Below are 57,671 nucleotides of genomic sequence, written 5' to 3' on the forward strand. Positions count from 1 at the left end.
GATCCGTCCTGCAGCAACACCGCTGAAAGGTGCCCATTCTGATGTATAAAAGCCTTTATTTTCTGCTGTTCAACCCGGATATTATTTTTCTTAAGTAATTTATTTTGTTCTGCATTGAATGTAGCTGGGCCATCTGTAAAAATGGTAAGTTTTGGGGTAAGATTAGTGACCAGCTGTGCATAATGAAATGCCATATCGCCATTGGCAAGAATACCGGTTGTCTGGTTCCGGAACTCATATCCATGACAATACGGGCAATGGATAATGGATATTCCCCAACAATCCGTAAAGCCGTCAGTTGAAGGCATCAAATCTTTAAGACCAGTAGCAAAGAGGACCTTTTTCGCTGAAAATGTAACCTCTGACCAGGTTTTGACTTCAAAAAGCTCTTCATTTTTGTGTACTTCCACAACGTGATCTTCATGGAATGACACCGTTTCATACTTCAGTACCTGCGTTTTAGCTTTTTTGGAAATATCAGCTGGTTTCTCTCCGTCCCTTGTGATAAAATTGTGCGAATGCGGAGTTTGCCTGTTACAAGGTAAATTACTGTCAATGATCAGCACTTTTCTTAAAGAACGGCCTAAAGCCATAGCCGCAGAAAGTCCTGCGTAACTACCACCAATTATAATAACATCAAATGTTAATGCCGCTGCTCCCTGAACTGTATTTGCTGAATTTGTCATTCCCTAAATTTGATTGGCAAAATTAGCCTTATTTATAGCTTCAATCTTACCACTTATCGGAGGAAAGATGGCACATATCACATATTATATCTGACTGACTATTTCTGGTGCTGATGTGCTTTCCTGTATTGCAGAGGTGTGAACCCGGTTAGCTTTTTGAAAAACCTCCCAAAATAAGAATCATCAGTAAAATTAAGATCCATGGCAATCATAGACACCGTCGAATTGGTTTGTATCAAACGCGATTTGGCTTCCTGTAACAGCTGTTTCTGGATAAAATAACTAGCCGGAAAACCCGAAACTTCCTTCACCACATCATTCAGATAATGCGGATGGACATGCAATAATCCGGCATAGGCATTCACCTGTTTCTTCTCCATAAAATGCTGATTGACCAAAAGCTGGAACCTGGCAACCAATTGTTCTTTTCTGGATAAGTTAAAGGACTCGCCGGTTATCTTTTGCTGATAGATCCGCTCGGCCTCCAGAAGGATAATATTCAGAAACATTCTAACCAGTAAATCATCATTAAAAGTTTTTTTCTGACACCTTTCGGATTTGAGTTTCCAGAACAAATGTTGCATCATCTGTGCTTCCCGGTCAGATAAATTGAGGTATGGAACTTTATCCAGCTGAAAAAAAGGGAACTGATTAAGCGTAATCTGATGTTTGATACAGAGCAGAAAGTAATCTGCATCAAACATACAGACAATCCCCTTCAGGTCTTCGCTCCAGGATTCAGTAGAATGAAGCTGATTCTCAGAGATAAAATACATGCTCTGCGGACCAAACTTATATTTCTGATGGCCAATGACTTCTTCTACTTCCCCTTCTGCCAAAAGAATAATGCTATAAAATTTCCTCCTTGTCTGAAGACCGATATGTTTGTTGTGTAATTTCTTTAAATCTTCTAAAGCTACAATTTCCAGAAAACCGTTTCCTTGTGCATACTCCAGCTGATTACATTCCGGACAAGTAGAATAATGCGAATCCTGAAGATAAAACTTCTTGAACTCCTCTACATTACGAATTTCTTTGATTTTAGAAGAATGCGGCATTGTGATAAGATTAGCATCTGACTACCAGTTTCTTCCCAGATTTTCTTTCCAATCATAAGGTAAGAGTTCTGCCAGACAAACGAAGATACCATCTTTCACTTCGACAACAGCCTTCAGATTTTCTTTTGACAGTTGACTGATTAGTTCCCTGCACCTTCCGCAAGGCGGGACTGCACGATATTTTGGGCAATCTGTTTTAAGTTATTGTTGTCCATTGCTGCTGATTTAATTTAGAGCTGTGATATGTACGATAAATACCAATTAACAGCCTTTTGTTCTTCCCTCTTCAAAAAAGAATCTTTGGCATCATTATATTCAATCCCGTCTTTCCATTCCTGTAAGCTTAGTCTCTCTTTCAACTGCTGATATTCTTCTTTAATCTCTGGATGAGTACGCAGGTAATCTCTGAAAGCAATATGACGTGTCCAGTGTACTGAATCTAAAGGTAATACATGGATGTGCGCTAAACGAAGATCCTGACGGTGTAATTGTTCGGTAATGGCAGCTGCCGATCTGATATGGAGCGGCAGGGATAAACTCTGCGGAGAAGACTTTAGCTTTACAAAAAAACGACGGTACGGCATCTGTTCATTATAGTTTTCGTAATAGACGTAATCTTTATCCATCAGCAAAGGCGGAACCTTATCAAGGTCATCTTCGTGCTGAACGCCTACTAAAATGTCAATGATAGGTTTAGCAGACAAGCCTTGTACGGATGTGCTGCCGATATGTTCGATCTCCGGGTTCAAAAAACCAATAGCGCTGACAAGCTCTGCTTCGATCTCACTAAAATCCCGTTTCCACGTGGGGTCGTACTGTTGAATTGTGATTATCATCTTTCAAAGTTAAGATATTTTGACTCCTGAGTTCCCTATGCTGAAACATACGTGCCAGGGGGCTTATAACTACATGTTTGCTCAAACAAACCTTCAATTCTGAGCAGGCTTCTTTCTTTTATAATATTATGAAATATTGATATCATGTAACCTCAATTCCTGTTAACTTATTTTTTATTGTTTGATTTTTCACGATGTATTGTATAGTTTTGCTATTATTTTTAATTAATCTAAATAAGATACATGAATAAAATCTTACTATTAACAGCAGGGATGTTGCTTAAGTGTCTGATCTGTTTTGCGCAACAACCAGCAACCATTAAAGGCAGCGTTACAATATCCAACGGAAAGTCCGCACCACACATTTCTATTACAATCAAAGGCATAGGTGTCACCTCTGATGAAAAAGGACAGTTTATCATTAAACAGATTAAAGCCGGGTCCTACATTATTAAAGCTTCAGCCGTTGGCATAAAGCACACTGAAAAGAATATTACGCTTAGTGCCGGAGAAACCAAAATAGTCAATTTTATCTTAGCCGAGAATGACGAGGCCCTACAAGAAGTTAATATAGCAGCTATCAAAAACAAATATAAGATCAGTCTTCCTTCCGCTTCTTTAAGATTAAACGAGCCATTACTCGAAGCTCCACAGAATATTCAGATTGTTAGTGAGCAGGTGATCAAGGATCAGCAAATTACCAGTATGAGCGACGGATTGATCAGAAATGTAAGTGGGGCTATACGTACCCAGCACTGGGCCGATATGTATGCAAACATTAAAATGAGGGGTTCACAGATCCAGGCCTTCAGGAATGGGTTCAATGTGGTTAATTCTTTTTGGGGGCCACTCACTGAAGATATGAGCTTTGTTGATCATGTAGAATTTGTGAAAGGCCCGGCAGGTTTTATGCTGGGTAGCGGCGATCCAAGCGGACTGTATAATGTTGTCACTAAAAAACCTACCGGAATCGATAAAGGAGAAGTGTCTTTTACGGCCGGAAGTTATGATATGTACCGTACAACAGTCGACTTTGACAGAAAACTTACTGAGGATGGCAAACTGTTGTTCAGGCTCAATGCTTCGGGACAAAACAAAAAATCACACAGAGACTTTGAATATAATGACAGATACAGCTTTGCCCCTGTCTTGTCTTATCAGACCGGGAATACAAAGATAACTGCAGAATATGTAGTGCAACAGGCAAAAATGAGCCAGGTTGGTTCTTCTTATATCTTTGGCGTAAAAGGTTACGGGACTTTCCCTGTTGATTTTTCGCAATCCGATCCCTTGATCCCTCCCACTACGATCAACGATCAAAGTGTCACCGTGAACGTGCAGCACCGCTTTGATGAGCATTGGAAACTAACCGCTCAGGGAGCTTACTACAATTATAAAATGTCGGGTAACAGCGCCTGGCCGTCAAAAGTAAATGCCGATGGAACACTTATCCGCAGTATCGGTATATGGGATGCGGCCAGCAGCATGAAACTGGCACAGGTATTTTTGAACGGAAACTTTAATACAGGAGGCATTCAGCACCGTATTCTGGCCGGTTTTGATGCCGGTAATAAAAAGTACGAGGCAGATTGGAATGCAAGTGTTCAACTGGATACGGATCAAAACCCATTTAACAGTGAACATCCTGTTTACGGTACCAATCCCGCAGCCTATACTGCTTTTAACACCAGACGTTTAACTCCTTTGAAAGAAAGGGCAATAGATGCACAGGGATTAATCGGATCTAAATACCACTCTTTTTATCTGCAGGAAGAACTTGGCTTTTTCAGCAATAAATTAAGGCTGACACTTGCCGGAAGATATACAGACCTCAGTGAATACAACTGGGGCACCCCTCCGGAAACCCCAAACAAAGCTAGTCAGTTTTCACCAAGATTTGGCCTGAGCTATTCTATTGATCATAAAACCTCTGTCTACGCTGTTTATGACAAGGCTTTTATTCCTCAAAGCGGAATACTACGCGACAACGCACAGGTTAAGCCACTGACCGGGGTCAATACAGAAATCGGCATCAAAAAAGATTGGTTTGATAATAGATTCAATACTACTTTATCCTTGTACCGCATTGTCAAACAAAACGAATTAACCAGCGACCCTACTGATCCAAGAAGAGTATATAGTGTCGTTCTGGGTGAAAAAAGAGTACAGGGGATCGAATTTGATCTGAGAGGCGAAATTACCAGAGGGCTGCAGCTTATTGCCAATTATGCCTATACCGACGGGAAAGTAACTAAAGCTAATCCTGACGTGGAAAGCATCAAGGTTGGTGACGTTGTACCAGGATTTGCAAAACATACCGCAAACAGCTGGTTAAGCTATACACTACAGGATGGTCTTTTGAAAGGTGCCGGAGTTTCAACCGGTTTTTCATGGCAGATAGGCCGTGTACCAGGGACATGGAGCAGAACTGACAATAAACCCTTACCAAATTATTTCCGCCTGGATGGTGGTCTGTTCTGGGGACTTGACAAGATCAAAATCACCGGTAATGTGTTTAATATATTAAATAAATACCTGTACGATGGTGAGGTCTATAATTTTGGGACTGTCACCACTTATGCCTGGCAGACAGAACCATTAAGAAACTATAGATTAAGTATTGCTTATAGATTCTAATTCAATAATACAAATTACCAATTCCTTGTGGAATTGGTAATTTATTTCTCCATGACCTGATAAGTACCTGCATCAAACTCCTGTTTAAATATATCATAGTCTATCATTGCTTTTTTTGAATAACTATGCGCATAATCGATCAGACTTTGGTGCCAGCTCTGGTTAGTTCCAAATTCAATCAGTTCATCTGCAATAGCCGAACCTTTCCTTCCCGAGCTCCTCAGATGTGATGAAGCTGTTAAAAATGCCATATCATCTATCACCTGATATACATCTCTGTACTGGTCCTGAATCAACTTGAATTTGATCTTATCCTCGTTTGGCTGCATCTCTTTCATGACATAGGAATCACCTCTGAAGTTCGTATGACTTAATAAAGCACAAGGCATATGCTGGCACATCTGTTGAACAAATACAACTCTTTCGGCATTACTTTCCCAATTTGGCTGTTTGACATCAATCATGGGTGAAAGTGCCGAGCCTAAAGCCTGTTTCATGTCTATGATAAGATATTTACCCCTTTTCTGCACACTTTCTAAAAGAAACATATAACGTTTAATACCTACGCTACCAGTACCAGCTAACCGAAAAACGACATCCTTAACCTTGTAATTATAAGGACTGATACTATGATTGTTTATCCAGTCCGTTAGATGAAGTATTAATTCTTTACGTTCTTCCTTATCTAATTCAAAATGTCTTTCATCAGTCAGAGACAATACCAGCTTTCGTTTTCTTACTTCTGTTCGCTTTTCCAGCAACCGGCTTTGTTTCCGTTTGCTGACCGACTGCAGAAAAGTACTTATAATTCCCTTAGCTATTCGCGGTTCGATTGGCAGAGCTTTCGCTTTGACAAGGACAGCAGAATAATTTCTCAGGAATACCTGAACCATATTCACTGCTTTAATTTCTTCCAGCTCCAGAAAGTCAAAACACAGAAAAATACTGGTCAGCATTCTTACCAGTTCCATGATAACTGGTGCAAGAATGGCTTCATCGAAGTCATTTAAATCAAAATACACCTGTCCGTCATCCGACTTATAACTTCCAAAATTTTCTACATGAAGATCTCCACAGATCCATCCTAAGGGCGATCCGGGAATTTCTTTCCAGGTTTTCAGATCCTGATAAAATAAGTCACAGGTGCCTCTGAAAAACCGAAAAGCATTTTCTGACATTGCTTTATATTTAAGCTGCACCATTTCCTCTAATAAACCTTGATTGGAGGAAATAATTCTTTCGGATAAGGACATTACAGATTTTCTTTTAGTCTGTTCCGTTGAATTTCTAATTCCTTAATCCTGTCGATAGAGTGAGATTTATGAATATCATCATCCTTTTCGGCAGCAGAAGCCAGTTTCTCGTAAAATTTGTGAAGTAGGTCAAGCTCATCCTCAGTCAGGGCTTCTACATCAACCATGCGGTTACTTGTATAGCGCGAAGCAGCAATGAGTTCATTGAGCTTCAACTGTATAGCCTTACTCTCCTTATTCTGGGATTTTTGAATTAAAAACACCATTAAAAAAGTAACGATAGTAGTGCCCGTGTTTATAATGAGCTGCCAGGTTTCTGAATAATGAAATACCGGTCCGGATATAGCCCAGATGATGATTACTAATGATGCCATCAAAAATGCTGAAACGCTTCCTGTCCAGCAGGTAATTTTATTTGCTATAATTTCGAAAGTAATCTTCTTTTTAGATTCCATATGATTTGAGCTTATTTGGAGCTAATAACCATTCAGAGATCAAATGGTTTTATAGAATTCACAATTCTCAAAGACGCTTCCTCACAAAAATCAAGTCCTGAATAGTCGGGATTATATCCACCTATATAAGGTACGGCCATCATATAAATACGATCATTATATGCCCCATAGTGATCAAGGACCTGAAAATTATCATTGATGGCAATCCCGGGTACTTCCAGGTAATAAGTCCCGTCTGTTCCCTGAATAACTTTTTTCTCTTCCCTATCCATAACCCTTTTCCCATATTCCGCTGAACTGAATTTTAAGCGCGCCGGAGTAATGGTATTTTTTGATAACATACCTGCAAATGGAAAATCCTGATAAGATAAATGCGGCTGCCCCACACAATCAATAAATGTTTGATAATATACAGCCTGATCCTTCCCATTCTCATCTTTATAATAATAGGTAGCTCCTCCCCTGGATTCAGCTCTTACTTCACTTTGTGAGCCAACCGTCACCATTTCAAGTACACCAGCCTCATTTAAGGCCAGTAATTCTTCACAAGAGCTTTGAGGTAAATAAGCAATAACGATAGAAATCAATGGAATTAAGGAGTCATGAAGCCTGCTCATATCTTCGGCAGACAAGTACTTTGCAGGATAATTCAGGGCAAAACTTAATACACCAAGCATCTCTTTCCAGTAGACAGATTCTTGTCTTTTTATTGATTTCTCAGCTTCAATGTATTCAGCTTTTAGGAGTTGAAAGGGGTCTAAACGTTCCCTTAGCTCCATCATTTCGTCGACAAACTCTTCTACTGACAGTGCTTTAATACGCTCATAAAACTGAGGGTCCTTCTCCTGGAATATATCCTTAAAATTCTTTTCAAATATATAATCAAGTGATAAGAATCCGTTGTTCTGTGCAATGTGAGCAGCCAGCTCTTCTTCGGTTAGCAGAGAATCATTGGAAAGATGAGAATCTTCCAGATGAAATCTTACACCAGGGAGCATCCCGTTTCTGGAATGCAGTATAATCCTGAATTCCGGACTACCCGCAGCGCGTGTATAAGTCATTGTTCCATCTTCGGTTCTGGTCAAAGATCCGTTATGTCTTGCAATCGTCCGGATCGCATCTATGGCTGTTAAAGAAGAACCTCTGATGGCTACCGGATGATTAAGCCCAAGCCTGAGTTTGGCAGGTGGATAAGGTGTATCATAATAGCCGGGTACTTTTCCTTCATACTGTAATGGCCAGCTGTGCCCCGTACTCATGATTACATGATCGAATTTAAGTGTTTCATCTCTGTTGATCTCCACCCAAACCTGATTATGCTCAGGCTGATCTGTAATATCTGTAACTGTTGTATTTAAGTGTAAGATTGTATGTAATCCCTTTTTCCGGGCTTTTTTCAACAGCAGATCAAATTGCGCAGTCAGGTATTCACCAAAAAACAATCTTGGCAAGACCTTGTATTCATTAAACTGATCGGGATTGATCTGATAGCGTTGTAAAAGGTCTCCAGGGGCAGTTTGCACCCATTCTTCAATCGAAGTAACTATCATCGGTATCTCATTATCAGAGACGTTTGTGATATGTTCATCATTTGCTCCCTGATGACTATAGGGCATACCCGAACCTATTTGAGATTTTCTTTCAAAAATCTCAATTTCAAAATCTTTGTTATCCTGTTCTACAAACCTTTTAAATAAAAATAACCCACTTGGCCCAGCACCAAGTATGGCAATGCGTTTTTTTGATTTCCCGGCCATCCTTAAATTGAAAATATCACCTACAACACAAAAAACACACCTACTGTTTTGTAATAACTGTTAAACAAAAAAGGGAGGTCTTGTATTCCCTCCCTTTTAATTCCATTATTTCTCTCCCTGAAGATAGACAGATAGCGGTATATATCCTTGTTTATCTTTGAATACGGCATCAGGAACTTCTATTTTAAAAGTATGACTACCTGCAGTCAGGTCTCCCAGGCTAATCACGCGGATTGGGATCGCATCTCCAGGACACCAGTTACTAAATGATGCCCATTGCGCAGTTGTTTTAGGTGTAGATCCATAAATGCCATTACCCTGTGTGTTGACAGGGCGATAAGGCTCACATGATTTACCACCTGGTTTATAAGTTAGTTTCAAGGTATTATCAAAATAGACAAAATGATCACGTCTGTTATACTCCTCTCCTCCGGCATTAGCCCCATGATTGGAAGTGATCAGATATAATTTGGCAGCTTTAACTGCTGTGGCTAAATTAACGGTGATAGATTTTACAGTTTTACCCGCTACATCTGTATTATCATAATTATTGATGCTCTGATTGAAAGACATTGGCTCCAGACTCACAGCAGGATTAACAGTAACAGAGCCAGTAGTGCTGATTAAATCAAGTGTTCCAAAAAAAACATCGTTTCTACCGGCACATCCGGCAATTTCCTTATTGGCAGCATAAGGAACACCAAATACGCTTAACTCCAGATAAAGGTCATAAGCAGCATTGACAGCAGGATCTTTTAGAATGGCAGCTAAATTATCTACACTGAATAAATAAGGAACTTCATCCGGTTTTTTATTTTTATTCATAAACGGAGTTATAAAACGGCCTATTTCCAGATGTTTGGCATCGCCATCGCTATAAACAGCATCTTTCTTAACCAGGGCTAAGCCTGCATAGCCAATCCGGTCATAATTATCGCAGGATGCTTTAATAGTAACTTTTAGCTGTAAACCATTACCAATACTTTCTAACTGTGTTGTGGTTAGTTTTTTCACATATTTGGCATTATTCACTCTGATTACACCTTCGGGAACTGGCTCAGAAACCGTTGCGGCATAACCATCATAAAATAAAATCTGGTCAAAAACACGGAGAGTTCCTCCCGTTGTTAAGGCATTAGTTTCAGTACTTTTCCCACTGGCAGGGATCATTTCGCTTCGCTTACAAGAGGTTAACAGCGCAGAAGCACATAAAAGGGCAAATAATAAGTTTTTCATAGAGATTTATTTTTGATTAGGTGATTAGGCGGCAGTAAATTGTAACTACAAGGCTTATTTATTTGTATAATTAATTATTATACATAACAATTACACAAAATTTATAATAGAATTAAATTTTATTACACCAATAGACGTTTTGTCGTGGTAACATCGGAAAAACCATGACCACTGAAATTATTTTTGGCTCGATTATTAATATTAGCTATCTTATCATTAAACTCATAAACTTATGAAAACAACAAAATTCTTACTTACGACCGCTGTGATGGTTATCTCATTTGCATCATTCAGTTACGCTCAAACTGCGCCAAAAGTAGTTGGAGGAGACAGAGATAAACACGGTTGTATAGGCTCGGCAGGTTATACATTTTCGGTATTGAAAAACGACTGCGTCAGGCTGTTTGAACAAAAAATACAACTAAAGGAAGTTGATCCAAAAGGATCTTCTACATCAAATACAGCCGTTATTCTAAGTGAGAATAATAAAAAAGCTGAAGTTTTTCTACCTTCTTCAAAATCCAGCACGATATTATCTGCAACCAGACTCGGAAAAAGAGCCACCTGGAAAAAAGGAGACCTGACCTTACTTAAAAGTGAAAAAGGTTATATCCTGAAAAGAGCAAACAAGGTTATCTTCAGTTCATAATTCAAAAGGGTTACAAATCATAATTTTGTAACCCTTTTTGATTAATTAAGGTGTAAAAAGGCTGGTTGCTTTTTCGAGTTGTTTATCTGTATAAGCCGCAACACCAGACTGATCGTAGGGTACCAGAATATCAGGCGGAAAGCCCAACCCTTCGTATATCTGGTTATCCTTAAATTTAAAGACAGCAGAGGCTGTTTTGATCACAGCAAAGTCCCCGATAGTAAAAGAGCCTCCGTTCAGATCAGCTTCGGCAGTCAGCGAACCATTTGCCCCATAAGTTCTTTCTCCAATAACAGTTGTATTAGGCATCGCTTTGAGCGCCATCGTGGTTAATTCTGCCATACTGATAGAATACATATTCACCAGAACAACTATCTTTCCGGTATATGGCTTACTTCCAGCCACTGGCGTTACCAATGCCGGCATCCATGAGGTGTAGTCTAATGGATTGTTATTGCTCTTGTAACGCGATGACCCATATTGCAGCGGGGTATTGATGAACCGCCCGCTAAAGAAATTAAGGTCTTGTAAATCTCCTCCGGTATTGTCTCTGAGATCAATAATAACACCTGCCGTATTGTTATTTTTGATGCTATTGAAAACAAAATTCAATAAAGTAGTCATCCTGGTATTATCACTGTTAAACGCCCTGTAAACAGAAAATGCATTTAAACGGAAGTAAAGGATATTGTGATGAATAGTACCTGCAATATACCGCAGTGAATGTTCGGGGTCAGTGTTATAAGCAGCATCATAATAAGGCTGATCCAGATAACGCTGTGCAACCTGATCAAAGTAATCAGCTGGATAAGGTGAATGATAATCTGGTCTTTGTTTTAACCGGATATCGGCAGGGATCATGATAGAATCAGCTAAAAGCGGATCGTTGAATTGCAAAGTGTAGTGAGAGTCCTTCAGACCTGCGGTCATCTGTCTTAAATAATGTGCAGCTTTTAACCGGTCTGCCGGATCACTGAATTGAAGTTTAGCAAAAGCAGGAGAAAAAACACGGTACATCTCATTCCAGTTCGTGCTGTCTATATCCCACATCACGTAATTGCGGTTCATTCCATTCCAGAAAGCATCGAAGATCTCCTTGAAGTCTTTTCCAGCTACACCTGAAGGATTAATTTCAGGAGCCAGCTCTTTACGGCATGCCACTGTTAACGGCAGAACAATAATAAGCAGTACCTTCAAAAAATAAATCTTCCGGGATTTATAGCTCCCTTTTATTGTCCGTTTATCAATCATACTGCCATCTGTGTTTTTTATGATGTTGACCAGTCCTGAATAACAAACCTGCCGAAATAACGACAGTTTGATTAAACCGCTGTTCCTGGTTAATTGTATAGTTTTTTCCCTGATCCGTTAAAGAATAATAATAGCGGGCAGTCATAAAATAAGCAAACTGCCTGGACAGCGTATATTGAAAGTCCAGTCCTGCTACCCATCCAAACTCCCATCTGTTATCTAGTTTATTGTCAAAATGATAAGTTTCATCGTAAGAAAAGGGTTTGATATTCTGGAATACGTTGGTATAATCCCCGTCCTGCGTACTCAGATCCGAGAGATTGGGAATTACTCCCTTTTTTCTGCTGTGCGCCCAATAGGCCGAATAACCACCGGCGCTAATCCCGCCCAGCATTCTTTGATTACTTAGTGAAAAAGTAGCCAGCATAGGTAACTGAATATAATTGTTATAGGTTGCCTGATATACACCCTGATAATAATCATTACGCACGATTTTATAATTTTTACCAATGAATGAAGGCTCCACTCCTATGGTGACATATTTATTGACAGGATACCGGACAACCATCCCTGCTGTAAAACCGTCTACCTTGGTATAATCTGTATTAGACCTGTAACCGCGATTACTGATCAGGGAATTTCTGCTGATACCGGCATTTATACCAACATTCAACTGCGCTTTCATCAATAGCGGGTTGATTAGTAAAACACTCAGCAATCCGGCCACCCGGTAAATATTTGTAAAGTTTTTTTTCAATATAGAAGTTTATGAATTCAAAAAAGCCGGTTAATATATAAACCCCGACAGTTTAACATCGGGGTTTATAATTTAGATAAAATATCTGTTCATATAGGTAGATGAACGATCATTCTATTTTTTAGTTAGTACTCAGTTTTTTAACCGCAGTTACTACCTGTTGTAAAGTCTGCCCGGCAGCCGTAACTGTTCCGTTCACACTTAGTGATTGTTTAATCAGTGCAGTCTGTTTTGCATTGCCATACAGACCAAATAATGCAATATTATCATATGGACTGTAAACAAGATTACCTTGACTGCCTGTAACTGCCAGCATAATCGAAGCAGGGTCTGTAGTTGTGGTAGATCCATAAGTTGGCGTCAATGGCGTACCATAGATATGTGTTGCCTGCGCATCTGTACCTGTCTGGTCGCCTTCATTTACATAACCAGAAGCAGCCACCTGATTTTTCAATGATTTCTGATTAGCAGCAGTCTGTGCATCCCATGTACCAGCTCCATATTGTCCGTCAACCAGATTTTTTGTGATACTGGTCAGGATGATGTCCTGATTGGCCACACTGGTACTGTATCCACCTGATTTGAGTGTAGAGTATATTCTATTTTTGTAATCGGTATGTCTAAGACCAATTGCATGTCCGAATTCATGGTTCAAGATACTTGAGATGAATGCTCTGCTGGCAGTAGTATAACCAGCATCAGGGTTACTGTTCAGTGAAACGTGTTTACCTGGATTTCCGCTGGCATCAACAAACGAACCATCCTGGCCTAATGTAACCGAACCATTTGCATCAGCTCCTCCCAAATCAGAGAAAGAAGTGATAATGTCTGCGGTTAAGGTGTCGGTTACCTTTACAAATTTCAAAGGCAATTTCAGGTTGTTCAGTGCTACTACTGTTGAATCGAAAGCTTCACTGAATTTAGCAGTATTCGATGCATCATATAGTGCTAAATTAATTGTTCTTGTACCCCCGGTAACTGTTATTGGATACCTTGTAGAGTATTGACCCTGTTGTTTGGATAAAGCGGTAAAGCTGGCATCAAGGTTCTTTTTGGTAATCCTGATGTCTCCCTCTACCAGATAGCCATCACGCGTTACGACTACACTCAGTGGATCAAATCCGAGTGTCTTGATCTTTTTCATATCAGCGAGTACATTATCCAGAGATACATTGCCGGGGGCAGTTTTCGCTGAAGGATCTGTGGCCACTGATTCACTTTTTTTACAGCCCGTGAAGGTCATAAAAAACGTTGCTCCTACTACAGTAAGGAGATAAAACACTTTTTTGTTTGTTGCTTTTTTCATTTTATTTAGATATAGGTTGATATCGCTAATATATATGTAGTAAAGCTAAAACGATTAAATATTACGTGAATGACTATATAATCTAGGTATATGGCAGTATTTAACCTGTTTGTAAACAAATCATGTTACCATTTACAGTTTTCTAACAAAAAAAGACAGCAATTTGCTGTCTTTCAATATTGTATTAACTTTTGAAGTTTAATAAAAGTATCTGAGCAATGATCGGTTTGCTAGTTTTTATATTTAATTGCTTCCGATTTAACTGATTCCGATGTGATGAAATTGGGTGGGTCGCCTCCACCAGTAAAATCTACGTTAGTGAAAATGATACCATCAGCACCAATTTCTTTTGCTTTTTTTACAGTCGTTCGCTTTGCAGCCTCTACATTGGTATTGACAGAGGTAATGAGGTGTCCGATCACTTTGTAATCCTGCTTAATATCTTTGGCCGCATAAAAAACGTCTAACTTGCTCGTTGCAGGCAATGTCTCACCGATGTAAGAAGTGGCCAGGGAAGCACATGAGCTCAATAGAACCGCAACTATTATCACGATTAAAGACCTGATTTTGAACGCTTTCATATAGATAATTAAACTTTATTAAATATAAAGATTATTCCATGATGCACCAATCAAACGCTGAAATGTAATACCATATTTACATCTGATGCGTTTAAAGCATCCTGATATTTCGATTGCCATTTTTGATTTTCCATTTGGTGTTTATACGGTGATTACGATTTTACCATTGGTTTGATTACTATCCAGGAGTTTATGGGCAGCCTCAATCTGGTCAAAAGAAAATGTAGCTGTTCTTAATGAAGGTATTTTACCTGAATAAACATGCGCTGCAATAAGATTTAATGGAGTTTCTGTCAAAGGATAAGCTTTAGTCCCCAGTAATCTGCTCGACGAAAAGCTTAATTTTACAGATCGCCCCAGCTGGTTCATTAAGTTGAAATCTGAGATTACAGGAGGCCCGCCGAGTAAACCGATAACTGTGACTTCGCCAAAAGGCCTGACAGCGGCAACCGTATCCAGGATTCCTTCTCCTCCTACCACATCCAGCGCCTTATCCACGCCATCGGGAACAATTTTGAGTACTTCCTGCGAAACATTTCCCTGATCTACAATGACAAAATCAACTCCCAGTTCTTTAAGGCGGAAAGATTTACCAGCATCTCTTGTGGTTGCAATTACCTTCACTCCTTTAAATTTGGCATAAAGAATTACGGCTATACCAGCTGCACTGGTTCCTCCTTTGACCAGTAACGTTTCTCCTTGAAGAACATTTAAAACTTTATCCAGAACAACGGCAGCGGTGCCGAATGACTCGGGAATAGCCGCAAGTTCTTCATAAGAAATATCGCTGTTGATCGCCAGTACATAATCGGCAGGTGAAACCACATATTCAGCATAGCTGCCAGGACGTGTCATCCCCGATCCACCCATCAGGGTGACTACTTTCTGACCAATCTTAAATCTACCCGATTTATCTTCTACTACCTCGCCGGCAGCCTCTAATCCCAAAATAGCGGGTTCAGTTACTGGCCCTATCATCCCCTGTCTTCTATAGGATTCCATTTTGTTTAAGCCAAAAGCTTTGATTTTTATCTTAACAGTTCCTTCTGTTGTCTGAGGTTCTGCAATTTCCTGAAGAGTTAAGACCTCTGGTCCTCCATTCTTTTCTAATATGATCGCTTTCATTTTTTATATTGTTTGATTCGCAATAATTACAATACAAAGTTGAGGCAAACCATCATTTACAGCCTATAAGCTATCATAAGAAAAAACCTTAAGGTAGATTAAGGAAATCTACTTTGAGACCAGGTCTTTTCTTAATTTACTTAAAAATTCGGGGGTAATTCCCAGATAAGAGGCTATCTGAGTGTTCGGTATGCGTTGAGACAGCGCGGGGTATTGCTGTAGAAATGCGAGATAACGTTCCATTGCACTGGCACTAAAGGACTGCAACAGGCGGTTTTGAAGTTCTATAAATTTGTTTTCAATGATTACTCTGAAATTGCGGTCAAATTTAGGACAGTTAACATAGAGAAAAAGTAAATCTGTTTTATTAATCTGCAGAATAGTAGAGGGCTCCATTGCTTCTATGTAGAGTTCGCTCGGATTTTCGGCATGGAAACTTCCAATATCAGTTGCCCAATCGTTCTCTACAACAAACTGGATATTATGTTCTACTCCTTTCTCATCTACTTTATATATTTTAAAGCAGCCATGAACGACAAAGTTATAATGTTGGCAAACGTCTCCTTCCTGCAAAATAAACTGTCGCCGTTTAATTTTTCTTTCTACAACTCTGGGTAGAAGCATTGACTTATCAAACTCATCCAAAGGGAGATAATCTTCAAAATGTTTAATGAGGGGATCTATTTTTGATGGGATATCATGAGATAAGGTCATGTCATAAAATTAGTAATTTCAAAAGATCTATTCCTGGATCAATGTCAGATCACTACCAGGAAGAGGCAGATTTAAAGCTGCAATTTTTGCAAATACTGCATCTGTTGCCGACTGAGCAGATAATTTCAACCCCCATTTTTTAAAGAAGTCACTTAAATTATTTCCCGATATCTTACACGCAGTTACCATAAAATACTCCATTTTTAAATCTGTAGTATTTAAAGATGGTTTATCCATCCGTGTTTGTTTATAGAAATTTGGCCAGAATGCAGCGCCATATTTGAGGTTTAACTGATCGAACAGACATAGACGTACAAAGACATCTGTTAAAGGCACCTTACTGATGTAAATATCTTTCCCGGCATTATCCTTACCATTGGTATAAGCATTAAAATCTTTATCCGCATCGGCATTAGCCAGGTAAGTTTTGGCTTTAGTCCATACGCCATCTTTAGTTAACCGGGTTGGCTGACCTGGTAAAAAGTTTCTTTGAACAGCCAGGCTAAACGTATTTACGGTTACTTCTGTAATAGCCGACCAGGTCCAGATTTGCTGATGCTGATGACCTAATTCATGCCATACTCCCCAGCCATCAACGCCTACTGCTGCATTGGTCAAGATGGCATCAATTGATGAACCTATAAAAGCAGTGCGATAATCGGTAGCGAAAAAATAATAAGACGGATCTTCATGCTGGGTAGACAAATATTTATAGATGCTGGGTTTATCTCTGTCTGTTGAACCATCCAGCCCACTCAGATCATCCTCTATTTTGATAACACTGGCTAATTTTTTCAATAAAGCATCCTGATCCTGGTCTTGATATTTGATCGCATTTAACCTATCTACAACCAGATAATTTCTTTCACCCGTTAACACCACATCAGGCACATCAGTCATTGAAGCCAGCATTGTTTTCCATTGTGCATTGGTAGTTTTACCTGCGATGTAATAAGGAACGGGTTTAAACCCGGAAACAAACGTCACTTTAGCTTTAGCATCAGCGGCATCATTGGTGTAACGAATCCATAAAAGACCTCCATATCCTTTCAAACTTGCATCATTGATGATATTATCCCCTGCTTTCAGTTGCACAATTGCCGGCTGATCATTCCATCCCCTGTATCTGGAGTATGTCCCTACCAGTAAGGAAGGCAAACGGGTACCGGAGACTTGTTCTACTTTAACTGTTAAAGTCCCTCCTGGCGCCAGATATAAGCCTGTAGGCGTAAAATCTGTTAACCTCATATTAGTCGCTAACCGGTTACGGTCAGTTTCTACTGTACCAGTTTCATTAAGGTCAAAAGCAGTGGCAGCATTTTGAGTAGAGACTGTTGAAACTGTTGAAGGGGACTGATCGGCCCCGTTTTTCTTGCAGCCAGTGAACATCACCAGGGAAGAAACTGACAAAATCAGCAAATGATTAAGGTGTTTCTTTTTCAATTTAGGAATCATAAGTTTTTCAGTTTGCGGGTAGCTTTCTTTAACAAGCCGAATTTCGAATAAATAATCCGATTTAGAATATTAAAATAACAATATGTAATTAGGGTACTGTTCGGATTGTAGTCGGGTACTGGTCGAGATATATGCATATTCAGAACGCTCTGAGAGCATGGTGAGTCCATGCTTTTCAACTAGTTAAAATACATGGACCTGACATGCACTCAACATGCACTCACCATGCACTCATCTCGACCAGTACCCGACCAGTACTCGAACACAACCCGAACAATTCAGTATCATTTTCTTTGGTAGTAACTGACTTTCCTAAGTTTTTCAAAGAGCCTTATTCTGTCTGAACATTTTTATTTAATTTGCCAGCCTAAACAAGAAAAACAGATGGACAATCTTAACGCTGAACATATCGCCCGGCAATGGTTTGATGCTTTTAATACACAGAACCTTGAAGCACTGTTAGCGTTATATGATGACAATGCTATACATTTTAGTCCGAAATTAAAAATCAGGCAACCCGAAACCAATGGTCTGGTTCAGGGCAAAGCAGCTCTTCGCCAGTGGTGGAAAGGTTCTTTTGAACGTCTGCCTACCCTACGCTATCAGCCTACGTCTTTTACTTCCAATGACAAACGCGTTTTTATGGAATATATAAGAACGGTGGAAGGTGAGCCGGATATGCTGATTGCCGAAGTACTTGAAATTACAGTAGGGAAAATAAATGCTTCAAGGGTTTACCATGGCTAGTGTCCAACCTGCTCATCTCCTGTTTTTGTATGATTGTGATCAGGCATAATCAGGAGAAAAACACTTACGATCAACAGTAGAACAATACTGGTTATCATGGCCGATTTATAGGCAAAAACATAATCCTGAAACCGCGGCGCATCTCCTGCAAAATAAAAAAAGATGCCACCAACTGCACCTGCTCCTAAAGCAATGGCTGATTGCTGAACGGTGTAATAGGTTCCTGATGCTGTACCGGCAAATTGGTTAGGAATCGTCTTTAATGACAAAGCCAGTAAGGATGGTAAGACCGAACCACAGCCCACCCCATAAATAAACAGGATAACCATAAAAGCGACCGGATTTGCCCCTGAGATAACTAAGAAAATAAGATGAAGGATAAGGGCAAAAATCATCATCAATATCCCTGACTGCAAGACCTTTTTGCCGAAACGGTGGACTAGTTTTACCGATAATACAGAAGCGATTACGTATCCGATCCCCTGAGATGCAAAATAGTATCCTGTTGTATGTGAACTAATCGCTAAACCGTCCTGAAAAAATACACCGGTGATTAAAAAATAGGATTCCTGTACCAGGAAATAAAAAACAGAAGCATACAGCCCGATTTTAAAATCCCGGTAACGGAATAATCTTACATCGATTAAAGGGGCTTTATTCATAGCTGATTTTCTTTTCTGATCCTGGATAAAGAGGATAAAAAGTACAATAGATAGTACAAATAAGGCAATACTCCATACAGGCCAGCCGAGTTCCCTTCCTTCTATTACCGGAAAGATCAGACAAAAGAGTGCCAGAGTCAGTATAACAACCCCTCCATAATCAAACTTTTGTGAGGTGTCTCTTACGGTTTCTTTCAATAAAAATACCGCAGCAAGCAAAGCAATCATCCCTAAAGGCAAATTGATAAAAAATATAAGTCTCCAGCCTTCAACTGCAAAATGGGTATCGGGCAAAAGCCCCCCCAGGAATTGGCCGATTACAGAAGCAGAACCTGCGATAACGCCGTAAATACCTATGGCTTTCATGCGCTCTTTAGCTTCCGGGAAAAGAAATTGTATATATGAAATTCCTTGTGGGGTCATTAATGAAGCACTGATCCCCTGAAAAAAACGGGCCAGGTTTAACTGGAATCCTGAAGCTGCCATTCCGCAAAAACAGGAACTGATAGTAAAGCCTAACATTCCGAGGATGAACATCTTTTTCCGGCCATAATAATCTCCCAGCCTGCCTCCGGTAATGAGGAAACACGAATAGCCTAATAAGTAAATAGCAACCACCAGTTGTAGTTCGCCATTTGTTCCGTTAATTCCTTTTTTGATAGCTGGTAAAGCGACGTTGACAATAAAAATGTCTATCACAGCCAGAAAGATTGCAGATGATACGACTGCCATAGACAGCCATTTAGAGGTTTTCGAGTTCATAAAAATATAGATAAGTCTATATATTTTTAAGTAAGTGAATATTTGTTTTTTGAGGTTAGATCCAGAAATTGACGGATTAAAAGGCCAATGGTTTCCGGAGCATCTTCGGGGCTATAGTGACCGGCATTTTGCAATTCATAGACATGACCTGAAGGAAATGTTTTACGGAAAAGAGGTATAAGGTACTCACCCTGTAATGTTTGATCAGCCGCTCCCCAAATAGCCAGCGCCGGAAGATTGCTTATTTTCATCTTTGCTTCATCGGATGGTTCTTCAAAGCGATGTGCTCCGATTGCAACTCCTTTAGCCCATCCAACGACACCCAGGCTTTCTTCAGGACTTGTAAAAGCAGCACGGTATACTTCTATCCAGGTATCTGTAATCAGCTCATTCCGTTCAAATCCATTTAATTTGAGTGTGCTTAGGATATGGTAGTGGATTTCACTGAGTATTTTTTCGAGTTTACCGTGTTTTTCTGCTTGCAGGATCCATTGAAACCAGGGGGATGCGTTTACATTGGCTGTCCAGGCCTGGGCTAATTCTGGCTGCCCGAATGGTGTGGGTCCATTTAAGCTGATTACGCTTGTTATCCGGTCTGGATGTCGCGCTGCCAGTCCCATACCGACAGGACCGCCAAAATCATGCATGATAAGTGTGATGCCTGTTAGATCCTGGTCCAGTACAAACTTTTCAAGGTTGTTAATGTGATCCTGTAACCAATAGGTTCTGTCGGCAGGTGTCTCGCTCTTTCCAAATCCCATGTGATCTGGTGCAATCACGCGGTGACTTCCGGATAACTGCGTAATGATATGCCGGAATAGGTAACCCCAGGTTGGTTCTCCATGCAGACAGAGAACGACAGCACCCATACCTTCATCAATGTAATGCATGTTGAATCCGGGAGCGGATGAAAAATAAGGTCTGAATGGAAAACTTCCATCAAACGTTTCGTTTTTAGTGATCATATAGCTTAGATTAAAAGTTAATATATTAGATAGAGTTATCTATTTTTGTTTTGATCAAAAAAAATTAGCTGAGCATTTTTCTCAGGAATTTTTTCACATCTTCCAGCGCTTTGATATTTCTGGTAATTGTCGTGGTGATTGTAGCCCCTTCCGCCATCAGGAAAAAGGTATCAGCCAGTAATTTATTATCGAGGGCACTGTTTTGCTTTACCTGCTCAAAAAGCCCGTTTAGCATCACACGTTGTTTTTCTTTATGGGCTTCTACCACCTGGAGCACTTTTAAATCACTTGAACCAACTTCGGCAGTGATTTTGATGAATGGACAGCCAGCAAAATCTGAACTGACCTGCTGTCTGATGCGATACTCCAGGTATTTGAATATTTTGTCTTTAGGATTCTTTACCCCTTCCGTAAGGTTATCAAGTCCTTCGAACCACTCCTCTTCCTGTCTTTCCAGGTAGGCAAGCAGCAAGTCATTTTTAGAGGAGAAATGATTGTATAGAGATCCTATTGCAATATTTGCTTCGGCGATAATCTGGTTAATACCGGTTTGATTGAAACCCTGACGGGCAAACAAATCTGTAGCAACGTTCAAAATCCTGTCTTTAACTTTTATTTTCTCTTGCATAAGCTTAAAATCTGGACAAAGATAGAAAGACGTTTCATAAATAGATAGATCTATCTAAAATATTATTTACTGATGACCAGATCTTATTAAAAACGGAGTGCAGGTTACCCTACTCTCCGCTAACTGAGACGAAATTTAATGTTGTTTTTAACTGAAAAGCCTGGTTTTAGCTTCAGCTATAGTTGGTAAAAAGTTGACTAACTTTCCCTTGTTGCTTTCAAAAATGAAGTCTTTAATACTATTGCCTGGGTATTTACTGAATTCGCCAATAATTACCAGTTGTACTCTGTAATTGGAGAACTTCTGTAATATTTCTCCCGCGAGACGTGTTTTAAGATCAAAAAATTCGGGAATGACGTTCTTTTCATAGATGATTATCTTGTCGAAGCCCTGGTAATACAGATCGACAAGCAATTGCAGCCCTTCTTCTGCATTGCTGATTAGAATATCGTCAGAAATGACTTCTGCTATTTTAGTTTCTCCTTGTTCGTGTGTTTCAATATTCATGGTTTAAGGTGGGTTATCCGTATTTTACTTTTCTCGCTGGCAATGTAACAGCAATTAAGGAAACGATCAATACGAAACTAAATTCCATACCGTTTCTTCCTGGCCCTACAACGTACCAGCCTTCTTTATAATGGACTAATACAATCCCGATAAGCAAGATAGAAATGAAAACAGGTACGATTAATTTTAGGTATTTTCCAAATATTAGTAATATGGAACCGATAATTTCGAAAGCCATCAGACCCCAGGCAAAATAAATACCAAATGGAGCGAATCCTACTGTGTCGAGGTAAGATTTACCGAATTCATTGACAGTATGATTAAATACGCCATGTAGACTGTGAGAAAGAAAAATAGTAGCCACTGCTAAGCGAATGAGAAAGAGAGCGTTTTTATGATTCATAATTAAAGATATAGCATTTGTTTGTAGTATTTGATGTCGTTTGTGAATAATATTTTACTTGTAACGGCAGATTTACAAATTGGCTATACTTTTATCTAATGTCTATCCTATTTTGATTCTTTGGGTTCAAAATTTGCTGGATTATCATAATTATCACAGGGGAATTCGACTCAAATTATTTGTTTTATTGGCAAAAAACGCTAAAAATGGCCTTTCTGAAAAATTATTTGAATTTAAACGCGCTAAGGATCAGGCTAAATCAAGTTAGTTTCCATTCAGAGTTTGTGGAATCAATACATATTTCTACTTTTGTCGCGGAGAGTTGTCAGAGTGGTCGATTGAGGCAGTCTTGAAAACTGTTGATCTGTCAAAGGATCCGCGGGTTCGAATCCCCCACTCTCCGCCAATATGGTATCAAAACCAAAAAAAAGCCTGCAAATCGTAAGATAGCAGGCTTTTCGTTTTAATCGAAATCCAAAATCTTCATTAATTCCCATAAAATTGGTGTGTGATTCGGTGAGTAAATTCTGAACAGGTAAGAACTCACCAGAAAACAAGTATCAACTGACATTAAGCATGTTACGACATTAAACATCTTGATTCCCATTAACTGCAAGGCTAAATTTGTGGTGGGGTTATTTGTTGTACGGTCTCATCCACCTATAGGTTGAGACCGTACAACACCACCCACTCCTTTTCTCTAGCTCACTACCTCCAAGTTAACCACGTCGGAAGCATTGTCTCCACAAGCCGCCAATAAAAGCAGCGCAGCAAACAACAAAGGTATCTTTAGGAAATATTTGCCTGGTTTCATTTTTATGTTTTTTGGAATCTATTTCACTTTTACATCCGCAGCGCCATTGTTCAAAATGGTTTCTGTAACCACACTTTGTTTGCCGGATGGGGTGATTACGATTGTTTTCAATATTCGCTTCTCTCCTTTAGGAACGATTACTTTCAGTCCGTTGGTATATAACGTAGCAGCCGTTGAAGGACGGGTAAGGTCTAAGGTATAATAGATACTAGATCCTGGCATTGGGGCTTTCAGATTGACATTAATCGTTTCTCCATTGATTACCTTTTCATTTAATCCTAATGGCGTAGGCACCCAGTAGTTTGTACCTGTTTTATCTAATCTTGCTAAATGTAAAGCGAGACGTTCTTCAGAGAAGTTTTTCAAGTCTTTACGTTCTGGTTGTGACCATGCGATTTCAGATAAAGAGAAAATTCTTGGTATAATCATGTATTCTACTTTCGCAGGTGTCTCCACATATTCTGTCCATAAGTTTGCCTGAACGCCGATCACATATTTCTGCTGAGCCACAGTCAGTTCTTTTGGCATCGGCTCATAGTTGTAAATCGTTGAATAGTTAGACAAACCACCAATATTTGTTGGTTCATCAGCAGAAGTAGATTGTTTATGGTCAAAATAAAGACCGCCAGCGTTAGGGGTCATGATCACATCATGGCCTTGTTGTGCTGCAATAATACCACCTTCAGCACCTCTCCAAGACATTACTGTTGCATTTGGTGCTAAACCACCCTCTAAAATTTCGTCCCATCCAATGATCTGACGGCCTTTTGCATTTACATGTTTTTCAATCCTTTGAATGAAATAACTTTGCAATCCATGCTCATCTTTTAAGTTTAGGTCTTTGATCATCTTCTGACAAAATGCATTTTCTTTCCAGTATTCTTTAGGACATTCATCACCACCAATGTGGATGTATGTAGAAGGGAATAAACCAATTACTTCATCTAATACATTTTCAAGGAACTTGAAAGTATTGTCAGATGGAACAAATACGTCATCAAAAACTCCGGATTGTTGCTGTACTTGTTTTCCTTTTCTACTGCCTGACCATGGGGCATTAACATCCACAAAAGTGTCTCTTTCTGGGAAGCAGCTCAACTCAGGATAAGCGGCAATTGCTGCTGAAGCATGACCAGGAAGTTCAATTTCAGGAACCACATTGATATACCTTGCCGCAGCATAAGCTATCACGTCTTTCACTTCGTTTTGCGTGTAATAACCTTTATATTCTTTATTATCTGTGCCTACACCTGGGTAGTGCCCAATGATGGTTCCATTTCTTTTGCTGCCTACCTCTGTTAGTTTAGGGTATTTTTTGATCTCAATTCTCCAACCCTGATCATCTGTTAGATGCCAGTGGAAATTGTTCATTTTATAATCAGACATCAAGTCGATATACTTTTTAATCAGAGATACCGGGAACATGTGACGAGACACATCCAGGTGCATTCCCCTGTATTTGAAACGCGGATAGTCATTAATTTCACAAGTAGTAATGAGTATCTGATCATTCGCTTTTTCAGGCATTAGCTGCATTATAGATTTCAATCCATAAAACAAGCCGGCCTCTGTACCAACAATCGTGATATTCTTATTGGTAATTTTGATTTTATAACCTTCGACAGGCAATTTATCGGCACCTACGGAGGTCAGGATGATGGCTTTTTCATTTGCTTTTGCAGCTTTTGCAGGTCTCAGTGCAAATCCAGTTTTGGTGACCACGAAAGCATTAAATAAGTCTGCCATTCTGGAGTTTTTTGGCTCATTGGATACTAAAACTACCGTTTTATCCAACTTAAAGTTACCATTGGATTTCTTAACAGATACCGGAGCGGGAATAATGCCCATGTTCTGATCCTGCTGTGCAGAAGCTTCTATTGCAATAAATATCAACAGAACAATTGTAAATAATTTCTTCATTTGTATTTTTTAGTTGGTTAAAGAGCGCAATTTTAAATTGAAGTACACCGCCTTTGCATCTTCTGGTCATTTTCCTTTTCATCCTGCACAGTGGACAAGCCATTTGACACTAAATCGGCTTTATGCACCCTTAACAACATTACTAATAGACACTTTCTATATTTTCCAACGCAACACCTTTCGTTTCAAAAATATACCTGCTGACAAACAAGATCATTCCCAGATTAATTATGCCATAAACGAAAAATGTATTAGCTGGCCCCAATCCCGATAACATCACTGGAAAGGTGAAAGAAATTACTGAATTTAACACCCAGTTCCCGAATATAGCAAAGGATGTAGCGTGCCCTCTTATTCTGTTTGGAAATATTTCTGCAACATATACCCATAAGACAGCACCCCAGGTACAGGCAAAAGCAGCGATATAGACAAAAATGGAAATAAGCACAAAATAATTATCTAGTTTATTGGCATAAAACAAGTATCCTATAAACAACATACAAAGTCCCATTATGGCAGCCCCTGCCAGCAATAGCTTTTTCCGCCCGATTCTGTCAATTAAGGTAAAGGCTATCAGGGTAAATACGAGATTAACAATACCCGTTAAAATAGTTTGAAACAAGACACTCCCACCTACATGTGTCTTTTCAAAAATAAGCGGAGCATAATAGAAGACTATATTAATACCTGTTAACTGAGCAATTGAGGCAAATACAATCCCGATAAGAACTACCTTTTTGTATTTGGATGAAAATATCTCCGAAAATTTAATTTCACCGGCATCCGTTTTGATGTCAGTCATAATTGTTTTCATTTCCTGATCGGCCTCCTGTTCCTCATAAATATTCCTGAATACATCCCTTGCTTTACCCAATTTGTTCTTCAATATTAACCATCTCGGGCTTTCCGGTACAGTTAAAATTAAGAAGAAGAAAATCAAAGAAGGAACCATTGCAGCCCCCAACATAAAGCGCCAGTAATTTTCATTGGTTAAAAAACTATTACTTGTGTTAGCGATAAAGTAATTGGATATAAAAGCTAATAATATGCCCATCACAATAGCTAATTGCTGCAACATCCCCAAACGCCCTCTGAATGCTGGCGGAGCAATCTCCGAAATATAAATCGGTGCCAGTGTAGAAGCCATTCCAATGGCTAATCCCCCAATAAAACGATAAATAACCAATTGGTCAAAGCTCCCTGCAAGCCCACTTCCAAGAGCAGCGATGATAAATAATAATGCTGTAGCGGCCATCATTTTTTTCCGGCCAAAATGATCAGCGAGACGTCCCGCAAAAAAAGCACCTGGAATACAACCTATAGATGAAGCTGCAACAACCAATCCGATGGCCACATCTCCCAGATTAAAATAACTTTTCAAGGGAGATAAAGTACCAGCAATTACTGCTGTATCAAAGCCAAAGAGTAATCCACCCAGGGCAGCTACTGCAGCAATCAGAACCGTATATATTTTCATGTTTTATGAATTAATTTTGATGTTGTAAATGGCGCTTTTCAGCTATCTGCTTCAATGTTTCTGAGGCTTGATATAGCCCTCTTGGCACATGAAAACATCCTTTCCACTTCCCTCCTTTTAAAGTCAGCAATACCTCGCCCTGGCGACTAAGATAACCATACCACTCTCCGCATTCTTTATCTACAAAATGGTCAAAGCAGTATGTATGTAGTTTTTCGAACCATTGCCAGCACCTGATATCGCCAGTATGTAAATAACCTTTCAGCATACAGACAATCGCTTCTACATGTACCCACCAAAGTTTCTGATCCCATTCCAGTTGTTGCGGGGGATGCCCCATGATGTCCAGGAAATAAAATATGCCCCCGTACTGCTGGTCCCATCCAAATTCCAGTAAGGCTAAAGATATGTCGGTAGCCTTGCGGATCAGTTCCTTATCGTCATTTCTTAATCCAATATCCATTAAAAACCACATAGACTCTAAACCATGTCCCGGGTTAACTAATCTTCCTTCAAAAGAATCCGAAAAAGTTCCGTCGATATTAATATTTTCCAGGATCATACCAAATTCAGCCCGGTAAAATTTATTAATCACGGTATCAACACCCTCTTTAATACATTGATTAACAACAAAAGCATCTAGTACATGCTCAATTTCCAGCACAAGATTTGTCAATATCATAGGAATTGCAAAACTCTGAAGCGGCCTCGTCTCAGGATAAGCCTTCGCATATTTTCCTTTCGGATTTTCTCTTCGCTGTAATATATTAAAAAAAGTTTCTTTGGCTATTTTAGCATGCGCCGGATTACCTGTAGCTTTAAATAATTGTCCATAGGCCATAGTAGCAAAACAGTCAGAAAAAATATTATAAGGCTGGATCAATGGCGCCCCCTGCTGATTAAGTGAAAAATACCAATCCCCATGTTCATCCCTGCCATGCTTATCCAAAAATGCCGCACCTTGCAAAGCAAAATCCAACCATTCCTGTTTTTTCTCTACTTCATTATATAACATAGAAAAAGTCCAGACCTGACGACATTGCAGCCAGATAAACTTATCAGTATCATACACCTCTCCATTTCTATCCAGACAAGTAAAATATCCTCCAAAATCTTTATCCTCACTCTTATTTAACCAAAAGGGTACCACATCATTCAATAAATTATCACGGTACAGTACTTCGTATTCTCTAAATTCCATTATTAGCTTTTATTTATTGTAGGTATCCTGCTCATTATTTAACCTCATTTCCAAACATGATCTTAACTGTTTGAGGCATCTGGTTATTGATTTTTGATCTTTTGGTTAGCTCCCAGTAGCTTTGATCCTGCTGCACTAATACCTGGGTAGTCACGATCCAGCTTTGGGTCCATCCGGTAAGCGTACACCAGGCCCCCCATCCGGCATCAGCATTAGATGCCCAGTAATCCCATCGTTTATAGTCAAATGCCCTAAACCAGGCACCATCCAGATCTTTATGCTGCTCACTTTTAACCTGGATACGGGTAAGAAAGTCAGCTAACTTATTAAGTGCTGCTATATACTTTTTATCACCTGTTGCATGAGCTGCTTCGTTTAGACTAAAAAATGCAAAGTTGTTAGTATATAACATATCAGCAACAGGGTCGCCATTCTCAAAAATTAACGGAGCCTCATGCAACCCGTATTCTTTATTAGATAACGACTTGTTATACATCCCCTTACTGGGATCACCTAATTCTTCTCTTATTGCACCCGAAGCATCCTGATTCTTGAGTAAATCACTTACAACCCTATCCAGCCACTGGCGATGTTCTTGCGTGTCTTCCACACGCACCAGCCATGCCAATGGAAGCACCATACGCGCCCGCTCCTGTTCTATGCCGTTTGTCCATTTCCAGTTGCCGGGATAGGCTTCCATCGTCATCCGTATGGCATTCTTAGTTTTAGTGAGTAACGGTTCATAGCCAGTTTTATCGTATAACCAAAGATAACAGGCCCAGATCCATGACTCCAGATGAGGATGAGGGTTAACCAGATCACTGTCCCAGAAATGTTTCCAGCCTAGCTTTTGGATATCCTTTTCATCCAGACAAATTCCCCGGAATCCCTGTTTACCTGTGGTCCTGAAATTCCCCATAATAGCTTCAGCTATTTCTTTATTCCATTTATCAGTATTCATGTAGGCAGAAGCCCCGATCATCCCCAGAAGAAATCTCGCATTATCATCCTCATAAAAAACACCAGGGTGAGTTACAGCCCAGCCAATAAGCCCATAAGCAGAACTATCCTTGTCATTCTTGGCCCCACCTCTCAGGTTAGAGTTATAAAAGGTATAATCAGCCAGATTTGCAGCTACTTTATAATACTCTTCTTTATGAAGATAACTGCCAGCAGCAGCGAGTGCATAAGCTGATTCACCCTGAACATCTGCCCGCATCCAATACCGGTATTGCTGTGTACCATCAAAATATATAGTTGAAGCATGCCCCTCTAATATCCCCAGCGAACCGTCACCATTGGGAAGTGACTGGCTCACCGGGGGGCCAAATGGATTGCTACCATCACCCTGATACTTCAGCATCATGTTTTTCCAGGAAGAATCAATAAAAAAACGGCCATTATAAAACCATTTCACTCCCTTTTCAATGGAAATCTTTCTCGCATTTTCGGGTAAAGGAGTATTTTCTGCATACATAGGAGAAACATAAGCCAGCCTTTGATTAAAATGAAAATCCTTCATGTCAGCAACCCACGACACGACATACTCCATAACAGACATCCAGGAATCCTGAGGCTCATACCGACCTGTTGCAAAATTGCTTAACTTAGTCATGGCTACCAGCATTCCATCATGATGAAACAATAATGGATTAGTTTCTATATCATCTATTCCATATTCTGCTTTGCTAAATCCTGCTACTTTTCCAATCACAATCAAAGGATGCTGCACTTTCACTTTGAAAAAATGACAATCATTTATTCCCAATAAACTCATAGGCTTTAACTGTTCGCCAAAAACACCAGAAGTAATTATCCCTCTTTCCAGTTTAGTCTTGGTTACAGTGTCACTGATATTCAGGCCTGCCAGTGAATTGGGATATTCTACATACAACCTTAACCTTTTTCTCTTAGCAATAAGCAGGTCTCCCGCTTTAATTACTTTCCCTTGTTTCGGATAACCATCAGCGACAATAAAAACCCCACTTCCTGGGGCTGCATTTTTAATGGCTAAACCAGGTTCATTATAGCATTTCAGCTGAAACTTCTCCTTTTTCAAAAGGATATAGAGATCATTGAGCGGGCTGCCACAAAAGCCCGCTGAACGCTGCTGCGAAAAAGCATCCACAGCAGACAACAGCACGCAGAGAAAGAAAAGTAAGACAGCTCTGACAGGAACATATTTAAATTTACCGGACATAAGATTATAATTAATTTTCATCGTTCGTTTATACTACAGCTTTAGTATCCCTGGTTTTGTTTCAGAGAAGAAGCACCGCCGCTTACACTTAAATCGATTTGTACCTGGGGTATAGGAAAGTACTCATTTTTCATCTTTGTAAAGCTGGCTCCGTTTAATGTTTGGTAATTAAAGCCTGGAATAGTCGTTTCATGTTTGATATAGGCATTTAATACATCTGCCATATAACCAGATCCATTGTCCCAGCGTTGTAAATCAAAGAACCTTTTACCTTCCATAGCCATTTCCAGTTTTTCCTCAAATCTTACCGCTTTACGGGCATAATCCTGGCCATTCAGTGCAAAATATCCTTCAGGGTATGGTTTTATAAAATAATTAGCTGAATAACCATTATAGTTACTTCCTCCGTTAGCCACATCTGCCTTTACCCAGTCACTATTATCAACAGCACGGTTTCTGATCATGTTTACATAATTCTGTGCCTGAGCAATACTTCCTATTTCAACTTCACATTCTGCAGCCCATAGCAATACTTCTGCAAAACGTATCATATTCACATTATTAGAAGTCGCTTGTCCACCCCAGTAATCCTGGTTGCTGGTAGTACCTTCCTGAGCTTTATAGTAGACATTTTTTATTGGCAGATACGGGCCTCCCTGTGCCTGTGCGCGAACCCATGCCTGACCCGGCATAATACCCCAGTCCAGATAAGGTATACCTCTTCTTCCAACTGTATGATCCAACCTTGGATCTAAGGTTCCATCATATGGCGTAAACGGAGCACTGCTGGCAATCCCCATATCATTCTTCACATCCTGGTCATTCCAGTTATCCAATAATGGTAATCCTGTAACCGGATCAGTTTTAAAAGAGTTTACCAAACTAAATGAAGGCTGATCAAATCCGCAACAGGTTGCCGGGCCGGCTATCGGAAAGTTTAAGGCATCTCCAACATTTCCATTATAACCACTTGTGCCGGGATCTCCCACAAACATCTGGACAGCAAATACAGATTCAGGGCCATTCTTTGTAGAAGGATTGAAATTATCTGAAAACTTTCCTAATGAATATTTTTTTCCGGAACAAATTACACCATTAGCAATAACATCTGCCAATAGCGATTGGGCCGCGGAATAATTATGTTCAAATAGATAGATTTCTGCCAAAAAAGCCTTTGCAGCCCAGCTATTTGCCCTTCCCGGCTGTGGATTAAGTGCAGTTAAGTTGGCTATAGCGAACTGAAAATCGGCTTCCAGTTTTGGCCATACAGGTAAAGTATTGGAAACGTTATAATTTCCATTCGCATAACTTACAGTCTCATCAATATAAGGAACATTTTTCCATATTTTGGCAGCCTCAAGATGATAAACTGCACGTAAAAATATTGCCTCTGCTTTGATTTGTTTCGCTTCAGCAGCCGAAATCGAACCATCTTTTACAGTAACCAGGATACGCAATACATCATTGGCCCGCTGAATACCAGCATACAATGCACTCCATTTAGCATTGATATAAGTATTTGTTGCAGTGACACTATGGTTCTCAATAGGAACAATCGGCGGCTGATCACCATATTCAGATCCTTTATGAGCATCATCAGCCGCCACACCACCATATATCCAGTTACTCGGACCCGATGCAAATGCAAGGTCCCAGAAATCATTATCCTGGTTCCCAACACCATCCAGTAAAGAATAAGCACCAGTCAGTAACCCATTTACACCTGCCTTGTTAGCCAAAGTACTTTCAGTTACACTACCAATTGCACCTTTTTCCAGATAACTTTTTTTACAGGCCTGTGCAGATATTAAACATAAAAGGCAGCCTGTTATTTTTAGTATAGCATATAATTTTTTCATGATATTTTTTTTTATACAGGTATTAGAATGAGACATTTAAACCAAAGATGAAACTGCGTTGGTTGTTCGGATAATTTCCATAATCTATACCGAAATTTGCACTGCTCCCTCCTACTTCAGGATCCAGCCCGGTATATTTAGTAATCGTAAATAAGTTTGTTGCCTGAACATATAACCTTACTTTACTCATCCCGAATCTTTTCAGAACAGGAGGTTTTACTGTATAACCGATAATAAATGATTTCAATTTCAGGAATGAACCGTCTTCTACCAGATAAGAATTAGCGACACCAGATGTACTGAATGTATTGGCTGATTCAACTATCGGAACCGAGGTATTTGTATTTTGAGGAGTCCAGGCATTCAATAAATTATTGCTCTTATTCCCAATAAATGTTCCCATAAAATCGGTCATGTAACGTACCTCATTTAGTACTTTATTTCCTTGTGAACCATAGAATACCATCGAAAGATCAAAGGCCTTATAAGTCAGCCCCAGGTTCAGCCCATAAGTAAAATCAGGATTCGGGCTACCCAGAAAAGTTCTGTCGTCAGTTGTAATCTTGCCATCGCCATTCACATCCATATACTTAAAACGTCCCGGAGCTGCATCGGTCTGTGCTGGAGAGCTTGCCACATCCTGACTACTCTGAAACAGACCAATTACCTTATAGCCATAGAATGAACTTACCGGATGACCTACTTCATTTCTAACCAGATTGCCAACAATTGATGACCCCGTATCAAAATAACCAGGGTTAGGGATATTTTTTACTATGTTTTTATAAGTTGTAATGTTTGCACCAACCGAAAATTTCAAATCAGAATTAATAGTTTTGCGGTAAGTTAAAGAGAGATCGACCCCAGAATTCTGGATATCGCCGATATTTACAGTTGGCGGGGCAGCATCACCCGCAGTTGCGGGAATAGGCTGAGGGAATAATAAGCCCTTAATAGATTTCTTGTAGTATTCTACAGAAAAATCCAGCGCATTCATGAATGTTGCATCAACTCCAATATTTGAAATAATATCCTGTTCCCATCCGGTATTAGCGTTTCCTTCATTTGCTCTGTAAAATCCCTGCTGAGAACTACTACCCGTTCCTGTAAAATCATAGTATGAATTACTGGCCGAACTGCCATATAATGTATAAGCATTATTAGGATTAACATTATTCTGAGAACCCAAAATCCCATAACTTCCTCTAAGTTTCAAGTCTGTTACCCATTTTATGTTTTTCATAAAACTTTCATTAGATATTCTCCATCCAATAGAAGCCGAAGGGAATGTTCCATATTTTTTGTCTGAGCCAAAAAGAGAAGACCCATCGCGGCGTACCGTTAATCCAAATAAATATTTATCATCATAAGCATAATCGGCACGTGCAAAAAGAGAAAACAATGTATTGATATAAGCATTACTGTAATTGCTGATATTTGATGCCCCATTTCCCAAAACCAGGTAATTAGGATCTGTAGAGAAAAAATTGCTTGCTCCTCCTCCTACTCCGCGGCCTTCATTTTTAACTGATTCGGTACCAGCCAATACTTTCAAACTATGTTTACCAAAAACATTCCTGTAGTTCACCGTATTTGTCCACATTAATGTGCTGTTATAAAGTGCGCCTTCAGTATAACTATTTGCACTAGTACGGCCTATACGATCGTTATAAGGGTTAAAAGTAAAAGTGGTTTTATACTGGTTGTCTATTGTTCCCCCAAAACTGGTACGCACTGTAAAGTGTTTTAAGAAATCCAATTCGGCAAATGCATTACCAACTACATCCCATGTATTGGAGGTATTGTTAACCGTGCGGTTTTGTATCGCTACAATATTTTGAACTGTTCCCAATTCCGGGCCGGCATAGGTTCCACCGTAATTTCCTGCAATATCATATACAGGTATGATTGGCATCATTCTATAAATATTAGCAATTGTGCCACCGTCAACATTATTGCCGAAATCTGGGCTCTGTTTATAAAAACCATACAGATTTTCTCCGATTCTGAAGTTCTTGCCAAGGTTGAACTGTGTATTTAAACGTGTAGAGTATCTTTTCACATAAGTATCAATTAACGTCCCCTGTTGATTCAGATATCCCATAGAAAACAAGTATTGAGATTTATCCGTTCCACCACTTGCAGTCAGATTATGATTGGTCATTAAAGCCGGCTTAAAAGCTTCGTGAAACCAGTCTGTTCCAGATTGATTTACTTTCTGGATCAAATAATCATTTGCCGGGTTTGCTGCATCAAAGACATACTTTGAAGGATCAACTGCTGCACTCCCTGTCATTCCTGTTCCTGAAACGCCAGGCCCTGCATAAAGATAATCAGGTAGTCCGCCGCTAAATAAAACCGTATTTGGATTAGCTATTTTAGTTACGTTAGCAAAATTCTGTGAATTCATGAGGTTAAATGGATTGCCAGGCAATGGAAGCTGGACACCGACATAAGCATCATAAGCTATTACAGGCTCACCTGATTTTCCTTTTTTTGTAGTCACTACGATTACTCCATTTGACCCCCTGACGCCATAAATTGCTGCTGCTCCGGCATCTTTTAATACCTGAACCGATTCAATATCACTGGCACTGACATTGTTCAGATCTGATTGAATCCCGTCAACCAGAATTAATGGCTGCGTATTACCAAAAGAACTTACCCCCCTGATAAAGACATTACTTGCACTTCCGGGTGCGCCAGAGCTAATGACATTGACTCCAGATGCCTGTCCCTGAAGTGCCTGGATTGCCGATCCTGAGGGAATCGATTTTAAAGCAGCCATATTTACTACAGCTACCGAACCAGTGATATCCTTTTTTCGCTGAGAAGAATAACCCGTAACCACTACTTCATTTAAAGCAGCATTCTGATCTCTTAAGATGACCAGGACACTCCCGTTGCCGTTGATCAGCGGAACCTCCTGCGTCTGAAAGCCAACATAAGAAATAATTAAAATGTCTTTGTCCGCGGGTACATTCAATGAAAACTTTCCGGTTTGATCTGTTGTAGAGGTAAGATGAGTACCCTTGACTAATACTGTTGCACCTCCTATAGGCTTGTTATCCTCGCCTACTACTTTACCTATAACAGGCCTCTGCTGTGCGAGCCCGGCCATACTGATTAGAAGAGAAAACATGACCAGACTGAATTTGAGTAGTGTCAGTTTTGGTTTCCCGATTTGAGTAAACACTTTTTGCATGATGGTGAAATTAAGTGGGTTAGTTGATGTGATTTGGTTAGGTTGTTTTCGCGAACTCAATATTAATAATATATTTTATAAAAATTAGCTTATTTAATAAAATTATTTATTAAGTATAATGGACAATATATTTTTAGCTAAAAATTACAGTCCTACGCTCACATCAAATAGTCCCAATTAACCAAATTCAGCATTTCCTCATTTTTCATTTTTATTATTTTTTATAAAGACTTACATTTGATAGATATTATTTTATTAACATCAGGCTATACTCTAAAAAAAATGACAAAACAAAACACCTTCCTTAATGATTTACGAAATGAAGCTATAACAGGAGTTGCCTACAAAAATCTGATGCTTAAAAAACAGATCCTTGAGTATTTTGCGAATATCAGTGATGCTACTATTACCGATTTAAGCAAAGGCTTAAATGCCAGCATTCCTAAGATCAACGAGTTGGTTGTGGCGCTAATTGAAGATGGCCTGGTCAAAGATTCGGGAAAAACGGAGGTTGGTATCGGTCGCAGGCCCAGCCTTTATGGTTTAAAATCTAACTCCATTTTTTTTGTAGGGGTAGAAGTAAAAAAATCGCATGTTAATATTGGCTTATCTGATTTCAAAAAAAACCTGATTAAATCAGTAAAAAGAATACCTTTTCAACTCACTAACTCACAGGCTTCTCTTGATGACTTATGTATAATCATTGACGACTTTATTAAATCATTGGCATTAGCAGAAAACATAGCAGGAATCGGGGTTAATCTTACTGGCCGGATTAATTATAAAACAGGTTACAGCTACAGTTTTTTTCATTTTAATGAAGAGCCTTTAAGTGTTATCATTAAAGATAAAATAGGCATACGTACGTATATAGAGAATGATTCACGCGCTATGGCGTATGGAGAATTTTGCAGCGGTATAGTTGATAAGGAGAAAAATATATTATTCGTCAACCTGGATTATGGGATCGGGCTGGGAATAATGATCAATGGAGAATTATATTATGGAAAATCTGGTTTTGCAGGCGAATTTGGTCATATTCAGATATTCAATAATGAAATCATTTGTCATTGCGGCAAAAAAGGATGTTTAGAAACAGAAGCTTCAGGAAGCGCTTTACTGGAGGCTTTTAAAATCAGGTTACAGCAGGGAGCCTCTAGCATTATCACAAAAGATCGCCCGGATTTCAATGATATCCAGTTAGAAGATATTATACAGGCGGCCAATAATGATGATACGCTGGCTATTGAGTTAATTGCTGAAATTGGTGAAAAACTAGGCAGAGGGATTGCTGCATTGATTAACTTATTCAACCCTGAACTGGTCATATTAGGCGGGAGTTTGTCAGCTACCGGAGATTATCTCTTCTTACCCGTTAAGAGTGCGATTAACAAATATTCACTTAGCCTTGTTAATAATGATACTGAGTTAAAAATGTCCAAACTGGGCGAGAATGCAGGTATTATCGGGGCATGTCTGTTAGTTCGTGAAAGATTATTGGAATTGAAATAGTTCTAAGTATTTTTCACCATACCATCAGTCCCTATTCCTATAAAAGCCAAGTCTTTTATATACCCATTATGTTCTTCAAGTGTTTTAATCCTTGTTAGTGCAAATCCCAGCGGGATCACCATTAATACAAGCTATATCATTCTTAATCCATTAAAAAAATTCAAAAGAGGCATAAGGGGTTCGATTGTAGCCCCCCCACTCTCCGCTAAGGTATCATCAATCCACATAAAATTTCAGTTAATTAGTGGGGTTAATCCAATAATTTGACTACCGATTCTTTATTTTATTAGAGCATAATCATCGTCGAATTTCCCATTTTTAATAACGAATTTAGGATAAAAGCAAACATGTTAAAAACAGTTAATTATTCCTTCAAGATAGACTACGCATGTTATATTGTTTTAAATTAACAATCTTAATATGAAGATATTTAATATATTATTATCGGGATTTCTATTCGCATTCTGTGTTTCCTGTACAAACCCATTGGCAACTAATCGTAAATCTGACAGAGTCAAAATAGTAAATCAAGGTGTTCAAATAGACTATACAGATACAGGAAGAGGCGACACTACTTTGTTTTTTGTACATGGATGGTGTATCAATAAAACCTACTGGTCAAATCAGGTAGTTAAGTTTAATAAAAGGTACCGGGTTATAACTATAGATTTGCCGGGCTTTGGCAAATCCGGTAAAAACCGTAAAGTTTGGGATACAAAAACCTTTAGCAATGATGTTAATGCTGTAATATCACAACTCAATTTAAAAAATGTTATTCTTATAGGTCATTCGATGGCGGGAGATATTATCATACAATCGGCTATTAACGATCCTGTAAAAGTCATTGGTTTGGTAGGCGTTGATAATCTAAAGAGTGTTGGAATAGAGCACACGCCCAGCAAACAAGATAAAGCTGATTATAATAAAGCTATTGATGAAGTGAAACATCATTTTAAATCATTTGCCTATAAATATGTAAATAACGATTTATTTTTTAAAACAACGGGAAGTGAGGTCAGGAACAGAGTTCTAAAAGACGTCGCTAATGCAGATTCCGTTATAGCAACCGCCTGTTTGTTGCAAGATGATTTTAATGAAGCATCAAAACTTATACAAACAAAGAAAAAAATATATTTAATTAATAGTGATGTTAATACCACGGATACCACTGGATTCAAATCGAAGAACATTCCTTATAAAATAATGTATGTTCATGCAACAGGGCACTTTCCGATGATTGAAAAACCAGAGGAGTTTAATCTAAGGTTAGAACAAATACTTGCAGGTATATAAGATTTATACAGTTTTCTGGATGCTGCCGCCAAACAAAAATACTGCCTGTTTCTGACAGCATTTTTTGTTTCCTATTTATATCTCTTTTCACTGAGGATTAAATCATAATTTCTACTCATTTTAGAAACTCAAAGCTATTCTAGTACGATATAGTTCGTTAATAAGTTATTACTTTATTTCCCCGCATCTATTTCAAGCCGAAAGTGTAGCTTTTTATAATGATCAACTGGCTATTTCAGTGCGCAAACAGTAAGCAAAAAAAGTGCTGTTGTAACTAAATAATAATTAGAAAGGAATATTATATTTATACAACTAAAGTACGACCAGCAATGACACAGAGGCTTTTACTATCCCTTATCCTGGTTTTTGTTTGCACGGAACCTATTTTTTCCCAGTCGCAAAGTATTAAAAAGGGTGATGATTTCTATACTTTTCAAACCGGGGAACCTGAGGAAGTAGGTTTTTCTTCTGTGGGATTGAGCGCCATCTTCCCCTACGTCAAAAAACAACAGGTTAATGTTCACAGCCTGATGATTATAAGGGATGATAAAATTGTCTTTGATGCCTATTTTTATCCTTATACCAAAGGATTGCAACATGATATCGCATCCTGTACAAAGTCAGTTACCTCTTTATTAATAGGTATTGCCATAGATAAGGGGTTTATCCGCAATGAAAATGAATTGGTCAAGAATTATTTTCCGGAAATTAAATCATACAGTAAAAACTTCCAGACTTTAACTATAAAAGACTTACTGACCATGACCTCCGGTTTGGATTGCGGGGGTGATAATGAAGAAACCGTATTCTCCGGGCTTTTCAAGACATCCGATTGGCCGGCATATATTTTCAACATTCCAAGCATAAATACCCCTGGGAAACATTTCTCTTATTGCAGTTGTAATTTCTACCTGCTTGCGGAGATTCTATACCGTTCTACAAAGTTATCTCCTGAAAAATTTGCAGATAAATATCTGTTTAAACCAATGGGGATTAATAATTTCTATTGGACGAAAAACTATAAAGGTGTTAATTACGGATGGGGAGATCTGGCCCTCAAGCCATATGATATGGCTAAAATAGGACGTTTACTATTGAATAATGGGAAATGGAACAGTGCTCAGCTTATTTCAGAAGATTATATCAGGAAAGCAACCAGCATACAAATCCCACTTGATAACAAAGGATATGGTTATGGATTTTGGGTAGATAATGACCATTCTTTTAATGCTGTAGGCCGGGGCGGGCAAAGAATTCATGTGGACAGGTTATATAAGGCCATTGTCGTTGCTACCGGCGGTGGATATGACTGGGACGAAAAAGGAGGATTAGATGAACATATTTCACATTCACTTCAATTTGATGCTTTCAGTAAAAATCAAGCTGCCGCCGATAGTTTAAATGTAGCTACCGCCAATGCCGCAAAAATAAGTGGCATTCTACCTGTAGAAAGTCTGGCAAGCGCTCATAAGGATATTTTATTCAACCGTACGTTGATTTTTGAGAAAAACAGCCTGAATATTTCGACAGCCCGGATCATCACCTCCGGTAATATGGATACGATATTCACAATTACCAACTCATCAGGAAAGGTTGTCAATTATCCCTTAGGCATAGGAACAAAATATCGTTATTTTAAAGATACTTCATCGAACCATGTCTATGCAATCAGAGGTTATTGGAAATCGCAGGATGACTTTGTGATAGACTTTAATACATTAACCAAAATTAACAACTATAAAATTGATTTCAAGTTAAAGGAGAATCAGGTAACAATTAAAGAAGGAACTCAGGGTATAAATGACACCTTGCAGGTGCACTTTGACGGTAATCAATAATTTTATCAGTATTTTAACTATTTTCGGCGCTTTAATTTGCGATGGTACAAACTTCAATGTCACAGATCAAACTAAAAAAGAAATGAAGGAGCTTAAAATAGATTACGATAATGACAGGAATAGATCTCGCAAATAGATTACTTAAGAACATAGAGACATCTTTAGAACTGAGATCCCGCGTTCCATATCTGGATATGTTAATGGAGTTAAGACAGGGAGGTATTTCATTATCCAATGAAATCTTAAATACCTCATCAAACTTTGGAAGCTTCGATACTGCTTTAAAAGAAGTACTTGCTATACTACATATTAGGAATAGCAACTTTATGCCGCCACCTGATATTTCACCATTACGCTTAACAGTAATCCACCAAAACTTATCAAGTAACATTACTTTGCTGAGTGAAGTACTTCAAGATTACATTGATCTTAAGGTATCTGCTGTAAAGACGAATGAATCTACTGCGACACTTCTATTATATAAACTTGAGACAATCAACTTGGCTGCAGTTTAAACTTAAAATCTGCCCTTACTATTTCTTATAACCGGAGTGATCATCCAACAGATAAACCACTCAGGTACAGCCCCCTCATTCTCCGCCAAACAGAAAATGCTATTCGAGATGGTAGCATTTTTTGTTTTCTTTTTATATCTTTGTAAAAAAATACTGCCATGTTACATACGATATGTATAAAACTTACCCCTACCGCCGACTTATCTTCGCTAGTGGGTTCAGGTATGAAATAATACCCTAATTCTTATTTCAGAAGGATTTCACCTTCAGCAAAATTCAATAAATATTATCTTAATCATTTGTTAAGGCTGTTTATGTCTTACAAAGAAAATATATCCTCATGGAGATTTTATACAATGTAGATGAGAAATATCTGCAAGCAATAGAAGAATTGTCTTATGGTGAGTTACCAAAAGCACTTCATTTATTTAATGAAATAATAGATACAGATCCTAATTATGCCAGGGCACATTATCAATTAGGCTATTGCTATTTTTACGAATTTAAAAACTATCAGACAGCTGGGTACCACTTTAAAAAATGTATAGAACTGGATCCTGCATTCCCCGATAGTTACATCGATTATTTAAAACTTTTAGTTACTCTAAAAATGCATAAAGCGATTTCAGTGACTGCTGAGAAAGCATTTCTGATCCCAGGAGTAAACCTGGTGGAACTTTATGAGTTAATGGGTAATCATGCCGAACAACAACAAGATTTTATAGCTGCAAAAGAACAATATGAAAAAGCCACGCTGATTACAACAGACCAGACAGCGTATGGAAATTTTCAAGAGCATATTAAACGTATAACAGCAAAACAAAAGTCAAAAGAAAAGGTAATGTATGTTTATAAGGAAGAGTAATAAGAAGATATAAAAATATAAAAGCCTGAAATCGTATAATTTCAGGCTTTTATATTTTAAGTACTATTTACCTCTGTTTAGCGGATCTATAAAGTTTACTAAATAAATCTATATATTGCGTACCATAATATTTAATATCAAATATGTCATTTTTTAAAAGTAAAAAGAAACATGAATCAAATAAGTATGGTTGGTTCGGCGATTATAAGAATTGGGATGAACTAGTTGCTCTTTCTGGAGGATACGAATCAAATATCATCCTCGATAAAACAAGAGATTCATTATTAAAAATTAAGAATGGCGAGGCAGTCTATGAACGGGATTCTGTGTTATTTGATAAAAAAACATATCCATTTTCAGTTATAAGTTCTTTGCTATACGCTTCGATTAATTGTGGGAACAGTTTAAATGTGATCGATTTTGGTGGCTCATTGGGTAGTACCTATTATCAGGTTAAAGATTTTCTTCCTTCATCACTTAGTGTCAATTGGAGTGTTGTTGAACAGAAAGAATATGTCACCTGTGGTCAACAAATGTTTGAAGATGAAGTTTTGAAGTTTCATCATAATATTTCGGAAAGCATGAAATCAAAAAAAGCAGATATTCTTTTGCTTTCTGGTGTTGTGCAATATCTGCAAGAACCCCATGACTTTTTAAATCAATTAAAAGACTTTGATTTTAAATACATCTTGATAGACAGAACATCATTCATTAATGACAATCAACCAGATAGATTGACGCTACAGATCGTACCCCCATATATTTATGAAGCGAAATACCCATCGTGGTTTTTTAATGAACAGAATTTTCTAAAGCATTTTGAAGATTATAATATAAAAACGGAATTTGAATCATACGTTATCGGTGAACAGAACATTCAAATTGACAATCAGGTACAAGGCTATGACAAAGGTTTTTTACTTGTAAGGAAATAGAGACTTAGTGATTCTTGCCTAAAGTGTTTTATTATAATAATTTTATTAAATTATGAGCATACTGCTACAGTTATTCTATTTGCACACAGTTATCTTGAACTATAATCAGAAAACAGCAGTAGCAAAACAATAGAACTTTCCCACACTCGGGGATGATAAGTATAATTATTCTGAATCTGAAAAAAGTTGCCTTGTTAGATCCTGTTTACCATATAGGGACATATCTATAAGCGTTTACTAGCTCTAATTACATTCCATTTTAGCCAATTAATAGACTATGGGACTTTATTAATAAAGTCCCATAGTCTATTAATGTAATTGAACGTCTACCCCTTATAATATTTCAGATTATCTTAACCTTTCTGAAATAATTAAGTATATCGTGATACCCATGCTACATACACAAAACACGAGTTTTTAATACTAAAAGAAAATTAATTATTATTTTTACAAATAAAAACATCTATATTTATTAAAAATTAATTCTAAATCCATCACAAACTCATGATACTATACTAGTGATCATAAAACAATTTATTTTGAATTTTTAAATTAATTTTCAATACTTTAAATATTCCCCATCTTCTTTAAGTAAACCGAATAATATAAATTCTAACCATGGAAGTTAAATGAGAAAACATGTCTCATTTTAAAACACAATTTCATTTCACTTTCAAGAATAATAACAAAAAAAAAATTGTGGACTAACTATAATGTAATACCACCTTTTTACAAAACACTACTTAAAAATAAATTTAATCTAACAATTGACATCTCTACAATGAAATTAAAACATCTAATTCTACTATTATTAAGCTTTAGTTTTTACGGTTTGAGAGCCGCATCTCTCACAAAGTTTGCTATTCAGCAACAATACTTAATGGACGAATATAATATACGCGGTTCCGAACATCATGAAGTAACTTTCAAAACTGATATTACAATATCAAGAGCTTTGAAATCATATGGATACGAAAAAATAAATTGGATTATAACAGTAGTTAGCAGTGATAATTATCATATCCCAATGTCTAAGTCAATCCAGATAACAGAATCTGATTTCCCAAATAATACTGCTTCTTTAGATATTACAATAGATTGCACTTCGACAGGAATTGACCCACAGGTAAGAGTACAAATGGAGGCCCTAACCTACGATGATCTTGGAAACCTTACGCCTGAAAAACGTAATTCAAGATGGAGCTCGCAACGTTTTGATGTTTCAGGTCCGTTTTTAACTGATAATCCTCCGGTGAATATTGCTAATGCTAATTTATATTCATCATACGCACCAAGCTCTAATTTTAGAAAATCAGATTATATTACAGGAGGCGCATTAACATTTGGACAAAGTGATTGGGCTAACACACAGGGTATAACTTCTCTAAATGGCTCCTTGTATGTAGTACAGGCTAACAACCTGCATAAGGTAAACTCAACTGATGGATCTTATATTATTTTAGGACAGCAACAAATTTGGAAAGCAACAGAGGCGGTCGCTTCATCTTCTAATGGCTCAATCTATATTATTCAAAATTCAAGAATTCACAAGGTCAATCCCTCCAATGGTCAGTATTCAATAATTGGGAATCCGGAATGGGCTAATACGGATTGTTTAACAGCATATAATGGTTATTTATATATAGTTGAAAACAACCATTTGTATAAGGTGAATGAAAATACAGGGACCTATACAGAACTTAATAGTGCTACATGGGGAGGGGCAAAAGGCATTGCGAGTACAAACGATGGATATATATGGATAGTTCAGAATGGATATTTACATAAAATAAGTACGGCCACAGGAGAATGGCAATCAAGTCAATACCAACAATGGTCAGATGCTCCAAAAGGATGTCTTGCTTATTATAATGGAAATCTATACGCATTGAAAGGTCCGTATTTAGTTAAAGTAAGTATACCATATTTATCATGGGATGAGATTTCTTACAAAACATATTCTGGATGCAACTATCTGACTGGTTTATAGAACCTTAAGAAAGGTACTTATCTGAGTACAATTTCATTTTTCATAGCACAAGTAAGTTTAAAAGAGGACCCGAAAATCTTTAAGAGAGTAGGATAATAAAAATATCAAAAATCATGTATCTAAAAAAAATTCCATTCACAGTTTGCGTAGCACTCTGTTTATTTTTAACCGCTTGTAGCAAAGAAGAGTTAAAACAAAACCCTGAAAAAAGCATCAATGCTAAATCAGTAATTGACGAGCCAGCGGCTTTAAAAAAGTTTCTATCATTCACCTTAAACGTTTCCCAAGATGTAATTCTTTATGATCAAGAGAAGAAAACCTTCTATATCCCTAATACTGTTTTTAAGGAGAGCTATGAGACGATAAAGCACAGATATCAGGAAGCGAATGAGTATAAGCTAAATAATCCTAATTAGTATGAAAAATTATTATCTAGTATTACTGGTGGCATTGTTTTTTTCTACAAATACAAAAGCCGCTAACATAACCAAATTTATAATCCAATCCCAGTTCCTAAGCAATTCTACGAGCCTGAATGTCAAACCAACAGAAAAGACTCCATTTAATGTGGATGTGACTCTCACAAGGGATTTAAAATCTTACGGTTACGAAAATGTTGACTGGATATTAACAGTTGTATTCCAGAAAAACGGCGAACCTGATCTGGAATTATCTACTCCAAAAGCCATTAATGGAAATGATTTCATAGGTGGGTTTATGGATTTCACAGTCAATGCAACGTTACCAGTTGGAAAAACAGGTGGAGTAGTAATTTTAAAATATTCTTATATCTTCTATAATAATGAAGGAGTCCCTATAAGTAATTCAAGAAGCATTGGAGTAACGAATACTTCATATAAGGCTTCTATACCTGTGACACCTCCTCCTAGCGCAGGTTTTAACATACAAAATGCACGTCTATTCATGGCGAACCCAAGTGGCTATGACCTGAGAAAAGCAGATTACCTTAGTGGCGGACAGAGAAACTTTGGAGAACAAGTATGGGCAAATATCCAAGGGATGACCTCTTTGAATGGCTATTTATATGTTGTTCAAGCCAATAATCTTCATAAAGTTGATAAAGAAGGGAATTTCACTCTAATAGGTGAACTAGGAATTTGGAAAAATACCGAAGCAGTAACTTCTTCGACAAATGGTTATCTTTACATAGTACAAAACTCTCGTATTCATAAAGTTGATCCAACAACTGGTACATATAGTATACTTGGAAATCCGGAATGGGCAAATACCGATGCTATAGTTGCATACAATGGATACCTATTTTTGGCTGAAAATGGATATTTATATAAAGTCAATGAAAATACCGGGACATACATACAGTTAAATGATGCCGAATGGGCAGGAACTCAAGGCATGGCAAGTGGTGCAGATGGTTGGATATACGTTGTACAAAACGGGTATCTCCATAGAGTTAATGCTGAAAGTGGGGCTTTTGAGGTTTTAGGTGGACATGAGTGGCCGAATACCAACATTAAAGGCGTTGCATTCTACGATAACTCTGTATATATTCTACAAAATTATTCTCTTCACAGGGTTAATAAAGTCACTGGCGCATTTACGGTCTTAGGTAACAGAGAGTATAGTAACAGTTGTCATCTGACTGTACTTTAGATATAGATAAAAGACACATTTTTGAAATTAAATATAATATTATCGCTGCTAAATCTTATAAATTTAGCAGCGATTTCTATTCTCTCTACCACACTGGTACGAATGTCCTATACGGCCGCGAAGACTCTTTCAGCCATGAGAAAAACACCGGTCACCAGAACGGCTTGAAGCGGCATTCTTTTAAATATTTTGATAACGTATAATTCCCGTTAATAGTAACAAATTCCCTTGCTTAACAAGGCTATTTTCAGACAGCCCTTTAAGGCATATTATCATTTAAGATATTACGGAAATCATCTTTATACTAACAGAAAAATCAACCCTGATAACCCATTATAAAACCTTAAAAATGGTAACATACATTCCCATTCAGGATGTTCAATGTTTTCACGTTATTCAAATCGTTCATTTCCTTATAATTACATGAGTAAAAGAATACGATCCAAAATATCATTCAACTATTTACTCCTCAGAGGAATAATGCGAATAAGCGCCATTAAACCGTTTAAACGGATTTAAAATCTAAAAACACACCTGTGAACAAAAAACAAAATAAATTCAAAAAAGATCATTTTTCCATAAAAGAATCTCATACAGGTAAAAACACCTGTTTTTTTCTCTAAAATTATTACATACCTTCCCTAAAGAAAAACAGCAATACCGATTTACTATTACGCTTCTTTACGATTACGCTCCTCTTCTACAAATTTCCCGAAGCCATTGCCCTGTAAGGCAATAAAAACAGACACCGATTAGCCTATCCTGTTGACCAGGGTATGAAAAACTGATGATATCAAATTCTTGTAAACATAATTGAAATATAATTATGAGCGAATTAAACAACAGTGCAACAGAGCCTGCCAGAGTAACTATACAGCAGCCTACACTGCCTCAGGGCGGAGGCGCGATCAGAGGTATCGGGGACTCCTTTCAACCCGATTTCTTTTCTGGGACAGCTGGTTATTCCATCCCGATAGGGTTGACTTCGGCCCGTGGATTAGAGCCCAAATTGGCACTGAATTATAATTCAGGTGCAGGAAATAGCGAATTCGGACTTGGATTTTCCCTCACTCTGCCAAAAATCACTGTTAATACTGATCAAGGAATCCCCCGATACCAGGGAAATGACAAGTATATCCTTTCCGGAATCGGAGAACTGGTCAAAATAAGCGGTGATAAAAACCCCAGAAATCAAACCGAAGCAGGAATAGATTATATCGTAACCTCCTATTTACCCCGATTAGACGATACATTTTCAGTGATTGAACAATGGATGAATAAAGAAAATGGTATTTCTTTCTGGAAAATCCTTGCTACCGACAACAGCGTCAGCTACTACGGCCAGTCAACAGCGTCCCGTATAGCCGATCCTGATCATGAATACAGAACATTTGAGTGGCTTATTGATGGGATAACCGACGCCAAAGGTAATAAGATGACCTATGCTTACAAGATCGAAAATGAAGACAATGTTCCCGTTGTTCTTAGTGAAGTCAACAGGTCTTACAGTGCCAACCGTTATATCCAGCATATAAAATATGGAAACTACATTGATGAGCAGCAGAAGGAACAGTTTGCCTTTGAAGTTCTCTTTGATTACGGAGAATATAGTCTGGACAACCTTGCAACTGTGTATACTCCCAAACAGACCTGGACCTACCGGAAAGACCCTTTTTCTTCATATAGAAGTGGTTTTGAGATCAGGACCTGCCGCGCTTGTCAACATATCCTCTTGTTTCATCATTTCAAGGAATTAGGTGGGCCCTGTCTGGTCAGATCCATGACATTGAGCCACCAATCCCTCCAGCAGTATGATGTTATTGATATTCAGGGAATGTCCTTACTCCATAAAGTCGAAATTAAAGGATACAGGAAACAGGAAGACAGCAGTATTGAGCAGCAGGACCTGCCCGCAATCGAGTTACAGTATTCTCAGTTTAATCCACCATCCTCCCCACAATTTAAAAAACTTTCCCTTCCAGAGCATAGTCTCCCCGGATATATTGAGGGTACTCAATTTTTATCAGTTGACCTCGATGGTGATGGTCTGCCTGGTTTTCTATACAGCAATTCACAATCAAACCTTTATTTTGCACCATTAGGCCATGGAAAATATGCGGCTCCTGAAAACCGGACGCAATTCCCTGTCGAAAAAAATCTGCAGGAAGGACAAGCATCCCTTGTAGATATTGACGGAAATGGGATGCTGGAACTCCTGATCAATCACCCCAACCGTTCTGGATATTACCAGAACACAGATGCTGGTAACTGGAAAAACTTCATCTCTTTTCCAGACTATCCTAATGATCTTGCTAATATTTTCCTGGAAAGCACAGACCTCAACGCCAACGGAAAAACCGACCTTTTGTTAGCAGACACACAAAATTCACTCGTTTACACTTCAAAAGGAACTAAAGGATACAGCCCCGCTCAACAGGTTCTGAACCGTCATGATTTCCCTGTAAAAAAAGAAACAGATCTAACGGAACTGATCACCTTTGCCAATATTTTTGGAGATGGACTTTCACATCGCCTGAAAGTTGGTAACGGATCTGTCGAATGCTGGCCGTGTCTGGGCTATGGAAATTATGGAAAAAAAATAACCCTGGGTAATGCACCCCTTTTTGGTGAAGGCTTTGATAGCAGCAGGGTTTTCCTGGCCGATATCAATGGTTCAGGAACTACTGATCTGATATACATCTATCCGGATTATGCCGCTATTTTCCTGAACCAGAATGGCAACTCTTTTTCTGCCCCCATTCTGATCACACTCCCAGGGATCTATAGCAAAATAGATCAGATTAGTTTTTCTGATATTCTTGGTAATGGAACCTCTTGCCTGGTATTTACAGTCATTGAGCCCGTTCCCATACACTATTATTACAATTTTTCGGGTGAACTTATACTCAACGGAATTTCACAAGAGGTTCTTAAACCCTATCTCCTGAACAGGATCGATAATCATATGGGCAGTATTATCCAAATCAGGTATTGCAGCTCGACAAAATTTGCCCTTGAAGATAGATTAGCGGGCCATCCCTGGATTACTAAACTTCGTTTTCCGGTGCAGGTGGTTGAAGAAACCATTACGACAGACCTCCCCTCCGACTCCAGGTATGTGAGCCGCTACAAATACCATGATGGTTATTACGATCCTGTAGAACGTGTCTTCAGGGGCTTTGGCTTTGTAGAATCCTGGGATACAGATATACAAGGCCCGGAACTGCAAAATGAAGGTCAGTTTCTTCCACCTGTTTACACTAAAACCTGGTACCAGACCGGCGCCTCCCATGAGAACCAGGCCATCACGCTCTACCAGCAAAAGGGTTATTTCCAGGGTGATAAAAAAGCTTATGACTTTCCTGACAATAGCTTTCTAATACCTGCATCCGATAATGATCCGGAAACCTGGAGGCAGGCCTATGTTACACTGAAAGGGAAATTGATCAGGAAAGAGGTATACGCCGAAGACAATAGACCTGAATCCATTAATCCGTATACGGTAGAGCAATCCAATTATGAGATTATCCTGAAACAGGGCCGGCTGGAAACAGCATATGCGATATTTACAGTAAACCCGCAGCAACAAATTTCTTATCGTTACGAAAGAAATCCAAACGACCCCCTGGTTCAGCAGGATTTTGTACTCGAAACAGATCCACTTTGCGGTAAGGTAAAAAAAGCCTGTACCGTATTTCTTCCAAGACGGAGAAATGATCAGTCCCAACAAGAAATCTATCCGGAACAGCTTTCGCTAAAAGCGACGGTACAGCACAATAACTATATCAACACGCTAGATACAGAACCTTTCAGATGGCGGGGACTGTCTGCAGAGGAACAACAGTTTGAGGTATTTGGGCTTGATCTGGCCACTCAAAGCTATTTCTCCTTTACGGAAATCCAAACTCAGATCAATACCGCATTTCAAAAAATTGTTCCTTACGAAGGAACAGTAAACGCTGGTGAATTACAACTCAGACAGCAGAACTGGAACCGGACCTATTACTGGAACGAACAGCAGACCAATCCGGCACCTTTACTTACCACAGGATCCAGAGCATTGGTTCACCACCAGGAACAAGCCGTATTCCCGCGTGCTTTCGCCAGTGAACTTTTCAAAGAGCAACTTAACGAGACAAGAATTGAAACTGAAGGGGGGTATTATCCAGATCCGCTCAACGGATACTGGTGGAACCGGGGCTCCATACAGCACTATTTTCTCCCCTCAAATCCTGAAGCTTTCTTTATGCCGGATATTACAGAGAACGGTTTTGTTGAGCAGTCTTCTTTACTTTATCAAAAGACTGTACTCACTTATAAAACTCCTTACTACCTGTTACCGATTTCTGTTCAACAGTACCTCGATGAATCAGTGATTAACGAAGAAACTTATGAAATTGATTATCAGGCACAACAATACCGGCAAATCACTGACATCAACAACAATGTAAAGCAGATGCTCTTTGACCCGATCGGACAAATCATCGTCAGTACACTCTTTAAAGAAAAAGATGGCGTAAAAACTGGCGGCATGAGTCTATATCCCTACCATAATCAGCCTGCACAGTACATTCCAAGATCAAAAAGCTCTTCTGGTGATCCTGTAAGTTTTGAAGATGTACTGGCTAACAGTGCGTATTATCTCCAGGGCGCAGCGCAGTATATTTTTTACAGGTCAGCCTACCAGACCAGTAACAAACTTCCAATCGCTGCCATCAATCTGATCAGAATCAACGATTATGAAAACACTGGTATAATTACCCCTTTCTCTTGCGAGACTCAAATCTCTTTCTCTGATGGCCTGGGAAGAATTATAGAAAAAAAACAAGCCTTTCAGCAAGATCTGGAGCCCCGCTGGCTGGTTTCGGGGAGAACAGTATACAACAATAAGGGCAAACCATTTGAAGAATACTTATCGTATTTCAGTGACAATCCTAATTATGAATTACAGCAGAACATTGAAGCTGCACAACATATTCCACCGACCCAAACTTTTTATGACCCTCTGCTGCGTGTCATCAGGATCAATAGTCCAAAAGGATTTTTTTCAAAAATTGAATTCAGTTCCTGGGAGGAAAAGTATTATGACGAGGACGATACGGTACTTGATTCCGTTTATTACCAAACAAATTATCCTGACAAACTCAGTCCGGATGAAAAAGATGCATTAGACAAAGCAGCGATCTTTTTCAATACCCCTACGATAAAAATAACAGATAATACCGGATCTGTATTTCTATCTGTTCAGACACTTGCGGACCATGTACAGCTTCCAACGTATTATGAAACAGACATTGAAGGAAGACCGGTTACCGAAATTGACCCCAGACTCTACCAATCCAACATCAGTAAAAGTACCAGTTACTATAACTTCAGGTACAAATATCCAATGGGAGATAAAACACCCCTGTATACTGACAGTGCTGATGCAGGGATACGAAGAAATCTTAAAAATATATTTGGTAATACTTTCTGGTCGCAAAGCCCCCGAAATTATTTTCAGCTGATCAGCTATGATCGCTTACAGCGGAAGACAAGTCTTCTAGTCAAGAAGATAGAAAATGACATGCCAGTACTTCCCTTTGAGGATTATAATCTTGTAGAAGTTTTCAATTATGGGGAATCACAGGCCGACGCTGCAAACCTGAACCTGAGAGGTCAGCTATACCAGCTCAAAGACCTGAGCGGGGTTATGATCAATTCAAGCTACAACATCCGCGGTCTGTTAATACAGACTTCCAGACAGATGGTTACTGATTATAAAAATGCTATCAACTGGAAGCAACCCGTAGAGTTGCAGGAAGACGTTTACAGGATGCATTATACCTTTGATGCAACAGCTCATTTATTGCAGGAAATCAGTCCTGACGGATCAGTGACCACCAATACCTATAACCAGGGCGGATTACTTCAGGGAATATCCTTTAAGGACCGTAATGAAAAAGTACAGGATATCATCAGCAGTATTCAATATGATGCTGCATTACAAAGAACAAAAGTAGTCTGCGGCAACGGGATCAACACATTTTATAGCTACGAGGATACCACATGGAGGTTATTGCAGCTAACCAGCAGCAGGGCCAATCCTCCATCCTTAAAATCAAAAGCCCTCAGCCCACTTGTACAGGATCTCTCTTATACCTACGATCCGGTAGGAAATATTACAAGGCTATGGGACCGGACCGTTGAAACAGTATTTAACAATAATCAGCAGGTAGATCCCCTTTCGGGCTATACTTATGATGCCATTTACAGACTGATCAAAGCAAACGGAAGACAACATCCAGGAATTAATGCCAATACTTTTAAAAACAATGTCATTGACAAGAGTTTTAAACAGTCCATTTTCAGTCCTTTACCATCGGTTAATGACAGTGACAAACTCGAAAACTACCAGGAATTATATACCTATGACCAGTCTGGGAATCTCATCAGAAAACAGCATCTGGCCACCTCTACCTCCTATACTACTGAAACTCCGGTCGAGGAAAATTCAAACCGGCTGAAAGACCTTGAGTACGATAGTTCCGGTAACCAACGTCAGCTCCATATCAACAATGCTGTTTCTCTTACCTATAATTGCTGTGAGAACCTGATCAAATGCGCGGTGATCGAACGCCCTGAAGAAGAAGATGACAGTGACTATTATCTCTACGATTCTGAAGAGCTACGCAGCCTGAAAGTAACGGAGCGTATGGCCAATGGCGGCACAATTACCAATATTTCTGAAAAGACGTATTTCCACAATTACGAGATCAAACGTAACAAAACGAAAAATGCACTGGGGCTGAGTACGACAACACTGGAGCGGCAAACGCTGAGAATCATGGACGATGGAAAATGTATTGCCATCATTCATTACTGGGTAAAAGATGATAACAAAAGTGAGGTAAAGGCTGCCGGAGAACAAAGTGTCCGTTTCCAGATGGAGAATCACCTGGATTCTATCTCTATGGAGATGGATGCCGCAGGTTTACTGATCAGCTATGAAGAATACTTCCCATATGGCGGTACAGCCATTATTGCTGGTAAAAACCAGCAGGAAGTACAACTGAAAGACTATCGCTATTCAGGCAAGGAATGTGATGACAGCACCGGTCTCTATTATTATGGGGCCAGGTATTATATTTCCTGGTTAGGACGTTGGACCAAACCAGATCCGGCCGGAACAGTAGACGGTTTGAACCTATATGCATTTGTTGGCAACAACCCGATCACCAATACTGACCAGAACGGTCTCAGCCTGGCAGCAACCAATGATCAACCCAGAACAAGGCTGTTCCTTGGTGAGTCTGATTTTTCCTATGCACTGGCTTTTGCGAATAAACATCCCGAACTCGCTTCGTCCATGACCGCTACGACTTATGAATCGGAAAGTGACCTTCAGGATATGGACTTTTATACGACCATGTCTGCGAATAAATTCGAGCTGCTCATGCTGGGTGTAGAAGTTGCGCATAGCGTAGACGCAACCGACTTCTCTTCCTGGCCTGATGCCACACAGATTGAGCACATTTATTTTAGTCATCCACATACACAAAGCCGAAAGACCGGCGAGCACACGTCGAATGTCTTAAAAGGACTATTCCAGGAAAGCACTAAGGTTTTGCCGAAAAATGCTAAGATCCACATTGCAAGGGTATGGAAAAGAGATGGAGGCACAGTAGAATCAGGCATAGAATCCATGTATGGCTTCACTAAAGTACTGGACAAGGATAAAGATGTAAAAGGCACCTGGGAACTGATCGGGAAACATAAGTTCTCCAGCGAACGCTATCCAGGCTACAAACATACGATGACCAAGGGCGGAGGTACAGCAGGTGTCACCAAACATGGTTCAGCAGAATTTGTATTCCGTACTCGGAAAACCTCCAGAAAAGTCAGGCCATATAGTAAACGAAAGTTGTCCATAGATACAGACAGTGATTCGGACAATGAAACCGAAGTAAAACCAACTCCTGTCGATCTATCGTGGGAGGCATTTAAAAAGAATTTTTATGCAAATAGTTTCCCACAGAAATAATCATCAAAAAAAAATATTTAAACGCTCTAACCATGAAAAAGACGATAAAAACTAATATCCCAGAATCGATCAGTTTCAACAAAGAAAATCCAGGATTTGATCTGCTGAATTTTGATTTCCATAATGAGGAAGAGGTTTCCAGACTCCGGGAGCAGCTGGCAGTCAAAACTGCTGCTGTAAAAAAGTTAAAATCAAAAAAAATAACTGCGGAGCCTATAGAACAATACACCCTGGATCAGCTAAAGGCGGTTCAGCGAATGATGAGGATTTTACCCGACATGGCTATTGCCGAACAATTGATTGCCAATGGTTATGATGCTGCACATAAAATCGCAGCTATTTCACAGCGAAAGTTTATTCGCCATTTGGCCCCGGTGATCAATGATCAGGAAAAAGTGAAGGAGATTTATAAGCATGCCGTCCATATTTCGGAAACGACCATGCATCTGTATGCCAATGTCAAAGATGCAATTGCATCTCCTCATTATAATGCCAGCAATTTTAAAATCAGTAACCGGGAAACCATTGAGTATTTCCAAAAAATACCCAGCTACCCCGAACTGTTTGGCAGTCTCGATTATCTGGAATGCAACGAATGTCAATCCATTTTCAGTCCGGCAGCCTATTTCGTTGACATTATGCGTATTACTGATGAATATATTACTGATCCCAATACCGGGCTTGTAAGAACCATTCCTCCGGGTTATACCCTTGAAGAGCGACGGCCCGATTTGTTTAACATTCCACTGAACTGCGAAAATACGAATACAGTTATCCCCTATCTTGAGCTCGTAAATGGTGTTATTAAGGCCAATCTCGAACACAATTATGCGATAGCCGACGCTTACAAAACCTTATCCGTAGGAAAATACCCTTTTGAACTACCCTATAATTTACCACAGTCCAGAATCAGGGAATACCTGAATAAGCTGGGACTTCCTCTTTATCAACTGTTCAACAGCATTCTTGGCCAGGAAACAAAACCCAATGACATCCATCTTTTTGACATTGCCCTGGAGTACCTGAACCTCTCCTACCAACAGTTTAAAATCATTTCTAAAGAAGACTTTAGCATTGCTGCACTCGGTTTGGCCTATGGTTATAATATTAGTGAACAACCACCTGCTTATGATGGCAGTGGAAATCTAGTATTCCTGAAAGATCAAAAAAAGGTAACAGGTCTTGGCACACTTTTCAGTTCAGAAATAGAAGTTAATGATGAAATACTGGTTGCTGATGAGATCAAAAAGGTAACTAGTATTGAATCGGATACCCAGCTGAACGTCGATTCTAATTGGTCCGTCTATTCCGGTTCAGCATATTTCGTAGTGCCGGCCGAAGGTCAGACTTTCGATGGAACCGGTACACTGAGCATTTCACTTTCGAGTCCGAATATCACCGGAACCGGAACAAAATTCCTGACGCAACTGAAAGTCGGAGATCAGATAAGTCTGGCCAATGTAGTCAGATTTATCAGCGTCATTACTTCGGACACAGCGCTTGTTGTAACTGAGAACATGCCTTTCTTTTCAACTGATCTTCCATTCAAATTCACTACGCCTACTATCCCTCCTTACCTGGGTACTGGTATCATTATTACCATTGAAGGCAGCAACAGTGTAGCCGGTATGGGCACAACATTCCGAACCGACTTTACCCAGGGCCGCCTGATTAAGATCGACGGTGTAACCAAGAAAATCACTGCCGTCCAATCAGATACCCTGCTCAGTACCGAAAACAACTGGGATAAAAATCTCGGAACTACATTTTTCGTCAATCCACAAGCTGCTGTACAGCCCATCACTGCCTATCTCCCGCATGCCGGCAGAGGAACACTGTCTTTCAGTATGGACAGTGGTCAGACCACAGGAGCCCAGACCAAATTCCTGACAGAATTAATTATTGGCGATCAAATCCATTGCGCAAATGAAGTCAGGACCGTCATCGAGATCAGTTCGGACACCCAACTGACAGTTTCTGCAAAATGGAACATCATGACTACAGGAGCTTCCTTCGAAATTCTGCCTGTCAACGGAATGGATGTAGTAGAAAATTTCATTGACCGATGCAACCTTGACCGCCCCGGTCTTGAGCAACTCTTTGTACAGAACCTTTCTCCTGGCGAACTGGAAGCAGGTGCCGCCGAACAACTATATATTAATCATACAGGAGAAGATCATAATTACCTGAAGACATACTTTACAAACGATCCGGCAAATCCAGTACAGAGAGTTGAAGGAATTACTTTAAAAAGACTGGACAGGGTACACCGTTTCGTCCGTCTGGCCCAGGAAACCGGTTGGTCATTCAGCGACCTGAACTGGCTCCTGAATACTTATGATCCCACCGGATTAAAGCCACTGGATGAACTGCTGATCCTCTACCTTGCTCAGGTAAAAACGCAACAGACAGCACTTCCTGATTTATCTGTACCGGCCATCACGGCACTCTGGACAGACATGAAGACCAGTGGAAAAGTAAGTGATCAACGGCCCATGGATCTGTTCGACACTGTCTTTAACAATCCTATTTTTCTTGATGGAAAAGATCCCTACAAAGACGACATCCCTTTCAATCCTTTCAGGGGCATTACTCAAAAATGGATTATTGCCAGTGTGAACGGAATGGATGGCACAATCAGAAACCGTCTCTCAGCTGCCTTATACCTCGACTCAGATCAGGTTGTGAGCCTTGGGAATTATGTATATAAATTAACCGGTGGTACTCAAAATGCGCTTTACCTCCATCTGACCAACTTATCCTGGTTATACCGGATCAGTCAATGGAGCAGTTTGCTGGCACTTAGCCTCGATGAGTTACAGAACTTTCTCTGCCTGGAATATTATCCTGGCTCTGCTTACCTCAGCCCTCCTGTCAATGCAATTCAGCCAAATGCACAGACTTTCCTTCAGTTAAACACTACGATACAAAAACTGAATGGTACTGACCTTGATGTCTATCAGTTAAACTATATTCTGAAAGGAGAAACCGGAACGCGTTATGAGCCTCCTTATCAGCCTGAAGACCTCCCGCCTTTCCTCGTCGAGTTATCCGCAGCGGCAGTTTCTTCGAAACTGAAGGCATCCGATTTTGTATTTGAAAATATCGATGCCAGTAAAGCGAACTTTATTTATTCGGGTATGACCGGCAAATATATCTCTGACGCGGGCATCTTTTTAAAATATGAATTCAATTACCTTGACGCAGCCGTCTATTTTCCGGTAACTGGTGTGGCAGATCTCTTTGAGTCAGGGTTCAAAGCTAATTCCTTCAGCCTGACTTTTCCAGATATTACAGCGGAACAATCCACTCAGGTATTTAACCAGCTACGTACAATGACCATACTCATTTATGTAACAGGAAGTACTACTACAGCCTTACTCAGTGAAACTTATACCGAAGAAACCAGTCTGGATGCACTTCTTACTATTTTCGGAGATGACAATGCACATTATAAAGTAAATGAGGTCAGGTCATTACTGCTCCAGAGCAAAAGTGCAATCGCCCATACCCTGAAGGTCTGGAATGACACCGAGATCAAACAACAAAACATTTTTACAGGATGGCTGTCCGGGTTCATTAGTGCCCAGCAGTCGACCGCAGAGGCACTGAAATCCTATGCCAGTGAAACCAGCAAACTTCCAGACTATCTCAACGCCTTTCTGAGTCCAGGTATAACCTTGTCCGAACCGATGAGAAAATTTGTTGCTATACTTTCCAGAGAGTCTTTACTCGCAGAACACCTTGTACTTACCGCCAAAGAAATCGCATTCATTTTCAGTCCGGCCGGTCACTCACATTTTAACATCCCTGATCTGGAGAACCTTACCATTGGAAATATAGTTTCTCTGATCGATTACCGAAAACTGGTTACAGACTTATCTGATCGTAATGACGATCTCATTGATTACTTTATCTTACCACCAGCCATACTGCCAACAAGCGACAAAATACAAAAACTG

39 protein-coding genes and 1 tRNA gene (2 of these 40 running past the window's edge) are annotated in these 57,671 nt (G+C 39.2%); 15 read left to right on the top strand and 25 right to left on the bottom strand.

The features are described from left to right. The 3 genes from HDF25_RS04725 to HDF25_RS04735 all read right to left on the bottom strand — a co-directional run. On the bottom strand, positions 1 to 686 hold the 5' portion of the coding sequence (locus HDF25_RS04725) for an NAD(P)/FAD-dependent oxidoreductase (protein WP_184623281.1). 253 nt of this gene lie to the left of the window's left edge; 686 of the gene's 939 nt are visible here — the first part of the coding sequence; the start codon lies at positions 684 to 686; the stop codon falls past the left edge of the window. Positions 687 to 784: 98 nt separating this feature from the next. Beyond that, positions 785 to 1,744 (bottom strand): helix-turn-helix domain-containing protein, encoded by a 960-nt coding sequence (locus tag HDF25_RS04730; RefSeq protein ID WP_184623283.1) that lies wholly within the window; start codon positions 1,742 to 1,744, stop codon positions 785 to 787. 230 nt (positions 1,745 to 1,974) lie between these two features. After that, complete coding sequence (locus HDF25_RS04735; protein ID WP_184623285.1) at positions 1,975 to 2,580, bottom strand: GrpB family protein; 606 nt, start codon at positions 2,578 to 2,580, stop codon at positions 1,975 to 1,977. Positions 2,581 to 2,823: 243 nt separating this feature from the next. On the opposite strand from HDF25_RS04735, the gene HDF25_RS04740 reads away from it, so the two are divergent. Further along, positions 2,824 to 5,217, top strand: coding sequence for a TonB-dependent receptor (locus tag HDF25_RS04740; RefSeq protein ID WP_184623287.1), 2,394 nt, complete (start codon positions 2,824 to 2,826; stop codon positions 5,215 to 5,217). Positions 5,218 to 5,258: 41 nt separating this feature from the next. Here the strand turns inward: HDF25_RS04740 and HDF25_RS04745 are convergent, their stop codons facing one another. The 4 genes from HDF25_RS04745 to HDF25_RS04760 form a co-directional block, all read right to left on the bottom strand. Then, positions 5,259 to 6,470, bottom strand: a complete 1,212-nt coding sequence (locus HDF25_RS04745; protein WP_184623289.1) for a DUF2252 domain-containing protein — start codon at positions 6,468 to 6,470, stop codon at positions 5,259 to 5,261. Then, positions 6,470 to 6,925 (bottom strand): low affinity iron permease family protein, encoded by a 456-nt coding sequence (locus tag HDF25_RS04750; RefSeq protein WP_184623291.1) that lies wholly within the window; start codon positions 6,923 to 6,925, stop codon positions 6,470 to 6,472. Before HDF25_RS04750 ends, HDF25_RS04745 begins: the two co-directional genes overlap by 1 nt. A 32-nt stretch (positions 6,926 to 6,957) precedes the next feature. Continuing rightward, entirely contained in the window at positions 6,958 to 8,682 is a 1,725-nt protein-coding gene (locus HDF25_RS04755; protein WP_184623293.1) for an FAD/NAD(P)-binding protein, read from the bottom strand. A gap of 105 nt (positions 8,683 to 8,787) precedes the next feature. After that, a complete protein-coding gene (locus tag HDF25_RS04760; protein ID WP_221450850.1) occupies positions 8,788 to 9,918 on the bottom strand; it encodes a peptide-N-glycosidase F-related protein in 1,131 nt (376 codons plus the stop codon). 232 nt (positions 9,919 to 10,150) lie between these two features. On the opposite strand from HDF25_RS04760, the gene HDF25_RS04765 reads away from it, so the two are divergent. Then, complete coding sequence (locus tag HDF25_RS04765; RefSeq protein WP_221450851.1) at positions 10,151 to 10,567, top strand: hypothetical protein; 417 nt, start codon at positions 10,151 to 10,153, stop codon at positions 10,565 to 10,567. Positions 10,568 to 10,612: 45 nt separating this feature from the next. Here HDF25_RS04765 and HDF25_RS04770 read toward each other — a convergent pair whose 3' ends face one another. The 7 genes from HDF25_RS04770 to HDF25_RS04800 all read right to left on the bottom strand — a co-directional run bounded on the left by HDF25_RS04770 (position 10,613) and on the right by HDF25_RS04800 (position 17,756). Continuing rightward, the gene (locus HDF25_RS04770) at positions 10,613 to 11,818 is read right to left on the bottom strand and encodes a S41 family peptidase (RefSeq protein WP_184623295.1); all 1,206 of its coding nucleotides are present in this window, start codon (positions 11,816 to 11,818) and stop codon (positions 10,613 to 10,615) included. Further along, entirely contained in the window at positions 11,811 to 12,575 is a 765-nt protein-coding gene (locus HDF25_RS04775) for a porin family protein (protein WP_184623297.1), read from the bottom strand. Before HDF25_RS04775 ends, HDF25_RS04770 begins: the two co-directional genes overlap by 8 nt. A gap of 121 nt (positions 12,576 to 12,696) precedes the next feature. Beyond that, on the bottom strand, positions 12,697 to 13,881 hold the full coding sequence (locus tag HDF25_RS04780) for a M57 family metalloprotease (RefSeq protein WP_184623299.1): 1,185 nt from the start codon (positions 13,879 to 13,881) through the stop codon (positions 12,697 to 12,699). Between the two features lie 230 nt (positions 13,882 to 14,111). Next, entirely contained in the window at positions 14,112 to 14,462 is a 351-nt protein-coding gene (locus tag HDF25_RS04785; protein ID WP_184623301.1) for a hypothetical protein, read from the bottom strand. Between the two features lie 141 nt (positions 14,463 to 14,603). After that, positions 14,604 to 15,587, bottom strand: a complete 984-nt coding sequence (locus HDF25_RS04790) for a zinc-binding dehydrogenase (protein ID WP_184623303.1) — start codon at positions 15,585 to 15,587, stop codon at positions 14,604 to 14,606. 108 nt (positions 15,588 to 15,695) lie between these two features. Continuing rightward, positions 15,696 to 16,301: a Crp/Fnr family transcriptional regulator gene (locus HDF25_RS04795; protein WP_184623305.1), complete on the bottom strand. Its 606-nt coding sequence runs from the start codon at positions 16,299 to 16,301 to the stop codon at positions 15,696 to 15,698. Positions 16,302 to 16,328: 27 nt separating this feature from the next. Continuing rightward, positions 16,329 to 17,756: a M60 family metallopeptidase gene (locus HDF25_RS04800; RefSeq protein WP_184623307.1), complete on the bottom strand. Its 1,428-nt coding sequence runs from the start codon at positions 17,754 to 17,756 to the stop codon at positions 16,329 to 16,331. A 384-nt stretch (positions 17,757 to 18,140) separates the two neighbouring features. Between HDF25_RS04800 and HDF25_RS04805 the strand changes: the two genes are divergently transcribed. Continuing rightward, positions 18,141 to 18,503, top strand: coding sequence for a nuclear transport factor 2 family protein (locus HDF25_RS04805; RefSeq protein ID WP_184623309.1), 363 nt, complete (start codon positions 18,141 to 18,143; stop codon positions 18,501 to 18,503). Here HDF25_RS04805 and HDF25_RS04810 read toward each other — a convergent pair. The 5 genes from HDF25_RS04810 to HDF25_RS04830 all read right to left on the bottom strand — a co-directional run bounded on the left by HDF25_RS04810 (position 18,500) and on the right by HDF25_RS04830 (position 22,430). After that, positions 18,500 to 19,927: an MFS transporter gene (locus HDF25_RS04810; protein WP_221450852.1), complete on the bottom strand. Its 1,428-nt coding sequence runs from the start codon at positions 19,925 to 19,927 to the stop codon at positions 18,500 to 18,502. The two genes, HDF25_RS04805 and HDF25_RS04810, sit on opposite strands and share 4 nt — an antisense overlap. A 26-nt stretch (positions 19,928 to 19,953) precedes the next feature. After that, on the bottom strand, positions 19,954 to 20,892 hold the full coding sequence (locus HDF25_RS04815; RefSeq protein ID WP_184623312.1) for an alpha/beta fold hydrolase: 939 nt from the start codon (positions 20,890 to 20,892) through the stop codon (positions 19,954 to 19,956). 64 nt (positions 20,893 to 20,956) lie between these two features. Next, positions 20,957 to 21,520, bottom strand: a complete 564-nt coding sequence (locus HDF25_RS04820; protein ID WP_184623314.1) for a TetR/AcrR family transcriptional regulator — start codon at positions 21,518 to 21,520, stop codon at positions 20,957 to 20,959. Between the two features lie 147 nt (positions 21,521 to 21,667). Continuing rightward, positions 21,668 to 22,027 (bottom strand): DUF4180 domain-containing protein, encoded by a 360-nt coding sequence (locus HDF25_RS04825; RefSeq protein ID WP_184623316.1) that lies wholly within the window; start codon positions 22,025 to 22,027, stop codon positions 21,668 to 21,670. A gap of 13 nt (positions 22,028 to 22,040) precedes the next feature. After that, on the bottom strand, positions 22,041 to 22,430 hold the full coding sequence (locus tag HDF25_RS04830) for a DoxX family protein (RefSeq protein ID WP_184623318.1): 390 nt from the start codon (positions 22,428 to 22,430) through the stop codon (positions 22,041 to 22,043). Between the two features lie 316 nt (positions 22,431 to 22,746). Between HDF25_RS04830 and HDF25_RS04835 the strand changes: the two genes are divergently transcribed. Further along, a tRNA-Ser gene (locus HDF25_RS04835) sits at positions 22,747 to 22,836 on the top strand. A 426-nt stretch (positions 22,837 to 23,262) separates the two neighbouring features. Here HDF25_RS04835 and HDF25_RS04840 read toward each other — a convergent pair. The 6 genes from HDF25_RS04840 to HDF25_RS04865 all read right to left on the bottom strand — a co-directional run bounded on the left by HDF25_RS04840 (position 23,263) and on the right by HDF25_RS04865 (position 35,106). Beyond that, complete coding sequence (locus HDF25_RS04840) at positions 23,263 to 25,164, bottom strand: beta-N-acetylhexosaminidase (protein ID WP_184623320.1); 1,902 nt, start codon at positions 25,162 to 25,164, stop codon at positions 23,263 to 23,265. 142 nt (positions 25,165 to 25,306) lie between these two features. Further along, positions 25,307 to 26,641, bottom strand: coding sequence for a sugar porter family MFS transporter (locus HDF25_RS04845; RefSeq protein ID WP_184623322.1), 1,335 nt, complete (start codon positions 26,639 to 26,641; stop codon positions 25,307 to 25,309). Between the two features lie 10 nt (positions 26,642 to 26,651). Further along, positions 26,652 to 27,842, bottom strand: coding sequence for an AGE family epimerase/isomerase (locus HDF25_RS04850; protein WP_184623324.1), 1,191 nt, complete (start codon positions 27,840 to 27,842; stop codon positions 26,652 to 26,654). Positions 27,843 to 27,876: 34 nt separating this feature from the next. After that, positions 27,877 to 30,042 carry a hypothetical protein gene (locus tag HDF25_RS04855; RefSeq protein ID WP_221450853.1) on the bottom strand — a complete coding sequence of 722 codons (2,166 nt, stop codon included), beginning with the start codon at positions 30,040 to 30,042 and terminating at the stop codon, positions 27,877 to 27,879. A gap of 41 nt (positions 30,043 to 30,083) precedes the next feature. Next, a complete protein-coding gene (locus HDF25_RS04860; protein ID WP_184623326.1) occupies positions 30,084 to 31,901 on the bottom strand; it encodes a RagB/SusD family nutrient uptake outer membrane protein in 1,818 nt (605 codons plus the stop codon). A gap of 22 nt (positions 31,902 to 31,923) precedes the next feature. Further along, the gene (locus tag HDF25_RS04865) at positions 31,924 to 35,106 is read right to left on the bottom strand and encodes a SusC/RagA family TonB-linked outer membrane protein (protein ID WP_221450854.1); all 3,183 of its coding nucleotides are present in this window, start codon (positions 35,104 to 35,106) and stop codon (positions 31,924 to 31,926) included. A 282-nt stretch (positions 35,107 to 35,388) separates the two neighbouring features. Here HDF25_RS04865 and HDF25_RS04870 point away from each other — a divergent pair, with 282 nt between their 5' ends. From HDF25_RS04870 to HDF25_RS04920, 11 genes are all read left to right on the top strand, one after another. Then, positions 35,389 to 36,618, top strand: coding sequence for an ROK family protein (locus tag HDF25_RS04870; RefSeq protein ID WP_184623328.1), 1,230 nt, complete (start codon positions 35,389 to 35,391; stop codon positions 36,616 to 36,618). 420 nt (positions 36,619 to 37,038) lie between these two features. Further along, positions 37,039 to 37,911, top strand: coding sequence for an alpha/beta fold hydrolase (locus HDF25_RS04875; protein WP_184623330.1), 873 nt, complete (start codon positions 37,039 to 37,041; stop codon positions 37,909 to 37,911). A 329-nt stretch (positions 37,912 to 38,240) separates the two neighbouring features. Continuing rightward, entirely contained in the window at positions 38,241 to 39,749 is a 1,509-nt protein-coding gene (locus HDF25_RS04880) for a serine hydrolase domain-containing protein (protein ID WP_184623332.1), read from the top strand. A gap of 110 nt (positions 39,750 to 39,859) precedes the next feature. Continuing rightward, the gene (locus HDF25_RS04885; protein WP_184623334.1) at positions 39,860 to 40,264 is read left to right on the top strand and encodes a hypothetical protein; all 405 of its coding nucleotides are present in this window, start codon (positions 39,860 to 39,862) and stop codon (positions 40,262 to 40,264) included. A gap of 340 nt (positions 40,265 to 40,604) precedes the next feature. After that, entirely contained in the window at positions 40,605 to 41,129 is a 525-nt protein-coding gene (locus HDF25_RS04890; protein ID WP_184623336.1) for a tetratricopeptide repeat protein, read from the top strand. Between the two features lie 143 nt (positions 41,130 to 41,272). Next, positions 41,273 to 42,064, top strand: a complete 792-nt coding sequence (locus HDF25_RS04895) for a methyltransferase, TIGR04325 family (protein ID WP_184623338.1) — start codon at positions 41,273 to 41,275, stop codon at positions 42,062 to 42,064. A 781-nt stretch (positions 42,065 to 42,845) separates the two neighbouring features. Next, positions 42,846 to 44,054 carry a hypothetical protein gene (locus tag HDF25_RS04900; RefSeq protein WP_184623340.1) on the top strand — a complete coding sequence of 403 codons (1,209 nt, stop codon included), beginning with the start codon at positions 42,846 to 42,848 and terminating at the stop codon, positions 44,052 to 44,054. Between the two features lie 113 nt (positions 44,055 to 44,167). Beyond that, the gene (locus tag HDF25_RS04905) at positions 44,168 to 44,470 is read left to right on the top strand and encodes a hypothetical protein (RefSeq protein WP_184623342.1); all 303 of its coding nucleotides are present in this window, start codon (positions 44,168 to 44,170) and stop codon (positions 44,468 to 44,470) included. A gap of 1 nt (position 44,471) precedes the next feature. After that, positions 44,472 to 45,686: a PQQ-like beta-propeller repeat protein gene (locus tag HDF25_RS04910; RefSeq protein ID WP_184623344.1), complete on the top strand. Its 1,215-nt coding sequence runs from the start codon at positions 44,472 to 44,474 to the stop codon at positions 45,684 to 45,686. Positions 45,687 to 46,512: 826 nt separating this feature from the next. Next, positions 46,513 to 53,709 carry a Rossmann-like fold-containing protein gene (locus HDF25_RS04915; RefSeq protein WP_184623346.1) on the top strand — a complete coding sequence of 2,399 codons (7,197 nt, stop codon included), beginning with the start codon at positions 46,513 to 46,515 and terminating at the stop codon, positions 53,707 to 53,709. Positions 53,710 to 53,741: 32 nt separating this feature from the next. Further along, a protein-coding gene (locus HDF25_RS04920) for a neuraminidase-like domain-containing protein (RefSeq protein WP_184623348.1) crosses the window boundary here: on the top strand, positions 53,742 to 57,671 show its start. Its footprint extends 5,394 nt past the window's final position; only the first 3,930 of its 9,324 coding nucleotides appear in the window; the start codon lies at positions 53,742 to 53,744; the stop codon falls past the right edge of the window.

The sequence above is a fragment of the Pedobacter cryoconitis genome, assembly GCF_014207135.1.
Lineage (GTDB): Bacteria > Bacteroidota > Bacteroidia > Sphingobacteriales > Sphingobacteriaceae > Pedobacter > Pedobacter cryoconitis_D.

Coding starts and splice junctions, on each gene's coding strand:
- HDF25_RS04730 (WP_184623283.1), bottom strand. CDS start 1,744: ATGCCGCATTCTTCTAAAATCAAAGAAATTCGTAATGTAGAGGAGTTC.
- HDF25_RS04735 (WP_184623285.1), bottom strand. CDS start 2,580: ATGATAATCACAATTCAACAGTACGACCCCACGTGGAAACGGGATTTT.
- HDF25_RS04740 (WP_184623287.1), top strand. CDS start 2,824: ATGAATAAAATCTTACTATTAACAGCAGGGATGTTGCTTAAGTGTCTG.
- HDF25_RS04745 (WP_184623289.1), bottom strand. CDS start 6,470: ATGTCCTTATCCGAAAGAATTATTTCCTCCAATCAAGGTTTATTAGAG.
- HDF25_RS04750 (WP_184623291.1), bottom strand. CDS start 6,925: ATGGAATCTAAAAAGAAGATTACTTTCGAAATTATAGCAAATAAAATT.
- HDF25_RS04755 (WP_184623293.1), bottom strand. CDS start 8,682: ATGGCCGGGAAATCAAAAAAACGCATTGCCATACTTGGTGCTGGGCCA.
- HDF25_RS04760 (WP_221450850.1), bottom strand. CDS start 9,918: ATGAAAAACTTATTATTTGCCCTTTTATGTGCTTCTGCGCTGTTAACC.
- HDF25_RS04765 (WP_221450851.1), top strand. CDS start 10,151: ATGAAAACAACAAAATTCTTACTTACGACCGCTGTGATGGTTATCTCA.
- HDF25_RS04770 (WP_184623295.1), bottom strand. CDS start 11,818: ATGATTGATAAACGGACAATAAAAGGGAGCTATAAATCCCGGAAGATT.
- HDF25_RS04780 (WP_184623299.1), bottom strand. CDS start 13,881: ATGAAAAAAGCAACAAACAAAAAAGTGTTTTATCTCCTTACTGTAGTA.
- HDF25_RS04785 (WP_184623301.1), bottom strand. CDS start 14,462: ATGAAAGCGTTCAAAATCAGGTCTTTAATCGTGATAATAGTTGCGGTT.
- HDF25_RS04790 (WP_184623303.1), bottom strand. CDS start 15,587: ATGAAAGCGATCATATTAGAAAAGAATGGAGGACCAGAGGTCTTAACT.
- HDF25_RS04795 (WP_184623305.1), bottom strand. CDS start 16,301: ATGACCTTATCTCATGATATCCCATCAAAAATAGATCCCCTCATTAAA.
- HDF25_RS04800 (WP_184623307.1), bottom strand. CDS start 17,756: ATGATTCCTAAATTGAAAAAGAAACACCTTAATCATTTGCTGATTTTG.
- HDF25_RS04805 (WP_184623309.1), top strand. CDS start 18,141: ATGGACAATCTTAACGCTGAACATATCGCCCGGCAATGGTTTGATGCT.
- HDF25_RS04810 (WP_221450852.1), bottom strand. CDS start 19,927: ATGAACTCGAAAACCTCTAAATGGCTGTCTATGGCAGTCGTATCATCT.
- HDF25_RS04815 (WP_184623312.1), bottom strand. CDS start 20,892: ATGATCACTAAAAACGAAACGTTTGATGGAAGTTTTCCATTCAGACCT.
- HDF25_RS04820 (WP_184623314.1), bottom strand. CDS start 21,520: ATGCAAGAGAAAATAAAAGTTAAAGACAGGATTTTGAACGTTGCTACA.
- HDF25_RS04825 (WP_184623316.1), bottom strand. CDS start 22,027: ATGAATATTGAAACACACGAACAAGGAGAAACTAAAATAGCAGAAGTC.
- HDF25_RS04830 (WP_184623318.1), bottom strand. CDS start 22,430: ATGAATCATAAAAACGCTCTCTTTCTCATTCGCTTAGCAGTGGCTACT.
- HDF25_RS04840 (WP_184623320.1), bottom strand. CDS start 25,164: ATGAAGAAATTATTTACAATTGTTCTGTTGATATTTATTGCAATAGAA.
- HDF25_RS04845 (WP_184623322.1), bottom strand. CDS start 26,641: ATGAAAATATATACGGTTCTGATTGCTGCAGTAGCTGCCCTGGGTGGA.
- HDF25_RS04850 (WP_184623324.1), bottom strand. CDS start 27,842: ATGGAATTTAGAGAATACGAAGTACTGTACCGTGATAATTTATTGAAT.
- HDF25_RS04855 (WP_221450853.1), bottom strand. CDS start 30,042: ATGTCCGGTAAATTTAAATATGTTCCTGTCAGAGCTGTCTTACTTTTC.
- HDF25_RS04860 (WP_184623326.1), bottom strand. CDS start 31,901: ATGAAAAAATTATATGCTATACTAAAAATAACAGGCTGCCTTTTATGT.
- HDF25_RS04865 (WP_221450854.1), bottom strand. CDS start 35,106: ATGCAAAAAGTGTTTACTCAAATCGGGAAACCAAAACTGACACTACTC.
- HDF25_RS04870 (WP_184623328.1), top strand. CDS start 35,389: ATGACAAAACAAAACACCTTCCTTAATGATTTACGAAATGAAGCTATA.
- HDF25_RS04875 (WP_184623330.1), top strand. CDS start 37,039: ATGAAGATATTTAATATATTATTATCGGGATTTCTATTCGCATTCTGT.
- HDF25_RS04880 (WP_184623332.1), top strand. CDS start 38,241: ATGACACAGAGGCTTTTACTATCCCTTATCCTGGTTTTTGTTTGCACG.
- HDF25_RS04885 (WP_184623334.1), top strand. CDS start 39,860: ATGACAGGAATAGATCTCGCAAATAGATTACTTAAGAACATAGAGACA.
- HDF25_RS04890 (WP_184623336.1), top strand. CDS start 40,605: ATGGAGATTTTATACAATGTAGATGAGAAATATCTGCAAGCAATAGAA.
- HDF25_RS04895 (WP_184623338.1), top strand. CDS start 41,273: ATGTCATTTTTTAAAAGTAAAAAGAAACATGAATCAAATAAGTATGGT.
- HDF25_RS04900 (WP_184623340.1), top strand. CDS start 42,846: ATGAAATTAAAACATCTAATTCTACTATTATTAAGCTTTAGTTTTTAC.
- HDF25_RS04905 (WP_184623342.1), top strand. CDS start 44,168: ATGTATCTAAAAAAAATTCCATTCACAGTTTGCGTAGCACTCTGTTTA.
- HDF25_RS04910 (WP_184623344.1), top strand. CDS start 44,472: ATGAAAAATTATTATCTAGTATTACTGGTGGCATTGTTTTTTTCTACA.
- HDF25_RS04915 (WP_184623346.1), top strand. CDS start 46,513: ATGAGCGAATTAAACAACAGTGCAACAGAGCCTGCCAGAGTAACTATA.